Annotated in this window: 62 protein-coding genes (1 of these 62 cut by a window edge); 13 read left to right on the top strand and 49 right to left on the bottom strand. The window is 64.7% G+C overall.

Translation table 11 applies throughout. From position 1 onward, the window contains the following. Positions 1 to 324 precede the first annotated feature (324 nt). Both AC628_RS11255 and AC628_RS11260 read right to left on the bottom strand, forming a co-directional pair. A complete protein-coding gene (locus AC628_RS11255) occupies positions 325 to 672 on the bottom strand; it encodes a hypothetical protein (protein WP_074126908.1) in 348 nt (115 codons plus the stop codon). A gap of 107 nt (positions 673 to 779) precedes the next feature. Next, a complete protein-coding gene (locus AC628_RS11260; RefSeq protein WP_074126909.1) occupies positions 780 to 2,312 on the bottom strand; it encodes an acyl-CoA carboxylase subunit beta in 1,533 nt (510 codons plus the stop codon). A 159-nt stretch (positions 2,313 to 2,471) separates the two neighbouring features. Here AC628_RS11260 and AC628_RS11265 point away from each other — a divergent pair, with 159 nt between their 5' ends. After that, complete coding sequence (locus tag AC628_RS11265) at positions 2,472 to 2,873, top strand: DUF4260 domain-containing protein (protein WP_074126910.1); 402 nt, start codon at positions 2,472 to 2,474, stop codon at positions 2,871 to 2,873. On the opposite strand, the gene AC628_RS42065 is transcribed toward AC628_RS11265, so the two are convergent. After that, a complete protein-coding gene (locus tag AC628_RS42065) occupies positions 2,866 to 3,666 on the bottom strand; it encodes a PilZ domain-containing protein (protein WP_083632780.1) in 801 nt (266 codons plus the stop codon). The two genes, AC628_RS11265 and AC628_RS42065, sit on opposite strands and share 8 nt — an antisense overlap. A gap of 377 nt (positions 3,667 to 4,043) precedes the next feature. Beyond that, positions 4,044 to 4,955 carry a DMT family transporter gene (locus AC628_RS11275; RefSeq protein WP_074126911.1) on the bottom strand — a complete coding sequence of 304 codons (912 nt, stop codon included), beginning with the start codon at positions 4,953 to 4,955 and terminating at the stop codon, positions 4,044 to 4,046. 154 nt (positions 4,956 to 5,109) lie between these two features. Here AC628_RS11275 and AC628_RS11280 point away from each other — a divergent pair, with 154 nt between their 5' ends. Beyond that, positions 5,110 to 6,465 (top strand): aminotransferase-like domain-containing protein, encoded by a 1,356-nt coding sequence (locus AC628_RS11280; RefSeq protein ID WP_074126960.1) that lies wholly within the window; start codon positions 5,110 to 5,112, stop codon positions 6,463 to 6,465. A gap of 101 nt (positions 6,466 to 6,566) precedes the next feature. Then, the gene (locus tag AC628_RS11285) at positions 6,567 to 7,055 is read left to right on the top strand and encodes a hypothetical protein (RefSeq protein WP_074126912.1); all 489 of its coding nucleotides are present in this window, start codon (positions 6,567 to 6,569) and stop codon (positions 7,053 to 7,055) included. An 80-nt stretch (positions 7,056 to 7,135) separates the two neighbouring features. Here AC628_RS11285 and AC628_RS11290 read toward each other — a convergent pair whose 3' ends face one another. From AC628_RS11290 to AC628_RS11310, 5 genes are all read right to left on the bottom strand, one after another. Then, positions 7,136 to 7,792 carry a carboxymuconolactone decarboxylase family protein gene (locus tag AC628_RS11290; RefSeq protein WP_074126913.1) on the bottom strand — a complete coding sequence of 219 codons (657 nt, stop codon included), beginning with the start codon at positions 7,790 to 7,792 and terminating at the stop codon, positions 7,136 to 7,138. Positions 7,793 to 7,875: 83 nt separating this feature from the next. After that, positions 7,876 to 8,688 (bottom strand): class D beta-lactamase, encoded by an 813-nt coding sequence (blaOXA, locus tag AC628_RS11295; RefSeq protein ID WP_074126914.1) that lies wholly within the window; start codon positions 8,686 to 8,688, stop codon positions 7,876 to 7,878. A gap of 88 nt (positions 8,689 to 8,776) precedes the next feature. Beyond that, positions 8,777 to 9,040 (bottom strand): EscU/YscU/HrcU family type III secretion system export apparatus switch protein, encoded by a 264-nt coding sequence (locus AC628_RS11300; RefSeq protein WP_074126915.1) that lies wholly within the window; start codon positions 9,038 to 9,040, stop codon positions 8,777 to 8,779. After that, positions 9,037 to 10,617 (bottom strand): flagellar hook-length control protein FliK, encoded by a 1,581-nt coding sequence (gene fliK, locus AC628_RS11305; RefSeq protein WP_074126916.1) that lies wholly within the window; start codon positions 10,615 to 10,617, stop codon positions 9,037 to 9,039. Before fliK ends, AC628_RS11300 begins: the two co-directional genes overlap by 4 nt. Positions 10,618 to 10,681: 64 nt before the next feature. Then, on the bottom strand, positions 10,682 to 11,461 hold the full coding sequence (locus AC628_RS11310) for an ATP12 family chaperone protein (RefSeq protein ID WP_074126917.1): 780 nt from the start codon (positions 11,459 to 11,461) through the stop codon (positions 10,682 to 10,684). Between the two features lie 69 nt (positions 11,462 to 11,530). Between AC628_RS11310 and AC628_RS11315 the strand changes: the two genes are divergently transcribed. The 4 genes from AC628_RS11315 to AC628_RS11330 all read left to right on the top strand — a co-directional run bounded on the left by AC628_RS11315 (position 11,531) and on the right by AC628_RS11330 (position 17,558). Further along, positions 11,531 to 11,986, top strand: coding sequence for a hypothetical protein (locus AC628_RS11315; protein WP_074126918.1), 456 nt, complete (start codon positions 11,531 to 11,533; stop codon positions 11,984 to 11,986). A 413-nt stretch (positions 11,987 to 12,399) separates the two neighbouring features. Then, the gene (locus tag AC628_RS11320; protein WP_074126919.1) at positions 12,400 to 14,139 is read left to right on the top strand and encodes a multicopper oxidase family protein; all 1,740 of its coding nucleotides are present in this window, start codon (positions 12,400 to 12,402) and stop codon (positions 14,137 to 14,139) included. After that, positions 14,139 to 16,316, top strand: a complete 2,178-nt coding sequence (locus AC628_RS11325) for an alkaline phosphatase family protein (protein ID WP_074126920.1) — start codon at positions 14,139 to 14,141, stop codon at positions 16,314 to 16,316. The genes AC628_RS11320 and AC628_RS11325 overlap by 1 nt, the downstream gene beginning before the upstream one ends. Before the next feature lie 183 nt (positions 16,317 to 16,499). After that, positions 16,500 to 17,558: an MBL fold metallo-hydrolase gene (locus AC628_RS11330; RefSeq protein WP_074126921.1), complete on the top strand. Its 1,059-nt coding sequence runs from the start codon at positions 16,500 to 16,502 to the stop codon at positions 17,556 to 17,558. 21 nt (positions 17,559 to 17,579) lie between these two features. Here AC628_RS11330 and AC628_RS11335 read toward each other — a convergent pair whose 3' ends face one another. The 3 genes from AC628_RS11335 to AC628_RS11345 all read right to left on the bottom strand — a co-directional run bounded on the left by AC628_RS11335 (position 17,580) and on the right by AC628_RS11345 (position 20,601). Then, positions 17,580 to 17,903 carry a hypothetical protein gene (locus AC628_RS11335; protein ID WP_074126922.1) on the bottom strand — a complete coding sequence of 108 codons (324 nt, stop codon included), beginning with the start codon at positions 17,901 to 17,903 and terminating at the stop codon, positions 17,580 to 17,582. A 90-nt stretch (positions 17,904 to 17,993) separates the two neighbouring features. Next, positions 17,994 to 19,208, bottom strand: a complete 1,215-nt coding sequence (locus AC628_RS11340; protein WP_074126923.1) for an amidohydrolase family protein — start codon at positions 19,206 to 19,208, stop codon at positions 17,994 to 17,996. Positions 19,209 to 19,332: 124 nt separating this feature from the next. Further along, entirely contained in the window at positions 19,333 to 20,601 is a 1,269-nt protein-coding gene (locus AC628_RS11345) for an RluA family pseudouridine synthase (protein WP_074126924.1), read from the bottom strand. Positions 20,602 to 20,755: 154 nt separating this feature from the next. Between AC628_RS11345 and AC628_RS11350 the strand changes: the two genes are divergently transcribed. Next, positions 20,756 to 21,694, top strand: a complete 939-nt coding sequence (locus AC628_RS11350) for an alpha/beta hydrolase (protein ID WP_083632784.1) — start codon at positions 20,756 to 20,758, stop codon at positions 21,692 to 21,694. 274 nt (positions 21,695 to 21,968) lie between these two features. On the opposite strand, the gene AC628_RS11355 is transcribed toward AC628_RS11350, so the two are convergent. Together AC628_RS11355 and AC628_RS11360 are read right to left on the bottom strand one after the other, a co-directional pair. Next, positions 21,969 to 23,303, bottom strand: a complete 1,335-nt coding sequence (locus tag AC628_RS11355; RefSeq protein WP_074126925.1) for a replication-associated recombination protein A — start codon at positions 23,301 to 23,303, stop codon at positions 21,969 to 21,971. Further along, complete coding sequence (locus AC628_RS11360) at positions 23,300 to 24,712, bottom strand: DegQ family serine endoprotease (protein ID WP_074126926.1); 1,413 nt, start codon at positions 24,710 to 24,712, stop codon at positions 23,300 to 23,302. Before AC628_RS11360 ends, AC628_RS11355 begins: the two co-directional genes overlap by 4 nt. A gap of 289 nt (positions 24,713 to 25,001) precedes the next feature. Here AC628_RS11360 and AC628_RS11365 point away from each other — a divergent pair, with 289 nt between their 5' ends. Then, positions 25,002 to 26,615: an OprO/OprP family phosphate-selective porin gene (locus tag AC628_RS11365; RefSeq protein WP_074126927.1), complete on the top strand. Its 1,614-nt coding sequence runs from the start codon at positions 25,002 to 25,004 to the stop codon at positions 26,613 to 26,615. A 155-nt stretch (positions 26,616 to 26,770) separates the two neighbouring features. Here AC628_RS11365 and AC628_RS11370 read toward each other — a convergent pair whose 3' ends face one another. Next, positions 26,771 to 27,148, bottom strand: a complete 378-nt coding sequence (locus AC628_RS11370; RefSeq protein WP_074126928.1) for a winged helix-turn-helix transcriptional regulator — start codon at positions 27,146 to 27,148, stop codon at positions 26,771 to 26,773. A 118-nt stretch (positions 27,149 to 27,266) separates the two neighbouring features. Here AC628_RS11370 and AC628_RS11375 point away from each other — a divergent pair, with 118 nt between their 5' ends. From AC628_RS11375 to AC628_RS11385, 3 genes are all read left to right on the top strand, one after another. Continuing rightward, positions 27,267 to 28,280, top strand: coding sequence for a zinc-binding alcohol dehydrogenase family protein (locus AC628_RS11375; protein ID WP_074126929.1), 1,014 nt, complete (start codon positions 27,267 to 27,269; stop codon positions 28,278 to 28,280). A 364-nt stretch (positions 28,281 to 28,644) separates the two neighbouring features. Next, complete coding sequence (locus AC628_RS11380) at positions 28,645 to 29,724, top strand: phosphotransferase (RefSeq protein WP_074126930.1); 1,080 nt, start codon at positions 28,645 to 28,647, stop codon at positions 29,722 to 29,724. A gap of 233 nt (positions 29,725 to 29,957) precedes the next feature. Then, a complete protein-coding gene (locus AC628_RS11385; RefSeq protein WP_074126931.1) occupies positions 29,958 to 31,085 on the top strand; it encodes an Rv3169 family protein in 1,128 nt (375 codons plus the stop codon). Here AC628_RS11385 and AC628_RS11390 read toward each other — a convergent pair. From AC628_RS11390 to rpsL, 33 genes are all read right to left on the bottom strand, one after another. After that, positions 31,082 to 31,378: a DUF1330 domain-containing protein gene (locus AC628_RS11390; RefSeq protein ID WP_074126932.1), complete on the bottom strand. Its 297-nt coding sequence runs from the start codon at positions 31,376 to 31,378 to the stop codon at positions 31,082 to 31,084. The genes AC628_RS11385 and AC628_RS11390 overlap by 4 nt on opposite strands. Before the next feature lie 6 nt (positions 31,379 to 31,384). Further along, a complete protein-coding gene (locus AC628_RS11395) occupies positions 31,385 to 32,179 on the bottom strand; it encodes an SDR family NAD(P)-dependent oxidoreductase (protein ID WP_074126933.1) in 795 nt (264 codons plus the stop codon). A gap of 196 nt (positions 32,180 to 32,375) precedes the next feature. Next, the gene (gene rplQ, locus AC628_RS11400) at positions 32,376 to 32,792 is read right to left on the bottom strand and encodes a 50S ribosomal protein L17 (RefSeq protein ID WP_021081645.1); all 417 of its coding nucleotides are present in this window, start codon (positions 32,790 to 32,792) and stop codon (positions 32,376 to 32,378) included. Between the two features lie 121 nt (positions 32,793 to 32,913). Continuing rightward, complete coding sequence (locus AC628_RS11405) at positions 32,914 to 33,933, bottom strand: DNA-directed RNA polymerase subunit alpha (protein ID WP_074126934.1); 1,020 nt, start codon at positions 33,931 to 33,933, stop codon at positions 32,914 to 32,916. A 129-nt stretch (positions 33,934 to 34,062) separates the two neighbouring features. After that, the gene (rpsK, locus tag AC628_RS11410) at positions 34,063 to 34,452 is read right to left on the bottom strand and encodes a 30S ribosomal protein S11 (RefSeq protein ID WP_006021048.1); all 390 of its coding nucleotides are present in this window, start codon (positions 34,450 to 34,452) and stop codon (positions 34,063 to 34,065) included. A 114-nt stretch (positions 34,453 to 34,566) separates the two neighbouring features. Continuing rightward, entirely contained in the window at positions 34,567 to 34,935 is a 369-nt protein-coding gene (gene rpsM / locus AC628_RS11415) for a 30S ribosomal protein S13 (RefSeq protein WP_016843766.1), read from the bottom strand. Positions 34,936 to 35,125: 190 nt separating this feature from the next. Further along, positions 35,126 to 36,025, bottom strand: coding sequence for an adenylate kinase (locus tag AC628_RS11420; RefSeq protein WP_074126935.1), 900 nt, complete (start codon positions 36,023 to 36,025; stop codon positions 35,126 to 35,128). Between the two features lie 71 nt (positions 36,026 to 36,096). Next, positions 36,097 to 37,431, bottom strand: a complete 1,335-nt coding sequence (secY, locus tag AC628_RS11425; RefSeq protein ID WP_024578584.1) for a preprotein translocase subunit SecY — start codon at positions 37,429 to 37,431, stop codon at positions 36,097 to 36,099. 157 nt (positions 37,432 to 37,588) lie between these two features. Further along, entirely contained in the window at positions 37,589 to 38,074 is a 486-nt protein-coding gene (rplO, locus tag AC628_RS11430) for a 50S ribosomal protein L15 (protein ID WP_074126936.1), read from the bottom strand. Positions 38,075 to 38,095: 21 nt separating this feature from the next. Continuing rightward, entirely contained in the window at positions 38,096 to 38,287 is a 192-nt protein-coding gene (gene rpmD / locus AC628_RS11435) for a 50S ribosomal protein L30 (RefSeq protein ID WP_024578582.1), read from the bottom strand. Between the two features lie 39 nt (positions 38,288 to 38,326). Beyond that, on the bottom strand, positions 38,327 to 38,902 hold the full coding sequence (rpsE, locus tag AC628_RS11440; protein WP_074126937.1) for a 30S ribosomal protein S5: 576 nt from the start codon (positions 38,900 to 38,902) through the stop codon (positions 38,327 to 38,329). A 58-nt stretch (positions 38,903 to 38,960) separates the two neighbouring features. Next, the gene (rplR, locus tag AC628_RS11445; protein ID WP_016843760.1) at positions 38,961 to 39,320 is read right to left on the bottom strand and encodes a 50S ribosomal protein L18; all 360 of its coding nucleotides are present in this window, start codon (positions 39,318 to 39,320) and stop codon (positions 38,961 to 38,963) included. Between the two features lie 11 nt (positions 39,321 to 39,331). Next, complete coding sequence (rplF, locus tag AC628_RS11450; protein ID WP_021081650.1) at positions 39,332 to 39,865, bottom strand: 50S ribosomal protein L6; 534 nt, start codon at positions 39,863 to 39,865, stop codon at positions 39,332 to 39,334. A 14-nt stretch (positions 39,866 to 39,879) separates the two neighbouring features. Further along, entirely contained in the window at positions 39,880 to 40,278 is a 399-nt protein-coding gene (gene rpsH / locus AC628_RS11455) for a 30S ribosomal protein S8 (protein WP_021081651.1), read from the bottom strand. A 16-nt stretch (positions 40,279 to 40,294) separates the two neighbouring features. Beyond that, positions 40,295 to 40,600, bottom strand: a complete 306-nt coding sequence (gene rpsN / locus AC628_RS11460; protein WP_074126938.1) for a 30S ribosomal protein S14 — start codon at positions 40,598 to 40,600, stop codon at positions 40,295 to 40,297. A gap of 46 nt (positions 40,601 to 40,646) precedes the next feature. After that, the gene (gene rplE / locus AC628_RS11465) at positions 40,647 to 41,204 is read right to left on the bottom strand and encodes a 50S ribosomal protein L5 (protein WP_050420398.1); all 558 of its coding nucleotides are present in this window, start codon (positions 41,202 to 41,204) and stop codon (positions 40,647 to 40,649) included. Next, positions 41,197 to 41,511: a 50S ribosomal protein L24 gene (rplX, locus tag AC628_RS11470; RefSeq protein ID WP_016843755.1), complete on the bottom strand. Its 315-nt coding sequence runs from the start codon at positions 41,509 to 41,511 to the stop codon at positions 41,197 to 41,199. The genes rplE and rplX overlap by 8 nt, the downstream gene beginning before the upstream one ends. Continuing rightward, positions 41,511 to 41,879, bottom strand: a complete 369-nt coding sequence (gene rplN, locus AC628_RS11475; RefSeq protein WP_011473865.1) for a 50S ribosomal protein L14 — start codon at positions 41,877 to 41,879, stop codon at positions 41,511 to 41,513. Before rplN ends, rplX begins: the two co-directional genes overlap by 1 nt. A gap of 75 nt (positions 41,880 to 41,954) precedes the next feature. Next, complete coding sequence (rpsQ, locus tag AC628_RS11480) at positions 41,955 to 42,203, bottom strand: 30S ribosomal protein S17 (protein WP_016843754.1); 249 nt, start codon at positions 42,201 to 42,203, stop codon at positions 41,955 to 41,957. Between the two features lie 10 nt (positions 42,204 to 42,213). Continuing rightward, entirely contained in the window at positions 42,214 to 42,420 is a 207-nt protein-coding gene (gene rpmC, locus AC628_RS11485) for a 50S ribosomal protein L29 (RefSeq protein WP_021081654.1), read from the bottom strand. 5 nt (positions 42,421 to 42,425) lie between these two features. Further along, on the bottom strand, positions 42,426 to 42,839 hold the full coding sequence (gene rplP, locus AC628_RS11490) for a 50S ribosomal protein L16 (RefSeq protein WP_016843752.1): 414 nt from the start codon (positions 42,837 to 42,839) through the stop codon (positions 42,426 to 42,428). Positions 42,840 to 42,869: 30 nt separating this feature from the next. Next, positions 42,870 to 43,571: a 30S ribosomal protein S3 gene (gene rpsC, locus AC628_RS11495; protein WP_074126939.1), complete on the bottom strand. Its 702-nt coding sequence runs from the start codon at positions 43,569 to 43,571 to the stop codon at positions 42,870 to 42,872. A 20-nt stretch (positions 43,572 to 43,591) separates the two neighbouring features. Beyond that, complete coding sequence (gene rplV / locus AC628_RS11500; protein WP_016843750.1) at positions 43,592 to 43,978, bottom strand: 50S ribosomal protein L22; 387 nt, start codon at positions 43,976 to 43,978, stop codon at positions 43,592 to 43,594. Positions 43,979 to 43,988: 10 nt separating this feature from the next. Beyond that, positions 43,989 to 44,267: a 30S ribosomal protein S19 gene (gene rpsS, locus AC628_RS11505; protein ID WP_024578574.1), complete on the bottom strand. Its 279-nt coding sequence runs from the start codon at positions 44,265 to 44,267 to the stop codon at positions 43,989 to 43,991. 12 nt (positions 44,268 to 44,279) lie between these two features. Continuing rightward, positions 44,280 to 45,113, bottom strand: coding sequence for a 50S ribosomal protein L2 (rplB, locus tag AC628_RS11510; protein ID WP_021081655.1), 834 nt, complete (start codon positions 45,111 to 45,113; stop codon positions 44,280 to 44,282). Between the two features lie 12 nt (positions 45,114 to 45,125). After that, entirely contained in the window at positions 45,126 to 45,425 is a 300-nt protein-coding gene (locus tag AC628_RS11515) for a 50S ribosomal protein L23 (RefSeq protein ID WP_074126940.1), read from the bottom strand. Then, the gene (gene rplD, locus AC628_RS11520) at positions 45,422 to 46,042 is read right to left on the bottom strand and encodes a 50S ribosomal protein L4 (protein WP_074126941.1); all 621 of its coding nucleotides are present in this window, start codon (positions 46,040 to 46,042) and stop codon (positions 45,422 to 45,424) included. The genes AC628_RS11515 and rplD overlap by 4 nt, the downstream gene beginning before the upstream one ends. 1 nt (position 46,043) lies before the next feature. Next, entirely contained in the window at positions 46,044 to 46,763 is a 720-nt protein-coding gene (gene rplC / locus AC628_RS11525) for a 50S ribosomal protein L3 (protein WP_074126942.1), read from the bottom strand. Positions 46,764 to 46,817: 54 nt separating this feature from the next. After that, positions 46,818 to 47,126: a 30S ribosomal protein S10 gene (gene rpsJ / locus AC628_RS11530; RefSeq protein WP_002712302.1), complete on the bottom strand. Its 309-nt coding sequence runs from the start codon at positions 47,124 to 47,126 to the stop codon at positions 46,818 to 46,820. Positions 47,127 to 47,210: 84 nt separating this feature from the next. Continuing rightward, positions 47,211 to 48,401 (bottom strand): elongation factor Tu, encoded by a 1,191-nt coding sequence (gene tuf / locus AC628_RS11535; RefSeq protein WP_074126943.1) that lies wholly within the window; start codon positions 48,399 to 48,401, stop codon positions 47,211 to 47,213. 40 nt (positions 48,402 to 48,441) lie between these two features. Beyond that, positions 48,442 to 50,514 (bottom strand): elongation factor G, encoded by a 2,073-nt coding sequence (fusA, locus tag AC628_RS11540; protein WP_074126944.1) that lies wholly within the window; start codon positions 50,512 to 50,514, stop codon positions 48,442 to 48,444. 30 nt (positions 50,515 to 50,544) lie between these two features. Further along, positions 50,545 to 51,015 (bottom strand): 30S ribosomal protein S7, encoded by a 471-nt coding sequence (gene rpsG / locus AC628_RS11545; RefSeq protein WP_021081660.1) that lies wholly within the window; start codon positions 51,013 to 51,015, stop codon positions 50,545 to 50,547. A 15-nt stretch (positions 51,016 to 51,030) separates the two neighbouring features. Further along, positions 51,031 to 51,402 carry a 30S ribosomal protein S12 gene (gene rpsL, locus AC628_RS11550; RefSeq protein ID WP_028168167.1) on the bottom strand — a complete coding sequence of 124 codons (372 nt, stop codon included), beginning with the start codon at positions 51,400 to 51,402 and terminating at the stop codon, positions 51,031 to 51,033. Positions 51,403 to 52,099: 697 nt separating this feature from the next. On the opposite strand from rpsL, the gene AC628_RS11555 reads away from it, so the two are divergent. Continuing rightward, a complete protein-coding gene (locus AC628_RS11555) occupies positions 52,100 to 53,308 on the top strand; it encodes an FAD-dependent oxidoreductase (protein WP_074126945.1) in 1,209 nt (402 codons plus the stop codon). 33 nt (positions 53,309 to 53,341) lie between these two features. Here the strand turns inward: AC628_RS11555 and AC628_RS11560 are convergent, their stop codons facing one another. After that, positions 53,342 to 54,457: the 3' portion of an ABC transporter ATP-binding protein gene (locus AC628_RS11560; protein WP_074126946.1), read on the bottom strand. Its footprint extends 936 nt past the window's final position; only the last 1,116 of its 2,052 coding nucleotides appear in the window; the start codon falls outside the window, past its right edge — the gene reads right to left on this strand; its stop codon occupies positions 53,342 to 53,344.

Raw genomic sequence — 54,457 nt, forward strand, 5'->3', positions numbered from 1 at the left:
CAAGCCGCCAGGCCCCATCACCTTCAAAACCGGCCTCGAACACTTCCACGCCGTCGCCCAAGGATGGAGCCTCAGAGATGTGTGCATGCCCTAGTGCGAAAGCAGGGACCCATAACCACGGATGCAGCCGAGAAGCCGCGGCGTACTGGATCGCCCGGTCATCGAGCCGGGCGATGACAGCTGTAGGTGCGAATCGAGCTTCGCGTTCTCGCGACATGAATCGTCCGAGCTTTGCTCTTCGTTTCCGCCCGCTTGAAGAGAGGGCAGCAAAAGCCGGGTGCCGATTGACTTGCACGCCCCCAAATCAGCGCGCGGCTGAGCGCCTCACATCAGCTTCAGCGGCGCATCGTGGACCAGGCGCAGATCGATGTTGCCGATCAGCCGCGCGCGGCGCGCCTCGGCGGTGCTGATCGCGGCCTCGGTCTGCCGCAAGGTGCTGACGTTCGATCCGAGCGAGACGATGCCGCCAAGCACCAGCGCAATCGATCCGAGCGCGGCGGTTTCTCCTGAGCCCAACAGGCCGAGCAGCGTGACGAGCAGCAGCATGAACCCGCCGGCGATCGCCACCTTCGATCCGAGAATGATCCGCCGCGACCGTTCGGCGCTCTCGGCAAGCTCCTCGATCTGCGCCTCGATCTCGGAAATCTCGTCGGCCGGCTCGTCTTCGGTCATCGGATTCGAACCTCGAGGGCGGGTTAGGCGGAAGCCGTAACCCGCCGCGGATCGTGCGGAACGAAGATGGTGGGTTACGCTTGCGCTAAACCCACCCTACGACGCTATCACAACGGCAGATTGTCGTGCTTCTTCGCCGGGATCTCGACCTTTTTGTCCTTCAGCATCGCCAGCGCCCGCGCGATCCGCCGCCGCGTCGAATGCGGCATGATGACGTCGTCGATGTAGCCGCGCTCGGCGGCGATGAAGGGCGACAGGAAGCGGTCTTCGTATTCCTTGGTGCGCGCGGCGATCTTGTCGGGGTCGCCGATGTCGGAGCGGAAGATGATCTCCACCGCGCCCTTGGCGCCCATCACGGCGATCTGGGCCGTCGGCCAGGCGTAGTTCATGTCGGCGCCGATTTCCTTCGACGCCATGACGTCGAACGCACCGCCATAGGCCTTGCGGGTGATGATGGTGACGAGCGGCACCGTGCACTGCGAATAGGCGAACAGCAGTTTCGCGCCGTGCTTGATCAGGCCGCCATATTCTTGGCTCGTACCCGGCAGGAAGCCCGGCACGTCGACGAAGGTGACGATCGGGATGTTGAAAGCATCGCAGAAGCGGACGAAGCGCGCGGCCTTGCGTGAAGCATCGCTGTCGAGCACGCCCGCCAGCACCATCGGCTGGTTGGCGACGAAGCCGACGGTGCGGCCGGCGATGCGGCCGAAGCCGGTGACGATGTTCCTGGCGAAGGTCTCCGAGATCTCGAAGAAGTCGCCCTCGTCGACCGCCTTGAGGATCAGCTCCTTCATGTCGTAGGGCTTGTTCGGATTGTCGGGGATCAGCGTGTCGAGCGACATGTCGACCCGGCCGATGTCGTCGAAGCTCGGCCATTCCGGCACACCGTCGGAGTTGTTCGACGGCAGGAAGTCGATCAGCCGGCGCATCTGCAACAGCGCGTCGACGTCGTTCTCGAACGCGCCGTCGGCGATCGAGGAGCGTGTCGCGTGCACCGAGGCGCCGCCGAGCTCCTCCGCCGTCACCACCTCGTTGGTGACGGTCTTCACCACGTCGGGGCCGGTGACGAACATGTAGCTGGTGTTCTTCACCATGAAGATGAAGTCGGTCATCGCGGGCGAATAGACGTCGCCGCCGGCGCAGGGGCCCATGATGACGGAGATCTGCGGGATCACGCCCGAGGCCTGCACGTTGCGCCGGAACACATAGGAATAGCCCGCGAGCGCCGCGACGCCCTCCTGGATGCGCGCGCCGCCGGCGTCATAGAGGCCGATGATCGGCGCCCTCGCCTTCATCGCCATGTCCTGAAGTTTTGTGATTTTCAGCGCATGGGTTTCCGACAGCGAGCCGCCGAAAACCGTAAAGTCCTTGGCAAAGACAAACGTCTTGCGGCCGTTGACGGTGCCCCAGCCGGTGACGACGCCGTCGCCGGGGATCTTGGTCTTTTCCATGCCGAACTCGATCGAGCGGTGCTCGACGAACATGTCGAATTCCTCGAACGAGCCCTTGTCCAGCAAAAGCTCGATCCGCTCGCGGGCGGTCAGCTTGCCGCGGGCGTGCTGCGCCTCGATGCGCTTTTCGCCGCCGCCCAGCTTGGCGCCGGCGCGCCGCTCTTCGAGGGTATCGAGGATGTCTTTCATTTGTTTCCGCCCGTGTTAGCTACAGTCCGCGTCCCGGTGCGAGCCGGGTCCGCTTCGTTCGGAATGGCTTTAGCACGGCCATTTCGGAACCGGAAAGGCGCTTGTGGGCGGTATTGAGCGCCAAAACGGTAGGATTTTCCGATATCTGGGGAGACTGCAATGACCGACATGACGACTGAAGCGACTGGCGCCGCGACCGGCGGGGTGCGCACCCTGCTCCGGCTGGAGGGGCTGGTGCTGTTCGTCGGGATGACCGTGCTCTACTACAAGTGGGAGGGTTCCTGGCTGGTCTATGTCCTGCTGTTCCTGGTGCCGGACTTGAGCTTCGCCGCCTACCTGATCAGCCCGCGTGTCGGCGCCGTCGCCTACAACGCCGCGCACACTTATCTCGCGCCGGTGGCGCTGATGACGCTGGGTTTTGCCGGCGAAGGACCGCTGGTGCTCTCGATCGCGATGATCTGGCTCGCCCATATCGGGATCGACCGCGCGCTCGGCTATGGCCTGAAATATTCAACAGGGTTCGGCTACACCCATCTCGGGCGGATCGGGAAGCTCAGCTGAACGCGACCCCGATCCGGCCCTTCCTGCGCCAGACCACGCGGCAGCGCCGTTCGGTCGCTTCCATCTCCAGCACGAGACGGAAACTGTCGGGGATCTCAGCCGGATTGCTCGCCTCGACCGCAGCTCCGGTCGCGGAGAGGTTGCAGACGATGCAGGTCATGCTGCGCCGGGCAAAGCTGATCCGCGCCGCCCGCGCGACATTGCGCCGGGAGGCCCGGCGCTGGTCGCCGGTGGCAGCTTCGGTCACGACCGCCGAGAAGCCGGAACGGATCCTTCCCTGCAGCCGCACGTCCGCCTGCATGTCGAAATGCTTGACGATGCGAGGCCTGCTCGCGACCGCCGTCAATTGCAGCGATGCGAGCAGATGCTCGACCTTCGCGCCATTGCCGAACGGCAGCAGCAGCCGCTCGCAATCGACCCGCTGATCGTTGGCATCGACGGTGGAAAACACCATGTAGACCGCGCAGCCGCTCGCCGCGCAATCCTTCGCCGGCGTCAGCGTGATGCGCCGGAGCGACATCGGGACCACCTGCTCCATGGTCTTCCCGGCCCAGGCCGAATTGAACGCCTCGGCGACATTCTCGCCCTGATACATCGCGCGAAACTTGCGCAGGCGGCCCTCGCCTTCGACCGCCCATGCGACGAGTTGCCGGGGATCATGGATCGCCGGATCCGGCCTCAGCTCGGCGAAGGCGGGAAATGGCCGGCCGGCGGCCAGTTGATCCCACTGCGCCAACAGTGCACGCTGGCTTGCCGACCTGATCGCGTCAGGCGCAATGAACCTGAAGGTCATCTGCCCCTCTGATGTCGCGTCAGCGCGCAAGGTGGGCGGCTCGGCTTAAGGATCACTGAAACCCGATCCGCATCAATGCGGGGCCGCCCGGCCGGCGCCATGAATTACCACTTGGCATGGTTAGCGCGCGCTTTACACTCGGCCAGGTCACAGGGGGAAAGCTGGGATAGCGGCGAGACGCGCATATTCCCCCGTCCTGAGAGACCGTCATTCCATCCGCCCCGTCATTGCGAGCGAAGCGAAGCAATCCATCGCACGGCAAGTACAGCGATGGATTGCTTCGTCGCTTCAGCGCAAAATTGCTTTGCAATTTTGTCGCGAACTCCTCGCAATGACGAGACGGATAGATTCTCAGCCCCCGGAGGGCCGATGCCCCCTCAGGCAAATCGCCGCGCGAGCACCACGCAGACGACGACCAGCATCGTCGCCGCGATCATCGACCACGGCACGGGCTCGTGCAGCAGCAGCCCGGCCAGCGCGAGGCCGAAGAACGGCTGCAGGAGCTGCAACTGGCCGACGCTGGCGATGCCCCCGAGCGCAAGCCCGCGATACCAGAACACGAAGCCGACCAGCATGCTGAAGATCGAGACATAGGCGAGCCCGAGCCAGGCCGGCGCGCCGATGCCCTGCCAGCTCGGCGGCAGCGTCATGATGGTCATCAGCAGCATCACCGGCGCCGAGAGCACCAGCGCCCAGGAGATCACTTGCCAGCCGCCGAGCCGGCGCGACAGCGCCGCGCCTTCGGCATAGCCGAGGCCGCAGACGACGATGGCGGCGACCATCAGCAAGTCGCCGCTCAGCGAGGCCGATCCGTCATTCGACAACGCAAACCCGGCTACCGTCGCGCCACCGACACAGGAGAACAGCCAGAACTTTGGCTTCGGCCGCTCGCCGCCGCGCAGCACGCCGAACACCGCGGTCGACAGCGGCAGCAGCCCGATGAACACGATCGAATGCGCCGAAGTGATGTGCTGGAGCGCAAGCGCGGTCAGCAGCGGAAAGCCGATCACGACGCCGAGCGCGACGATGGTCAGCGACACCAGGTCGCGCCGCTCCGGCCAGGGCTGCCGCAGCACCACGAGCAGCACGGCGCCGAGCAGCGCCGCGATCGCCGCGCGCGCCGAGGTCAGGAACAGCGGCGAGAACCCGGCGACAGCGACGCGAGTCGCGGGCAGCGAGCCGCTGAAGATGATCACGCCAAGCAGGCCGCTGCCCCAGCCTTCCAGCGACGCGCCGCTGCTCGCCTCGCCCGCCCAGGACTTTCCCGACAACGTCTTCGAATCGCTCATCACGCACCTCGTCTTTCGCGGGCGAAGATAGCGGCGAGGGGCTGGCCAAGGCAGTTACGGATCAGTACAATATCGCCAAACTGTATGGGTAAAGGTAGGCATACACTTGCAGCGACCAGCCAACGTGCCAAAGGCGACCCGGACCACCGACGTGATGAACGCGATCCGCGCCAGGATCGCGAGCCGCGCGCTTGCCGCCGACGACCGCCTGCCCTCGATCCGCAGCTTTGCCGCGACCATGGGCGTCTCGCCCTCGACCGTGGTCGAGGCCTATGACCGGCTCGCCGCGGAGGGCCTGATCCGGGCGCGGCCGGGCTCCGGCTTCTATGTCTCGTCGGCTGCGCTGCCGCCGCTTTCGCTGGCCAAGGACCAGCCGCAGCACGACCGCGCCGTCGATCCGTTCTGGGTGTCGCGGCAATCGCTCGACGCCGCGAGCGGCGCGCTGAAGCCGGGCTGCGGCTGGCTGCCCGCCGACTGGATGCCGACCGAGGCGCTGCGGCGCGCGTTCCGCGGCCTGGCGCGGGCCGAGGACGCCGTGCTCGCCGATTACGGTGCGACGCGCGGCTCGCTGGCCCTGCGCCGCACGCTGATGGCGCGGTTCGCCGACGAGGGCCTCGAAGTATCGCCCGAGCAGGTGCTGCTCACGATGTCCGGCACCCAGGCGATCGACCTGATCTGCCGCTTCCTGCTGCGGCCCGGCGACACGGTGCTGGTCGACGATCCCTGCTATTTCAATTTCCGGGCGCTGCTGCGCGCCCATCAGGTCAAGCTCGTCAGCGTGCCCTACACCCCGTCGGGCCCCGATGTCGCAAGCTTCGAGGCCGTGCTGGAAGCCGAGCGGCCGCGGCTCTACATCACCGTATCCGGGCTGCACAATCCGACCGGGGCGACGATGTCACCGCAGACCGCGCACCGCGTGCTGAATGCCGCCACCGCCTGCGATCTCACCATCGTCGAGGACGACATCTTCGCCGATTTCGAGCCGGAGCCGTCGGCGCGGCTCGCGGCCCTCGACGGGCTCAACCGCGTGATCCGGATCGGCAGCTTCTCCAAGACGCTGTCGGCGTCGCTGCGCTGCGGCTTCATCGCGGCGCGCGCCGACTGGATCGAGCAGCTGGTCGATCTGCAGGTCGCCACCGGATTCGGCGGCCCCTGCGCGGTCGCGGCCGAAATCATCGCCAGCGTCCTGGCGACCGGCTTCTACCGCAAGCATGTCGAGGAGCTGCGCCGGCGGCTCGTGCGCGCCCGCCGCGACGTCGGCGAGAAGCTGCAGCGCATCGGCATCCAGCCGTGGCTGATGCCGCGCGGCGGCTTCCAGCTCTGGTGCCGCCTGCCCGACGGCTGCGATTCCGCCGACGTGGCGCGCGCCGCGCTCGCCGACAACATCGTGCTGGCGCCGGGCAACGTGTTCAGCACCACGCAATCGGCCACCGGCTTCATGCGCTTCAACGTCGCGCAGTGCAGCGACCCGAAACTGATGCCGGTGTTGCAGCGGGCGATCGGGCGCTGATCTTCGGTCGACCCGGAACCGGCCTTGCGCGCGACGGCGCGCGGTAAGAACTTTCGGAACCCTGCCGCGTTATGAGGCATCAACCGGTAGAGGAGCCCAGGATGTCTCGATCAAACATCGCGAAGACCAGCCTCGTGCTGCTGTCGCTCGGCGCGCTCGCATCGCCCTTGCAGGCCGCGCCCGCCTCGCCCCTGCTCGCCATGGCGGGTTCGTGGTCCGGCGGAGGCACGCTCACGACATCGGACGGCATGCAGGAGCAACTGCGCTGCCGCGCCAAATACGACGTCGACGGCACCGGCGCCGAACTTCGCCTGTCGCTCAAATGCGCCAGCGCGAGTTACAATTTCGACCTCACCAGTGACGTCGCATATCGCGGTGGCGCCATCTCCGGTGCATGGACCGAGGCGAGCCGCAATGCGTCCGGAACGATCTCGGGGCGCGCGAGCGGCGATCGCGTTGAAGCCGCCGCGCGCGGCGACAATTTCTCTGCCGACCTCTCGCTCACCACGCGTGGCGGCAAGCAATCCGTGTCGATCCGTCCGCAGCAGAGCAACGTGACGGCGGTTTCGCTCACGCTCGCGCGGCACTAGCGCGTGATGAGATCAGGTCGAGCGGCGCTGCGCTGCGTCGCCCCGCTCTTACGGGGCGAGGTGAAGCGAAGTCCGCGTCGCTATTTCTCGCCAATCTTGAACGGCTCTTCCTTGCCCGGCGGCACGGTCTCCTCCGCCATCGCCAGGATCATCGCCACCATCACGTAATTGCCGGCGAGCGCGGTGAGATCGACGATCTGCTGATCGTTGAAGATCGTCTTAGCCCGCGCATAGGTCGCGTCGGAAACCTTCTTGGTCGTGGTCAGCTCGGTGACGAAGTCGTACACCACAGCCTCGTCGTCGGCCATTTTCGACGGACGGTTGCCGGCCTTCAGCTCGGCGATCACGTCGGCCGACAGTCCGGCCTTGGCCGCGAGCGGCGCATGCGCGAACCATTCGACCTGCGAGCGCCACTGCCGGCCGATGATCAGGATCGCGAACTCGTTCAGCCTGATCGGCACCGAGGTCTGCCAGCGCAGATAATAGAACAGATCATAGAGCCGCTGGCCGAGCACCGGGCTCCGGATGATCGGATTGTAGGGCCCGCCGATGCCGACGCTCGACACTTTCATGATCTGCTCGCCGAGCGGCTTCTGCAGGTCGTTGAGCTGATCCATCGTGAGCTGCGGGAAGCGCGGCTCCTTGCTGGTGACGGGCGCGGAGAACATCGTGGCCGCGAGCCAGCCGCCGGCCGCGGCCAGCGTGAGCGACGAGAGCCAGACTGTTGCCGAATGCATGATTCCTCCGGTTTTGCTTTTGTCGGAGGATGCTAGTCGAGCCGCGAGGTGACGACCAGCCGCGCTGTGCGTAGATCAGCCCGTCACAGCGCGACGATATCGGTCAGGCATTGCTGCGTGACGCTCATCCGCGCGTCGATCTGCGCTTGCGTCTTGCAGTCCATGTTCATCGCGAACACGGTGATGTCGCTGCCCTTCTCGGACCAACCGACCAGCCAGCCGAGCGAGCCGTGCTCCTTGTCGGTGAGGCCGGTCTTGGCGCGGATGACGGCGTCGCCGACCTTCGTCACCGGGAGAATGTCGCGCACCAGCTGCTGGCTGCGCTTGCCGACCGGCAGCACGCCGCGGCGCAGCCGATCGAGGAAATCGATCTGCTGCACCGGATCGATCCGCAGGTTTCCCTTGACCCAGAACTGGTCGATGCCGCCGCCGATGTCGCGATTGCCGTAGTCGATCGTATCGAGATATTTCTTCATCCGCTCCTCGCCGATGCGGCGGGCGATCTCCTGGAACACCGGAAAGGCCGACACCGCGATCGCCGAGCGCAGCGTGTGATCCTTGTTCCAGGCCTCGATGCTGCGGGTGACGCCGTCCCACTTGAACACGTCCTTGTCGGGATCCTGCGCCACACCGGTGTCGAGCGCGATCAGCGCGTTCGGGATCTTGAAGGTCGAAGCCGGCAGCCTGCCTTCGCCCGAACGGACCTTGTCGCTCGCGATGATCAGATAGTCGTCGATCTTGTAGCCGACGAAGGTGCCTTCGGTGCCGAGATCGAAGAACCGCTTTTGCAGGTCCTCGCGAAACTCGCTGCGCTGGTAGGACACGTTGGCGAAGCTGCGCGACGGGAGAATCGTGGCGGCAGCAAGCAGACCGAGCGCATGGCGGCGATGGATCACGAGGAGACCTGAACTGTTTCGGGTTGACCACGATGGTGGATGCCATCGTGGTGAAAGGATGGCAACAGGCACTGTCGATTGAAAGCGCTCAGCGCGCCCGCCCCGACATCCGCAGCACGAACACCAAGACCTCGGCGACGGCCTTGTAGAGCTCGGCCGGGATCTCGTCGCCGAGCTCGACATTGGAGAGCGCGCCGGCCAAAACCTCGTTCTCTTCGATCGGGATGTCGTTGGCTTTGGCGACCTCGATGATCTTGGCGCCGATCGCGCCCTTGCCTTTTGCCACCACGCGCGGCGCGCCGGCGTGATCGTAGTGCAGCGCGACCGCGAGCTGGTTGTGCGTCTCGCTCATGATGCGCGGTCCAGGAAATGGCCGGCGCGCGGCGTCGCCGGTTGCGGCGGGCTACCGTCGCGGATCTCGATATCGCCGGGCGTAAGCTCGGCCCTGCTCAGCGCCAGGCTCAGCTCGGACGCGCCGGCGCGCAATTGCGCGGCGGTCGAGGGGCGCTCCGCCCACATCCGCACCGAGGTGCGCTCGCCGTTCAGCGAGACCAGCGCGTGCACCGGTCCGGCCGGCTCGACGTCGAGCGTGAAGCGCGCCCGCCACACCCGCTTGACGGCTTCGACCTCGTTGCCGCCGCCGTGGCGGGAAATCTCGAACTGCGCCATCGCCGTGCCCTGCTGGGTCAGGAACGGGATCTCGAAATTCCAGCGCGGCACCATCGCGTCGAGCTGCGGACGCGCAGCATCGCCGTGGCCCGGCAGCGAAGCGACCTGCAGCAGCGTCTGCCGCGCCAGCGCCGCGTCGGTGTTTTCCAGCAGGCGATGCGCGGTGGTTGCGAGCGGCGCGCCTGGCGCGATCGAGGCCTCGGCGACGGCCTGAGCCGACGGCAGCGCGCCGTGAAACGGCGGTGGAGGCATGCTGCCACGCGCGGGTACATCGCCGGGCAGCATCTCCCGCGGCACGGCGCCCTGCCGTGCCGGGTTGCCGAGCTCATGCAGCGCTTCCTGAATGAGGTTGAGCGCGCCACCCGCGGACGGCCCGGCATCGAGCGCATCTGCGAGCGCGCCGGCGAGCCCTGTGGCACCGCGGGTGAGATCCTCGGCAACCGGCACCCGCGCCTGCGGCAACAGGATTTCCTGAACCTCGAGGTCCGGTGCGCCAGATGGCACAAGGCTCGGCGACGTGCCAGCGCTGGCGAGTGCCGGTTGCTGCAGCGGCGTGGGCGCAGGTCTCGCGGCGTCACCCGCGCCGAGCGAGGTCAGCGCCTGGCGCAGCACGATCAGCGCGGCCTTCAGGTCGGGCGCACTGCCGCTCGCCGGCGCGACACCCGACGCGAGCGTCGCCTCCAACAGCAGGCCGGACTTCTGGAAGCCGGCCTTCACGGCATCTCCGCTCAAATTCTCGTCGAGACCGGTCTGCTGCGCCAGCACCTGCGCGATCGCGGCCTGCAGCTTTGGCGGCAGATTGGCTGACGCGACCGCGGTGAGATTGGCAAACAGCGGAGCCTGGCTGCCCTGCACCGCCGCCGCATGCTGGGCGGTGGCGGTGATGGTGATGCGCTCGAGCGGCGTCAGGGCAGCCTTCGGCGCCGTGGCGACGGGTTGCGGCGCGGCAGTGGCGTTGGCCGCGCCCGGCGACAGTTGCACCGCATCGCCGGTGTCCGCGCCCGATCCAACCAGTTGCAGACGGATGCCGTCATTGCTGTGCGACACCGCAAGCTGCAGGTTCTGGCCCTGCTGCAGCGGCACCTCGGTCTGCACATCGATCGACAGGCTCGCAATCGCGATCCGCACCAGATCGGCGGAGAGCACCTTCAGGACCTGCGCCTTGATGACGCTGCCCGCCTCGAGCGTGAGGTCCGGCGCAACGCTGTCCGCCTCCTTCGAGGCGAGCACCGGCAGCACGGGATTGACGGCGATAGCCATGTCGGAGATCTCGGCCAGGCACGAGGGATGTGCCGCAGGCTAGCCCGGCGCCGTAAAGGTCTCGTTAACCCGGCCTGAATTCCCTGAGGACGCCGGCGGCGGCCTTGAAATCGACCTGGCGGGCGGCGCGGCGCGCCGCGACCTCCTCGTCGACGCCCCATTTCTCGATATTCCAGTCCTCGTCGACATGGGCGGCGGCCCAGACCTGATCCTCGTCACGGACACCATGCGCCAAAGCCAGCGCCAGCAGCGCCGAACCGGTCAGCGTCGTCACCACATGGAGCGCGGCGACCGGCCAGGGATCAGTCGGGAACGCGGCGCGCGCTGCCTTGATCGCAGGCTCGGGCTGGCCGACATGCATGACCCCCTCGGCCATCACGAAATGGGCGCCGAGCGTATCAGCGGCCCAGAACAGGATCGGGTCCCAATGCTCGGCCTCGCGCGCCACCAGCGTCTCGGGATGGCCGGCGCGGTAGAACAGCAGATCGCTGCCGAGGAATTTGGCTGCGTCGTCGGCGACCTCGTCGACGCGATCGATCACCCCCTCGACCACGCTGTTGGCGAGGCGCGTCAGCGGCATGGTCACGGGATCGATGGTCTCGCCCTGCGCATTCCATTCGGCGGCAACCGCATTCGCAATGGCGCGGGTCGGCACCACGATCGGCTTGCCGGACGGCGAGCGGATCTGCTTGCCATCGAGCGTGATCGAAAATCCGCCGTCGACATCGGTGACGGCGGCGCTGGTGTAGAAGCGCTTGCGCTTGGGCATGCGGATGTGGCGCCGCACCGCCTCCTGCGGATCGAGCGGAGCTTGTTCAGGGATATCGTCGAAGAGTTCGCGCATCGCGCCAGCCGGCTTTCGTTTCCAGGGATTTCCTGCAAGATATGTCAGCGGCAGAGGCAAATAAAGCTGATGGGACGCGGCAAATTCCTCGCGGGTGTCTCGCTCGTTGCGGCGGTTTTCGGGGCTGGTCCCGCCGACGCCGGGTTCCGCACGCCGGAATCGCTGATCCGCAACGTCTACGCCTTCTATGGACAAGGCAGCCCCGCGTTTTCCAATGGCCTGCCGCGCGACGAGGAAACCGCCCGGCAATTCTTCGACCCCAGCCTGCGCGGCGCCTGGACCGCCCTGCACGATGCGCCGTACGATTTTTTGGTGCAGAGCCCGACCTGGCGGATCGGCCCGATCTCGATCGCAACGCCGCGCCGCCAGTTCGACAAGACCGATGTGACTGTGGCCTTCGACAATGAGGGCCGCGCGGTCACGCTCGACTTCATCGTCGTCAACGGACCCGACGGCTGGGTGATCGCGGATGTCGAGAGCCCGCACGATTCATTGCGGATGTTTCTGACGCAGTTCAGGCGCTAAACTCACTTGTCGGCACCACGGAAGATGACGGGATCGGCGACACCGAAAAAATATCTGACGATTGGCTGCGCGTCTTGGTATCTCCGCAATTCAGTCGGCGAATGGGTCATCCGATTGATCGCTCAGCAGGTTTGAGGATCGCGCACACCGCTGCGTCGAAGTGCCGCAAATTTCTGTCATCTGTGCGTTAAAAACCTGCCAGATTTCGGCAACAACGCGCGGCTAGCGTCCCGATACCAAACAGAAGCATTTGTCGACCGTTGCGGTCGCAAGACGTGGACTGACGTCACGCGTGGCGCCGGTCGCGCGCTTGCGCGCGCGTGGCGGCGTATAAGCGGGGCGGCGTGGCACGACGACTTTCGACCGTTTGTTGTGTCATTGCCGCGGCTTGCCTCGGGCTTGCTGCGAGCGGCATGACGACCTGGCTCGCCGCAGCAAGCGTGCAGGATGCGCCGCGAACGCAGCAGGACGTTTGTGCCCGGCCGGATCCCGGAAGTGCGATCGCCGAACCCGCTGAATTGCGCAGCCGCGACGGCGTGCTTGAAACCGACCTCACCATCCACGACGAGAAGATGCCGGATGGAACGAGCCGCTATTGCTACCTGACACCGGACGGTAAGCCGTCGCCGACCCTGCGGCTGAAGCCGGGCGATCAGCTGGTGATTCATTTCAAGAACGACCTCGTCGATCTCGATACGGCAACGCCCGCGATCGACCGTCCGCTCGCCGGCGCGCCGATCTGCACGACGCGGAAGCAAGCCGACATCTGCGAGAGCGGTGCGATGACGCCGATCTCGACCAATCTGCACTTCCACGGGCTGACCGTGCCGCCGGTCTGCCATCAGGATGATGTGCTGAAAACATCGGTCCAGCCCGACGATGCGCCGTTCGACTATCGTCTGCGCATTCCCGACGACGCGGCGCCCGGCCTCTATTGGTACCACCCGCATCTGCACGGCTTCAGCAAGACGCAGGTGCTCGGCGGCGCCTCCGGCGCCATCATCATCGAAGGCATCGAGCGCGCCGATCCACAGCTCGCCGGCCTGCCCGAGCGCGTGCTCGTGATCCGCGACCAGGATCTCGTCAATCCCGATGCACCGCCGTCGAAATTCGAGCCGGTCATGACCAAGAGCCAGCTCGACAATGACGGCGACGTCGCCAATTCCGGCACCGGCTTCGGCAAGCCGTCGAAGGACCTTTCCGTCAACTTCGTGCCGGTGCCCTATCCGAACTATCCGCCGGCAAGGCTGACGATGAAGCCGGGCGAGCGCCAGCTCTGGCGCGTGCTGAACGCATCCGCGATCACCTATCTCAACCTCGCGCTGCTGGTCGGCCGCGCGCCGCAGCAGATCGGCATCGTCGGGCTCGACGGCGTGCCATTGCAGTTTCAGAGCAGTCCGTCGCCGTCGGTGCAATGGGTCAACCATATCGGCCTGCCGCCGGGCTCGCGCGCCGAGTTCATCGTCGAAGGACCGCCCGCCGGCGCATCAGCCTTGCTGGTGACGCGCGCGGTCGACACCGGCCCTGCCGGCGAAAACGACCCCAACCGCGCGCTGCTCGCCGTCACGGCCTCGGCCAACGCCGGCGAGCCGCAGGCGGCCCTGCCCGCTCACGCCGAGCCGCTGCCGCGACCTGAGCGGCCGTGGGTCGGCAACGTCGCACCGGTGCGCGTCAGAAAACTGTTCTTCTCCGAGCAGCCGGAGAATCCGAACGATCCGAACAGCCCGACCAAGTTCTTCATGACCCTCGACGGCGAGACGCCGAAGCCGTTCGATCCGCATTCGGATGTTCCCGACATCACCGTGCGGCAGGGCGACGTCGAGGACTGGATCATCGAGAACCGCTCGATGGAGCTGCATGATTTCCACATCCATCAGCTTCACTTCCAGCTGCTCGACTGGTCCGGCATCGCGGTCAACGAGCCGTTCCTGCGCGATACCGTCAACGTGCCCTACTACAACACCCGGATGCTGAAATATCCGAGCGTGCGCCTGCGCATGGATTTCCGCGATCTCAATATCGTCGGCACCTTCGTCTACCACTGCCACGTCCTCGAGCATGAGGACGGCGGCATGATGGGGCGGATCAAGGTCGTGCCGCGAGACACTGCAAGTTCCACCAAGCCGCTCAACCAGCAAAAAGGAGAGCTTTAATGCGCGACAAGCGGAAGTCACGTTGGCTGCAGAGTTGCCGCCTCACCCTCAGCGCACTGGCGCTGGGCCAGTTCACCGCCGGCCCCGTCCTTGCGCAGGACTGGGATCACCACGGTGGACACGAGACCCGTTCGCCGATCAAGCACGTGATCGTCATCATCGGCGAGAACCGCAGCTTCGACCACGTGTTCGCGACTTACGTGCCCGAGCGACGCGGCGAGAGCGTGTTCAACCTGCTCTCGCAGGGCATCGTCAAGCTCGACGGCAACAAGAATGCGATCCCCGGGCCGAACTTCGAAAAGGCGCATCAGCACGCGGCCATGGATAACGGCCCGAACGATGCGTTCCTGCTGAGCCCGCCGAAGCAGAACTTCCCGAAGGATCAATTGCCGGCTCCGCTGGTCGGAGGTCCCAAGGTCTCCTACATCCCGAACAAGTGCGGCAGCTCGCCGATCACCACCTGCGAGGCCTCGCTGGTGCTGGCGCAGCAGTCGGAATCCGGCCTGCCGTCCGAATACTACCAGTTCCTGCTTTCCGGTGGCACCGGTCAGACCTCGCAGACCCCCGATCAGCGCATCACCAATGTCAGCGCGCTGCCGGCCGGTCCGTTCCAGCTCACCAACAGCGATGCGATGCCCTACGACTCCTATTCGGCAAGCCCGGTGCATCGCTTCTACCAAATGTGGCAGCAGCTGAACTGCAACCACTCGGCGGCCAGCCGCGACAATCCGTCGGGCTGCGGTGCCAATCTGTTCGCCTGGGTCGAAGTAACCGTCGGCGCCGGCGCCAACGGCGCGGCGCAGCCCTCGAACTTCTCCACCGACTATTCGCCGACGGCGACGACCACGGGTGAAGGCTCGACGGCGCTCGGCTTCTACAACGTGCAGAAGGGCGACGTGCCCTACTTCACCTCGCTGGCGCAGAAATATGCGATGAGCGACAACTTCCACCAGTCGGTCAACGGCGGCACCGGTGCCAACCACATCATGTTCGGCCATGCCGACATGCTCTACTTCAGCGACACCTACGGCAACGCCGCCGTCCCGCCGAACGGCACGCAGGTGTTCGGCGGCACGCCCGACGCCGGCATCGTCCATGAGATCGAGAATCCGAACCCGGCTGCTGGCACCAACAACTGGTACACCGAGGACGGCTACGGCGCCGGCGGCAATGGCGGCTTCGCGCCGCCCTTCCAGACCAGCCCGGTGTCCGGCGGCGGCTCCTACAGCGACTGCTCGGATCCGAGCCAGCCCGGCGTCAAGCCGATCCTGGACTATCTGAAGAACATCCGGATCAACGCGAATTGCGAGCCGGGCCACTATTATCTGTTGAACAACTACAACCCGGGTTACTTCGGCAACGGCAAGAACGCCTACACCGACACCAATCCGTCCAACACGCCGTTCACGATCCCGCCGTCGACCCGCAAGAGCATCGGCGACAGCCTGAACGAGCGGAACATCTCCTGGAAGTATTACGGCGACCAGTGGAACAACTACGTCAACGATCCCTATCAGCTCAACTGGGGCGTAGCCGGTCCGACCGCCGACGAGTACTGCAACATCTGCAATCCGTTCCAGTACGACACCTCGATCATGTCGCACCCGGAGCAGGTCGCAGCCCATATCAAGGACTCGGTTGATCTGTACTCCGACCTCTCCAAGCACTCGCTGCCGGCGGTCTCCATCGTCAAGCCGAGCGGCTTCACCGACGGTCACCCGTCGTCGTCCAAGCTCAATCTGTTCGAAGGCTTCGCGAAGAAGGTCGTCGACCAGGTCCAGGCCTCGGACTACGCCAAGGATACCGCGATCTTCATCACGTTCGACGAAGGTGGCGGCTACTTCGACTCCGGCTACGTGCAGCCGCTCGACTATTTCGGCGACGGCACGCGTATTCCGATGATCGTGGTGTCGCCGTACGCGCGGCAAGGCCACATCTCGCATGAATATGCCGATCACGTCTCGATCATCAAATTCATCGAGCGGAACTGGCGCCTGGAGCCGATCACCCATCGCAGCCGCGACAACTTCCCGAACCCGGTTGCGGCGCCCGGCAATCCCTATGTTCCGGTCAACAGCCCGGCGCTCAGCGACATGTTCGACTTCTTCGACTTCGACGGCGGCGGCCATCACCACCATGGTGACGGCGACGACCAGGGTGGCAACTGGAATAACTGACCACCGCTTTTGACGACACACAATCCGCCGGCCCGAAAGGCCGGCGGATTTCGTTTGTGCGAGCGTCAGAACGGCGCGGATCGCATGATCACAAGGTCTCGATGCGGTGTGGCCGAGCGCTTGTGATACGGCGCGAACTTCGGCAGTCTCTTCGATCATCGGAACGACACCGGAGCCGATAGCATGCGGCGCTTCTTGCTTCCGACGGCCTTGCTGATCGCCATCTGGCAGCTGCTGCCGCTTCCCGTCCAAGCCGCGCCTTGCATGCTCGTTACCTTGACCGGCACGATGAGCGGGCCGGCCCTCATCAATGGCGTCGCCGGCGCCGGCACCCTTGTGCGCTTTGGCGACGACAGCGCCGGCTGCGGCACGACGAAGCTGCAGTTCGACGCCGGCCGCGGCACCGTGTTGCGGCTGTCGCAGCTGAACGTCGATCCCGGTCAGCTCGATGCCGTGTTCTTCACCCATATGCATTCGGACCACACCGAGGGCTTCGTCGACCTCCTGCTCGCGCGCTGGAACTGGAGCTCCAGCGGGGCCAAGGTCGATGTCGTGTGCAGCAGCGATGTGTCTTCGCCCCTCGGCTTCACCATGAGCTGCGGCAAGTTCGTGACGCATATCGGTGACGCCTTCGTTCAATCCGGCGAGGTCGCGCAACGGGTTTCGGAGGACAAGAGACGATTGGCGGGCGGACCTGCCGAGCTCGCGCACCTCATCACGTTCGAGCCGGGCGACGAGCCGCAGGTGGTTTGGACGAAGGGCGACGTCAAGGTGAGCGCGATCCGCTCCACCCACGTCGCCGGTCACGCCTCGTTTCGCGTCGACACGCCGGCCGGCAGCGTCGTGATCGGCGGCGACGCCAGCAACGACAGCCCCGCGCCACCGCGCCCGACCTCGACATCAGCGCAAGTCGAAAGGCTGGCGCAAGGCGCCGAGGTGATCGTGCACTCGACCATACATCCGATCATGGGTCCGGACCGCGACAGCGGCATGCCGCCTCCAGTTTACTATCGCCAGAGCCTGACATCAGACCTTGGCGCCATGGCGAAACGCACCGGCGCCAAATACCTGATGCTGACCCATCTGGCGCCGCAGGTCGGGGCGACGCATCACGGACCCTACAAGGTGCCCGGTGGTGCGCTGACCGAAGCGGACTACCGCGCCGCGGCCGAGGCAGGCGGCTTCACGGGGACGACGATCGTCGGCTCCGACCTCACGACGTTGCGCCTTCCCGCCCAATAGCGCGGCCGGGATCTTGACGCGTCAGTCACGCGTATTGGCGCAGGATCGCGAATAGGCGGCGCGATCACTCTGGTTCAGGCCGCTGGCTGCGCCCTCGTCCAGGCACCGGCTGACACGGTCGCCGAACGAGCTGCGCGCAGGAGCACGCAGGTTCGGCTGCGTGATCGCGTCCATCTTGGGGATCGGCGGCACCTCGATTTTGGGCGGCGGAGGTGGCGGTGGCGGCGGCGGCAGAGTTGGATTGTAGATCGAACCACCGGGCCCGAGGATTTGCCTTTGCGCAAAGGCGCTCGGCGCGCCGATGACCCAAAGCAAGGTGCAGGCAACAATCAAGGCTCGTTTCATGGCCTATATCTCGTGACGGCGCGGCACTGGTTCAAGTGATTGCCAGATGCGTCAACGCCGCCCTTGATATGCGTGTTCCCCGGCCAGCGTTCACGGCTTCTGATAGATCACGTGACCTGCGCGGATGGTGGTGCTCACTTTCGCGAGATTGGCGACATCGCTGAGCGGATCGCCGTCGAGCACCACGAGATCGGCGTCGAAGCCCTGCTCGACCTTGCCTTTCTTCGCGGCCTTGAAGTACCGCGCCGGATTGGTCGTCAGCGAAGCCAGCACCTGGCGCTCCGACAATGCGCGGTGCATCAGCTGATATTCCTGCGTGGTGTCGTACAGCTTGGTGAAGCCGACATCGGTGCCGAACAGCACCGGCCCGCCATTCTCCGAAAACTGCTTGAGCTGGTTGACGGTCGCGGCCAGCAGTCGGTTTGTCACGGCCGGATCCAGGACAACGGTCGTGAACAGCGACAGCGTCGGGATCAGTGCAATGCCCTGCGCCTTGAACCGCGCCAGCTGCTCCGGCGCATAGCCGCCTTCGCTCGGATCGGTGTGCGCCATGATATCGACGCCGGCCGTGATCACCGTCTCGACGCCGGTCTTGTTCTGCGGATGGGCAAACACCGGCTTTCCCTGCGCATGCGCCACGTCGACCGCGGCCCTGGCGATCGCCGGGTCCATGTTCACGACCGGCTTGTTGCCCTTGAAGACACCGGTGAACAACTTCACGCCATCGAGATTGAGGTCCATGTAGCTGCGCGCCAGTTGCGTCGCCTCGTCCGGCGTGGACGCCTCGGGCAGCTGCATGTCAGCGGGCAGATAGGCCGGATGGCCGTCCTTCGGAAAGACGCTGCCGGCGAGGAAGATGTTGGGGCCGGCGACCTCGCCCGCGGCAATGCGCTTGCGCAGCGGCAAGATGTTCCGCGGATCGGAGCCGAGGTCCCACACCGTCGTGAAGCCCCACCGCGTCAGCATCTCCTGCATATGTTGCGTCAGCGGCGCGGCCGGCGTCTCGCCGGCGTTGTGCCAGACACGCTCCGTGAAATGCACATGGCTGTTCCAGAACCCGGCAACCACGGTCTTGCCGCTGCAATCGATGACGCGCGCCTCCGCGGGCACCTTGACGTCGCCGGACTTGCCGACCGCGCTGATGACGCCGTCTGAGATCACGATCGCCGCATCCGGCAGCGCAACTGCATCGGCCGATGCGTAGAGCGTGCCGCCGCGGAGCACCATGGTCTCGGCATGCGCCGCCACCGAGGCAACCGCTGAGCCGATGAGAAAGAGCGCGACGCGTAGCCAGGTCCCGGTCATGGACAGCCTCTTTGATGATGGCATGCCGGCAATCGCCGGCGCGCGGCAACATAGAGGCTGTGCGCGGCGCGGTTTGATCGTTCTTGCTGTCCGCGACGGATATTGCAGGGCGGCGCCCGGCCCGTCACTCCTCGGGAGCGTTCTCGATCGGGTCGAAGCGGTCGGCCTCGAGCCCCAGCAGATTCCAGGATTGCAGCATGTGCGGCGGCAGCGGCGCGCTGACATCGATCACGCCGCCGCGCGGGTGCGGAATCACGATGCGGCGGGCCAGCAGATGCAGCCGGTTTTGCAGGCCGCCTGGCAGCTGCCAGTTCTCCTTGTTGAAATATTTGGGATCGCCGACGATCGCGTGATCGATATGCGCCATGTGGGCCCGCAATTGATGGGTGCGGCCGGTCACCGGCTTGAGCGAGACCCAGGCGAGCTTGGTCGCCGAGGCCTCGACCACGGCGTAATAGGTCACCGCGTGGCTTGCGCCCTCGTCACCATGCTCGGCGATCCGCATGATGCTGTCCTCCTCGCTTTCCTCCTTGGCGAGGTAGGTCGAGATCCGGCCCTGCTTCGGCTTCGGCACGCCGGCGACCAGCGCCCAATAGATCTTGCGCGCAGAGCGATGGCGGAACGCACCGGTGAGGAACGATGCAGCGAAGCGCGTCTTGGCGATCAGCAGGCAACCGGAGGTCTCCCGGTCGATACGATGCACCAGCCGCGGCTTCTGCCCTTTGGCGTCGCGCATCACCTCCAGCATCTGGTCGACATGGCGCGTCATGCCGGAGCCACCCTGCACGGCGAGGCCGGCGGGCTTGTTCAGCACCAGCACGTCGTCGTCCTCGTACAAGGTCATGTCCTTCAGCGCCTGCAGCGTCTTCGCCTCGGCCTCCGAGAGCGTGCCTGAAGTCTTCGGCGTGTCGAGCCGCAGCGGCGGAATCCGCACGCTCTGGCCCTCCTCCAGCCGGTCCTTGGAATCGGCGCGCTTGCCGTTGACCCTGAGCTCGCCCTTCCGGACGATGCGCTGGATATGGGAGAACGACAGGCCGGGAAACCGCGCCTCGAGGAAGCGGTCGACACGCATGCCGTTCTCGTCTGCCGTGACGACCACGGTCTGCACCTTGGTCGGCAATGGCTGCTCGGCCGCCTGCTTCCCAGCGGCGGGCTCTACCCGCTCCTGGCGGTCGCGGCGCGGCTCGGCAAAGCGCGGCGGCTTTCCGGGCGCGCGCTGCGCGAACGGCCGGTCACTCGTCTTGCGCTCACCGAATTTACGATCATCCGGCTTGCGGCTGCGTTGCGCCGATCCGCCCTTGCCACGTTCATTGGCGCGGTCCTTGTCGCGTCCCTTTTCATGCCCCTTGGCACGGTCGCCCGGCGATGTGGTTCTCTTGATACGGCGGCTCATGGTGGTTTTTCGGCTCCAGACCTGCATTGTGCCTAGCGCAAATGCCGCGAATCGTCACGGCGAAATCGGTGTGAATCCGGCGCGACTCGGCCATGTTCGGCCGCTTGCGGCAATCGAGCAGCGCCTCGGAATGAGCCTTGGAATGAGCCTTGGAATGAGATCGACGATATCGGCTTTGGCGGCGGCCCTGATGCTCACGGGCCCGGCGCTGGCCCAGCAAAGCCCGATGCCGGAAGATTTGGCCTGGAAGCTCCTGGAACTCGGCCGCGTCGTCGACCCGCCCAAGACCGCCGCACTCTACGCGCCGCTGCAGCAGAAGGAGCCTTATCAGGGCGTCAAGGTCGAGCGCGACGTCAAGTATGGCCCCGCCGACCGCCACCTGCTCGACGTCTTCGCGCCGGACACCGCAGCGCCGCCGCGGCCGGTGCTGATCTACATCCATGGCGGCGGCTTCATTGCCGGCAACAAGCGCAACCCCGGCAGCCCGTTCTACGACAACGTCATGCTGTGGGCCGCGAAGAGCGGCTTCGTCGGCGTCAATGCCACCTATCGCCTGGCGCCGGCCTTCCCGTGGCCGGCAGGCGCGGAAGACGTCGGCGCAATCGTGCAGTGGGTCTCGGAGAACATCGCCAGCCGCGGCGGCGAGCCCAGACGCATCTTCCTGATGGGCCAGTCGGCCGGTGCGGTCCATGTCGCAAGCTATCTCTCGCACGGCGAATTCCACAAGGTGAAGGGCGGCGGCCTGGCCGGCGCGATCATGGTGTCGGGCATCTACGATCTGACGGCCTCGCCGGCCGGCGACGCCGAGCTCGCCTATTACGGCTCGGACCCGTCGCGCTACGCCGAGCGCTCCTCGCTGCAGGGCCTGGTGGCAAGCCCGATCCCGTTCCTGATCACGGCCGCCGAGCTCGATCCGCCGCGCTTCGTCGAGCAGTTCGAGCTGTTGAAGCAGGCCAGCTGCAAGCGGCCGAGCGGTTGCGCGAGCAGCTTCATGCTGCCGCAGCACAGCCACATGTCGGAGGTCTATGCGATCAACACCCCGGACACGCGGTTGACCGACGAGATTTTGGAGTTCGTGAAGAGCGTGAAGTAAGCGCCACGGCGATATGCAGTTATGAGCCGTCGCAGCGGGCGTGGCAAAATATCGAAAACAACCCCATGCAAAGTAGTCGACGGCCGGCGTTCGACAAGCCAACTTGACACGTCGGGCAACTCAGAGATACATTTCTAATATTCAGAAGTCACACAAATGCTCCTCGACCCAAGGCTGTTGCATATGGCATTTGCGGGCTCCTGCAACTGAGGCTTCCACGTCGCAGTCAGAACCGCGCGCTATTCGCGGCCGCAGCCTAATCTCATCTAGCTAGCTAGCTCCCGCCCCGCTCCTTGCGGAGCCGCGCCCAGTAATCCAGCCGCTTGCGGATCTCGCGCTCGAAGCCGCGGTCGGGTGGATCGTAGAAGGTCTGGCGGCCCAGCGCCTCCGGGAAATAGTCCTGGCCGGAGAACGCGTCGGGCTGATCGTGATCGTACTGATAGCCGGAGCCATAGCCCTCCGACTTCATCAGCTTGGTCGGCGAATTCAGGATGTGCTTCGGCGGCAGCAGCGAGCCGCCCTGTTTTGCGGTCTGCATCGCAGCGCCAAACGCGGTGTACACAGCGTTCGATTTCGGCGCGGTGGCGAGATAGACCACGGCCTGCGCGATCGCGAGCTCACCCTCCGGCGAGCCCAGGAAATCATAGGCATCCTTGGCGGCGTTGCAGACCGCCAGCGCCTGCGGATCGGCCAGGCCGATGTCCTCGACCGCCATCCGCACCACGCGCCGCGCCAGGAACAGCGGGTCCTCGCCGGCATCGAACATCCGCGCGAGGTAATACAGCGCCGCATCCGGATCGGAGCCGCGCACCGACTTGTGCAGCGCCGAGATCAGATTGTAGTGGCCGTCGGCCGACTTGTCGTAGATCGGCGCACGGCGTTGCAGGATGGCCTGCAACTGCTCGGCGTTGAACACCTCGCCCTTGCGCGCGGCGCGCCAGACCTCCTCGGCCAATGTCAGCGAGGCGCGGCCATCGCCGTCGGCCATCCGCACCAGCACGGCGCGCGCTCCGGCATCGAGCGGCAGGGCCTTGCCCTCGATCTTCTCGGCATTGGCAAACAGCCGTTCGATCGCAGCCGTATCGAGCGAGTGAAACACCAGCACGCGGGCGCGCGACAGAAGCGCCGCGTTGAGCTCGAACGACGGGTTCTCGGTGGTGGCGCCGACCAGCACCACCGTGCCGTCCTCCATCACGGGCAGGAAGGAATCCTGCTGCGCTCGGTTGAATCTGTGCACCTCGTCGACGAACAGCAGCGTGCCCTTGCCGGTCTCGCGGCGGGCGCGCGCGGCATCGAATGCCTTCTTCAGGTCGGCGACGCCGGAGAACACCGCGGAGATCTGCTCGAAATGCAGCTCGGTCGCATCGGCCAGCAGCCGCGCGACGGTGGTCTTGCCGGTGCCGGGCGGGCCCCAGAACACCAGCGAGCCCAGCGTGCGCGTCTCCAGCATACGGGTCAGCGCGCCGTCGGGGCCGAGGATGTGATCCTGGCCGACGACGTCGGCCAGCGTGCGCGGGCGCAGCCGGTCCGGCAGCGGGTGTGGCGCGTCCTGCTCCATCCCCGCCGCGGCGAACAGGTTGCTGGCCTCGCGCGGTTGTTTCGGGCTCATCCGCCGAGCGTCACGTTGATCTGCTGGCCGCCGCGCACCAGCGTGATGCGCCAGATCCGCGAGCCCGCCTTCGATACCTTGTCGAGGTCACTGGTTCGCACGATCTTCTCGTTGTTGACCGCCAGGATGATGTCGCCCTTCTGGAAGCCGACATTGGCGGCGGTGCCGTCATCGGCGAGTTCGGTCACCACCACGCCCTCCGCGCCGGCGTCGAGATGCAGCTCATCGGCCAGCGCCGGCGAGATGTTGGCGACCCTCGCGCCCTGGAACGGCGAGCGCGCGGTCAGCACGATCTCGTCGCGGTTGGTGTCCGGCGCGGTCTCCAGCGGCACGGTCAGCTTCACCGGCTTGCCGGCGCGCTGCACCTCGATCTCCGCGTTGCCGCCGAGCGGACGGGTCGCGAAGCGGTAGTCGAACGCGTTGGGATCGTCGATCGACGTGCCGTCGATGCCGACGATCAGGTCGGACAGCTTCAGCCCGGCCTTCGCCGCGGGGCTGTTCGGTGCGACGTTGGCGACCAGCGCGCCGGTCGGCAGCTTCAGTCCCAGCGTCTCCGCGATCTCGGGCGTCACCGCCTGCAGCCGCGCGCCGAGCCATGGCCGCTTCACGGCCTTGCCGCCGCTCTTGGCGGAGGCCACCACCACCCGTACCATGTTGGCGGGGATCGCAAAGCCGATGCCCTGCGAGCCGCCGGAGCGCGAGAAGATCGCGGTGTTGATGCCGGCGAGCCGTCCGGTCATGTCGACCAGCGCGCCGCCCGAATTGCCGGGATTGATCGCGGCGTCGGTCTGAATGAAGAATTGATAATCCGTGATCCCGACTTGAGTCCGCGCCAGGGCCGAGATGATGCCATGCGTCACGGTCTGGCCGACGCCGAACGGGTTGCCGATCGCGAGCACCACGTCACCGACCTGCAGCTGATCGGAATTGGCGAAGTCGAGCGTCGCGAACTTCTCCTTGTTGGTGCCCTTCAGCCGCAGCACCGCAAGATCGGTGCGGCTGTCCTTCAGCACGATCTCCGCCTCGTATTCGCGCTTGTCCGCGAGCGAGACCTTCACCTGGTCGGCGCCCTCGATCACGTGATTGTTGGTCACCACGAGGCCGGAGCCGTCGACCATCACGCCGGAGCCGAGCGAGCGCTGCATCTGCTCGGGCTGCTGCCCCGGCACGCCGAAGAAGCGGCGGAAGATCGGATCGTCCAGGAACGGATTGCGGTTCTGTACCGTCTTGGCGGCATAGACATTGACCACCGCCGGCTGCACCCGCTGCACGATCGGCGCATAGGACAGCTGGAGCTCGGCCTGCGACGACGGCACGCGACGATCCTGGGCCGCAGCCGGGGACAGATTCCCTATGAAAGCCAAGGTGCACAGAGCGGATATGGCAGCGAAGCGGATGGGTTGGAGCATTCTCACCTCTCGTGGAAACGCCGGAATATAGGCGTGTTCGCACGGCAATTGAAGGGCGCCCGGCCGGATAACTGCCCCCCGCCGGACCGGTGCAAAACCCCTGGCCGTCGCGTTGAAGCGCGCCGCCATGCATCTATGATGATTGTCATCTCACTGCGCCGCTCCGCTTGTTGCCTGCGGACAACAAGCGGAACTGCGAGGCCTGGAAGCACTGTCGTGCGTCAGTCACGTTCGACTCCTAGGACGTCTCAGTGAGTGAGTGGGGACTTCAAACACGAAGGGGTGCACAATGGGTGCGACAAAAGTTGGTGCAATCGCCATCGGGCTTGCAGGGGCGCTCGCCGCCTCGCCGGCCTATTCGCAATCGGCCGGAGGCGGCAGCGACGCGGAGATCGCGCTGCTGAAGCAGCAGCTGAAGATGCTCGAACAGAAGCTCGACAAGCTGCAGAAGCAGACCAACGCCAATACCGCGACCGCGGCCAGTGCAAACGCCAATGCCAAGGCGGCGGATGCCAAGGCAACTGATGCGAAGGCCGCGCGCGTCGCGAGCGCCAATGCCGCGATCCCGGTGAAGGGCCCGGTCGCGCCATCGGGCGTCGTGGTGACGATGCCGAACAACCGGCCGACGATCTGCACCGCCGACGAACAGAACTGCGTCGCGATCACGAGCCGCGTGCACTGGGATGTCGGCGGCTACGACTATCGTCCGAACACCGCGAACACTTCGCCGCAGAAGCTCGACAGCGGCGAGAACCTGCGCCGCGCCCGCATCGGCATCGTTGGCAAGTTCTTCGGCGACTGGAACTACGCGCTGATCTACGACTTCGGCGGCTCGGCCGACGGCTTCGGCGGCGCGGCCGCGGGATCGCTGCCCGGCGGCGGCACCTCCGGCGTCGAGAATGCCTATCTGAGCTACACCGGCTTCAAGCCGTTCGGCGGCAAGATGGCGATCGAAGGCGGCATCATGGACATCCCGTGGACGCTGGACGAATCGACCAGCTCCAACGACATCCTGTTCATGGAGCGCGCCTCGGTCGGCATCATCGCGCAGAACATCGCGGCCGGTGATTTCCGCTCGGGCGCCGGCACCCGCTGGTGGAACGACCAGCTCTGGATCGGCGGCTATGTCACCGGGCCGACGACAGGCGCAATCCACTCCGCGTCCTCGGTCACGCCGGCCGGAACGTCCGAGCAGTATGGCGGCGTGGTCCGCGTCGCCGGCAATCCGATCAGCGGCAAGAACTACTCGGTGCATATCGGCGCCGACGCGGAATGGCTGGTGCAGCCGCCGCGCAATCAGCTGACGCAGGCGCAGACGCTCACGCTGAACGACCGGCCCGAGCTGCGCATCGATCCGACGACGCTGATCTCGACCGGTGCGATCGCCAACGTCTCCGGCGCGCAGGTCTACGGCGTCGAGGCGGCCGCGACCTACGGCCCGTTCATCGCACAGGGCGAGTATTACTGGTTCAATGTCGACCGCTCCGCGAATACCGGGCTGCCGCCGTTCGGCGCGCCGAGCCTGAAATTCGACGGCGGCTACGCGCAGGTCGGTTACGTGCTGACCGGCGAGAACCACGCCTACAATCCGGCCACGGCCTCCTATGGCGGCATCAAGCCGCACGATCCGTTCTCGCTCGCCGGCGGCGGCATTGGCGCGTGGGAAATCGCCGGCCGCGTCAGCACGATGAACCTCAACGACCAGGTCGGCCAGGCGGTCGGCGTCGCGGGTGGACGGCAGACCGTCTACACCGCCGCGCTGAACTGGTACGTCAACAACAACGTCCGCTTCATGCTGAATTATTTGCACGGCGACGTCGCCAAGCAGGCCTCGGCGACCTCGAGCGCCGATGCAGGCTCGAAGTTCGACGCGGTCGCGCTGCGCACGCAGGTTGCGTTCTGAGGTAACTTACCTCTCCCCAATGGGGTGAGGTCGAATTGCGAAGCAATTCGGGTGAGGGGTGCCGCTTGCTCGGTGGAGCGTAATCCCTCACCCGGATCGCATCTTGCGATGCGATCCGACCTCTCCCTCCGGGAGAGGTGAAGCGCGAACGCTCATTAGGCAGCGCGCTTCTTCTTCACAACGATTTCCGGTGCCGGCGCACAGGACAGCCGCTCCTGATGGCCCTCGCCCCAGGCTTTCAGAATATCGATCACCGGACGCAGGCTCTCGCCGAGTTCGGACAGCGTGTATTCGACCCGCGGCGGCACTTCGGCATAGACCTTGCGGATCACGAGACCGTCGTCCTCGAGCGCGCGCAGCTGCTTGGTCAGCATGCGCTGGGTGATGCCGGGCATCCGCCGCCGCAGTTCGCCGAACCGCTGGGTGCCGGCCTGCAAATGATACAGGATCACGCCCTTCCATTTGCCGTCGATCAGGTCGAGCGCGGCCTCGACCGCGCAGCCCGGCCGGCGCGCAAAATTCTTCCGTTTCATCTGATATTTCCCAATAGTATCCAAACGGGGACTAGTTCCCTGAATTTACAGTACTTGCCAAATTGACGCCAGCGCGACAGGTAAGACGGCAGGCAATCGCCCACCAGGGAGACCAGGCATGAAGGCCATCGGATACCAAAAGTCGCTGCCGATCGAGGCGGCGGATTCGCTCGTCGATTTCGAAATCGCCAAGCCCGAACCGAAGGGGCGCGACATCCGTGTCGCGGTGAAGGCCATCTCGGCCAATCCGGTCGACTACAAGGTGCGCAAGCGCGCGGCGCCGACCGATGGCGGCTACAAGATCCTCGGCTTCGATGCGGCCGGCGTGATCGACGCGGTCGGCCCCGACGTCTCGCTGTTCAAGCCCGGCGACGAGGTGTTCTACGCGGGCTCGATCCTGCGCCAGGGCACCAATTCGGAATTTCATCTGGTCGACGAGCGCATCGTCGGCAACAAGCCGGCGTCGCTGTCGTTCGCGCAGGCCGCCGCCCTGCCCCTGACCTCGATCACCGCATGGGAGCTGCTGTTCGACCGGCTCGGTGCGGTGCCGGGCAAGAGCCTCGATCCGCGCACGCTGCTGATCACCGGCGGCGCCGGCGGCGTCGGCTCGATCCTGATCCAGCTGGCGCGCCGCCTCACCGGGCTGACGGTGGTTGCAACCGCGACGCGGCCGGAGTCGCAGAAGTGGTGCCTCGATCTCGGCGCGCATGCGGTGATCGATCACTCGCAGCCGATGAAGGAGCAGATCGAGAAGTTGAAGCTGCCGCCGGTCGGCCTCGTCGCGAGCCTCACCTTCACCGACCAGCACTACAAGTCGATCGCCGACTTCATCGCACCTCAAGGCAAGTTCGGCCTGATCGACGATCCGCCGGAGTTCAACGTTGCCGCGTTCAAGGGCAAGGCGGTGTCGATCCACTGGGAGTCGATGTTCACCCGCTCGTCGTTCCAGACATTTGACATGATCGCGCAGCATCATCTGCTCAACGATGTCGCCGACCTGATCGACAAGGGCGTGCTGCGCACCACGCTCGACCAGACCTTCGGCACCATCAACGCCGCCAACCTCAAGCGCGCGCACGCGCTGCTCGAAAGCGGCAAGTCGCGCGGCAAGATCGTGCTGGAAGGGTGGTAGGCCCGCTGCCTAGGTCAGTTAGGCCCATTGCATTGCGGCTCTGCCTCCGTCGTCATTGCGAGGAGCGATAGCGACGAAGCAATCCATCCAACCGCGCTTGCGGGAAGATGGATTGCTTCGCTTCGCTCGCAATGACGGCTGGGCCAAAGGATCCGTGGAGAGGGGCTGCAACGCAATAAGAACAGCTACCCCACCTTACGCACCTCCCGAGATATCCCCACAGGCCGGCACGGCGCTTTTGCCAAAGCCGCCATCGCCTGTATGATCCGCGGCAACGATCACCCCGTCCTCAATCGGGCCGCGCATGACGCGGCCGGAACGGTGGTGACGCCCCAAGGGGATACAAGGGGATGGGAGGAAACCGATGAGTTTGCTCACGGCCGATCCGTTGCGGATCGATCCGGAGTGGATGACGCGGGCACTGCGCGAAGCCGGTGTGATCGATCAGGTCAGGGTCATCGATCTCGTCCGCAAGCCCGTCGGCAATGGCCTCGTCGGCGACAGCTACCGATTTCGTCTGACCTATGACGGCGATGAGCCGAACGCTCCCGCCAGCGTCGTCGGCAAATTCCCGGCTGCGGATCCCGACAGCCGCCGTTCCGGCTCCGCGCACACGCTTTATGTCCGCGAGGTCGCGTTCTATCGCGAGCTGGCGACGACCGTCGCCATTCACACCCCGCGGCCGATCCTCGCCGAGATCGATCCGGCCACCGACGACTTCACGCTGATCCTGGAAGATCTGGCGCCCGCGCGACCGGGCGACCAGCTCGCCGGATGCGCGATCACGGACTGCCTGACAGCCATGACCGAGGCCGCCGCGCTGCATGCGCCGCGATGGAACGACCCGACGCTCGACACGGTGCATTGCTTCACAGTTGCCGCCAGCCGGCGCAGGGACCTTCGTGCGGTGCTGCCCGGCATTATCGGTCACTACAAGGAGCGCTATCGCGGCGTGATCGAGCCGGAATTCTTGACGCTGATCGACATGCTTCCGGATGCGATACCGCGCTACCAGTCCGACCGATCGACGCCCCGAACGTTGCAACATGCGGACTTCCGGCTCGACAACATGCTGTTCGAGGTCCGCGGCAACACTCGTCCGATGGCGACGCTGGACTGGCAGACGCTGACGGTGGGGCCAGGGATCGTCGACGTCGCCTATTTCCTGTCGGCCGGCATCGACCCGTCCGAGCGGCGATTACACGAAATTGATCTGGTGCGATCATATCATTCCGAGCTGATCCGGCGCGGCGTGCGCGACTATGGCTGGGATCAGTGCTGGCGGGATTACCGGCGCTACACGCTGCATGGAATCATGATGGGCGTCGTCTCCGCGCTCAGCGTGCAGCGCTCAGAACGCGGCGATGCGCTGTTCCTGAAAATGACTCGCGGCGCCTGCGCGCAAGCCCTGGATCACGACAGTTTCTCATACTGGCAGGACTGAGACGTGATGAGATTAGGTTGAGCTGGATCGGTGACGGAGGTTCACCTCTCCCTTGGGAGAGGTCGGCGCGTAGCGCCGGGTGAGGGGTTCCGGTCCCTCGCTAGAGCTGCAGCCCCTCACCCGATTTGCTTCGCAAATCGACCTCTCCCCATCGGGGAGAGGTTGAGTGAGTGCGTAGTCGAACCGATTCAATTCAAACTCATCTTGCTCTAAAAACATCGAAAGGGATCGGCGTGCTCAACAAACTTGACGATTTCCCCATCCATCAGACGCCGGAGCCGATCGCGGTTCCCTCAACCAGCGACCGCAATGTCTATGACCGCACCTGGTTCAACGGCTATACCGCCGACGGCGCGTATTATTTCGGCATCGGGATTGCGATCTACCCGCATCGCAAGATCCTCGATTGCGCTTTCAGCGTGGTGGAGCGCGGCGGACGGCAGCACTGCTTCTACGGGTCGCGGCGGGCGCCGATCGAGCGCACCGAGATGCAGGTCGGCCCGTTCAGGCTCGAGGTGATCGAACCGATGCTGCGGACCCGGGTCGTGCTCGACGACAATGTGACCGGCCTTGCCTGCGACCTGACCTTCTCCGCGCGCACGGCGGCGATCCAGGAAGCGCGGCAGACGCTGTGGTCGGGCGGCCGCCGCGCGATGGATGCCACCCGGTTCGACCAGTTCGGCCGCTGGAGCGGCGTCATCCGTCACCCCGATGGCGGGATCAAGGTCGACGATCGCACCTGCTACGGCACCAAGGATCGCTCCTGGGGCGTGCGCAACGTCGGCGAACGCGATGTCGGCGGCGCGCCGATGCCGCCGCCGAGCGTGTTCTTTCTGTGGGCGCCGCTGGTCTGGGACGACCACATCTCGCACGCCATCTTCTTCGACGGGACGCAGGGCGAGGCGCTGGTCCGCGAGGGCATCACTGCGCCGCTCTACCGCTGCGAGGCCGAGATCCCCGGCGTCGTCGACGGGCTCGACCGCCGCGTGGCGACTGCGCGGCATCGCGTCAAATACGTGCCGAACACGCGGCTGGCGCAGTCGGCGGAAATCGATCTCGTCGACATCGACGGCCACACCACGACCATCGCGCTCGATCCGATCCTCAAATTCCAGATGAAGGGCCTCGGCTACGGTCATCCGCAATGGGGCCAGGGCATGTGGAAGGGCGAGCTCGAAATCGGCGGCGAGTCGTTCGATCCTGCGACGCTCGATCCGCTGGCCCGCGAGAACGTGCACGTACAGCAGGTGGTGCGCGCTCGCCAGGGCGACCGGACCGGAATTGGCGTGCTGGAGCAGATATGCTTCGGCCCCTACCGTCCGGCCGGCTTCAGCGAGTTTCTCGACGGCGCCAAGGGTTAGCTTGGCGGTCCCCCCTCAACGAACAACAGCCGCCGCTCCAGCGCGGTTGCGCGAAGCTTCAGCGCCTCGGCGTATTCCGGTGACCCGTACCATTCGCGCAGGCGTGCCATGGTCGGAAATTCGACGATGACGATCGCGTTCGGCGCCGGACCGCCCTCCACCACTTCAGCCGCGCCTCCGCGCACGATGTAGCGGCCGCCATACTGCTCGATGGTTTTCGCCGCCAGCGTTCGATAGGCCTCGAATGCCGCAGCGTCCCGCATCTCGACCTCTGAAATCACATAGGCCGCCATGCACCCTCACGCGATGGTATTGACGATGCCGCCCTCGGCCCGCAGCGCGGCGCCGTTGGTCGCGGAAGCCTGCTTCGAGCAGGCATAGACCACGAGGTTGGCGATCTCCTCGGTGCTGGCGAAGCGCTGCAGCAGCGAGGTCGGCCGGTGCTGCTTGACGAAGTTGGCGGCCGCCTCCTCGACCGACTGGCCGTTCTGCTTGGCGAGATCCTTGACGAAGGTCTCGACGCCCTCGGACATCGTCGGTCCGGGCAGCACGGAGTTGACGGTCACGGCGGTGCCGCGGGTCAGCTCCGCGAGCCCGCGCGCGATCGCAAGCTGTGCGGTCTTGGTCATGCCGTAGTGGATCATCTCGGTCGGAATGTTGAGGCCGGACTCCGAGGAGATGAAGACGATGCGGCCCCAGTTGCGCTTCAGCATGCCCTGCATGTAGCCGCGCGACAACCGCACGCCCGACATCACGTTGACCTCGTAGAAGCGGCTCCAGTCCTCATCGGGAATATCGAAGAAGCCCTTCGGCTCGAAAATCCCGGCATTGTTGACGAGGATGTCGACCTCCGGCAGCGCGGCAAGCAGCGCCTTGCAGCCGGCTGCGGTCGAGACGTCGGCGGCTATGCCACGCACCTTCGCACCCGGTACCGCCTGCGCGATCGCGGCGACCGCTGCATCGACCTTGGCCTGACCGCGGCCATTGACCACGACCTCGGCGCCGGTTGCTGCCAGCCCCTTGGCGATGGCGTTGCCGATGCCCGCGGTCGAGCCGGTCACCAGCGCAGCCTTTCCGGAAAGGTCGATTTTCATTTGTCATCTCCGTTGATGTGGATGGAGATATCGGGCGCGGCATGAAGCGCCGCAATTGCATCTCACTGATGCGTGAGGAGGATAATGACGATGTCGTCCTGGCGAAAGCCAGAACGACGACGGGGATCAAGCGGCATGGCGCAAACAAAAACGGCGCCCGAAGGCGCCGCTTTCGAAACCCTGGCTCGAAGCCGGCTTACGCCGCCTCGGCTTCCTTGTCCTGGGCGGGACCGGAGTCCTGGCCCTTGGCGTCGACGTCGCGGTCGACGAACTCGATCACGGCCATCGCCGCGTTGTCGCCGTAGCGGAAGCCGGCCTTGATGATGCGGGTGTAGCCGCCCTGGCGGTCCTTGTAGCGGGTCGCCAGCGTGTCGAACAGCTTCTTGACCTGATCCTGGTCGCGCAGCTCGGAGATCGCCTGGCGGCGCAGGGCGAGACCGCCCTTCTTGCCGAGGGTGACGAGCTTCTCGACGATCGGCCGCAGCTCCTTGGCCTTCGGCAGCGTGGTGACGATCTGCTCGTGCTTGATCAGCGCGGCCGCCATGTTGGCGAACATCGCACGCCGGTGCTCGGCGGTGCGGTTGAGCTTCCGATGAACCTTGCCGTGACGCATAGTCTATTCCTTACTTTATATCTGCCGCGACGGTTCGTCGGACATGTTGCTCAGGTGGGCTACCTGCGTTCGCCCGGTAGAATCATGGCCGGGACAGCCCGGCCATGATGATAGAATCGGATCAGTAGTGATCCTCGAAGCGCTTGGCGAGCTCGTCGATGTTCTCCGGCGGCCAGCCCGGCACTTCCATGCCGAGATGCAGACCCATCTGGGCCAGCACTTCCTTGATCTCGTTCAGCGACTTGCGGCCGAAGTTCGGGGTGCGGAGCATTTCCGCTTCCGACTTCTGCACGAGGTCGCCGATGTAGACGATGTTGTCGTTCTTCAGGCAGTTTGCCGAACGCACCGACAGCTCGAGCTCGTCGACCTTCTTGAGGAACGCCGGGTTGAACGCGAGATCGGGGATGATCTCCTGCGTGACTTCCTTGCGCGGCTCTTCGAAGTTGACGAACACGTTGAGCTGATCCTGCAGGATGCGCGCGGCGTAGGCCACCGCGTCCTCCGGCGTGATCGCGCCGTTGGTCTCGATCGTCATGGTCAGCTTGTCGTAGTCGAGGATCTGGCCCTCACGGGTGTTCTCGACCTTGTAGGAGACCTTGCGGACCGGCGAGAACAGGCTGTCGACCGGGATCAGGCCGATCGGGGCGTCCTCGGGACGGTTGCGCTCGGCGGCGACGTAGCCCTTGCCGGTCGCGACCGTGAACTCCATGCGGATCTCGGCGCCGTCGTCCAGCGTGCAGAGCTGCAAATCGGGGTTGAGCACGGTGACGTCGCCGACGGTCTGGATGTCGCCGGCGGTGACGGCGCCCGGGCCCTGCTTCTTCACGACCATGCGCTTCGGGCCTTCGCCCTGCATCTTGATCGAGATGTCCTTGATGTTGAGGACCATGTCGGTGACGTCTTCACGGACACCAGCGATCGAGGAGAACTCGTGCAGCACGCCGTCGATGTGCACCGACTGCACCGCCGCGCCCTGCAGCGAGGACAGCAGGATGCGGCGCAGCGCGTTGCCGAGCGTCTGGCCGAAGCCGCGCTCGAGCGGCTCGGCGACCACGGTGGCGAACCGGCTCGCGTCCGAGCCCGGCGTCACCTGCAGCTTGTTCGGTCGAATGAGTTCTTGCCAATTTTTCTGGATCGTCACTGTTTCACCCTTTGCCGGTCATCGGGCCAATCGAATGGCCAAACCTGGCGTTGGAGATCGCGGATCAGTCCGCGCGGTCAATTCCAAAAACCATCGCAGGGCGGCTAGAAGCCGCCCGCGACTTACAGATCAAACGCGCCGACGCTTGCGCGGACGGCAGCCATTGTGCGGGATCGTGGTCACGTCGCGGATCGAGGTGACGGTGAAGCCCGCAGCCTGCAGCGCGCGCAGCGCCGACTCACGGCCCGAACCCGGGCCGGCCACTTCAACCTCCAGCGTGCGCATGCCGTGTTCCTGCGCCTTCTTGGAGACGTCTTCGGCCGCAACCTGCGCGGCATAGGGGGTCGACTTGCGCGAGCCCTTGAAGCCCATCGTGCCGGCCGACGACCAGGCGATGGTGTTGCCCTGCGCGTCGGTGATGGTGATGGTCGTGTTGTTGAACGACGAATTCACGTGCGCGATGCCGGAGGCGATGTTCTTGCGTTCGCGGCGGCGTACGCGGGTGGCTTCCTTGCCCATTTCAAACCTTTCCTGTGATCTCAACGCCGCCGTAGTGCCAGCGGCTACACCTCAAAACGCAAATGGCGAGTAGCGAATTTCGATTCGCTACTCCCCACCTGCAATTCGCAAAACTTACTTCTTCTTGCCGGCGATCGCCTTGGCCGGCCCCTTGCGCGTGCGCGCATTGGTGTGGGTGCGCTGGCCGCGCACCGGCAGGCCGCGGCGATGACGCAGGCCGCGATAGCAGCCGAGGTCCATCAACCGCTTGATGTTGATGCCGACCTCGCGACGGAGGTCGCCCTCGACCAGATAGTCGCGGTCGATGACTTCGCGGATCTGGAGGACCTCCTGGTCGGTCAGCTGGTTGACGCGACGATCCACCGGGATCTTCACCTTCTCCATGATGTCGGCAGCGTTCTTCTGGCCGATGCCATGGATGTACTGAAGCGCGATCAGGACGCGCTTGTTGGTCGGAATGTTGACGCCGGCAATACGGGCCACGGACTTCTCTCCTGTCGCCGCTCCATCACGGATACGGGCTTCTCAAGTTCTTGCTACTTGCGGGCTTGTGTCCACAAACGCGAACACGACGCCCACCCCTCGTGTCCTTTGGGGCCCGGCATCGTCATAAAACTATCCAACTTGGATGCGGGGCTTATTAAAGGATTCATGTCGGTTTCGTCAACCGCTCCTAGCGTTTAGCTCGCTTTTTCGTGAGCTTTTTTGCCGCCTTTTTGGCGGCTTTTGCCCCCTGGCGGGCATTCGCAGCGCCAATGGCCCTCCTTGCAGACTTCTTTGCGGCCTTTTTGGCCGGCTTCTTCGCGGCCTTCTTGGCGCCTTTGGCCTTGGAGGCGGCCTTGGTGGCCTTCCCGGCCGTTTTGGCGGCCTTCTTCGCAGATTCGGCAGCCTTCTTGGCCGGTTTCTTGGCGGTCTTCTTGGCCGTCCTGGCCTTTTTAGCCGCCCTGGAAGCGCTCTTGGGCTCCTCGTGCTCCTTCGGTTCCAGCGCGCCGAGCGCGGTCAGGATCCGGTTGATCTCGCGGGTGACGTGCTCGATGGTCATCATGCCATCGACGGTCAGCAGCTTCCGCCGCTCCGAATAATAGTGAATCAGCGGTTCCGTCATCGAACGGTACTGCGCCAGGCGCTTGGTCAGCACCTCCGGCGTGTCATCGAGGCGGACTTCCTCGCCGCGCGCACGGGTTTCCTCGGCACGCTTCTCGACTCGGGCGAGCAGCGCGCTCTCGTTGACGCGCAGTTCGACGACGGCGTCGAGCTTGAGGTGCTTCTTCCGGAGCAGTTCGTCCAACGCTTCCGCCTGCGGCACGGTGCGCGGGAAGCCGTCGAGAATGAAGCCCTTCTTGGCATCGGGCTCCTCGATTCGGTCGGCGATGATTCCCACCACGACCTCGTCGGGAACCAGGCCGCCATTGGCCATGATCTCCTTGGCCTGCAAGCCGACCGGGGTGCCCGCGGCAACCGCGGCACGCAGCATCTCGCCGGTCGAGAGCTGAACGATGCCATGCCGGTGCACCAGCCGCTGCGCCTGGGTTCCCTTGCCCGAGCCCGGCGGCCCCAAAAGGATCAATCTCATATCTGTTTCGCCCCCCGGCTAGGTGGGCGACGTCCGCACACCTGTGTTTTGAGTTTGAAGCCGCGCCGCAATCAGCGGCGGCGGCCTCCCCTGAGCTTCGACTTCCTGATCAGCCCTTCATACTGATGCGCGAGCAGATAGCCCTGCACCTGCGACACCGTATCCATCGTGACGCTGACGACGATCAGAAGCGAGGTGCCACCAAAGTAGAACGGGACCGAGGCATAGGAAATCAGAATTTCCGGAATCAGGCAGACGATTGCGAGATAGATCGCACCGAGCACCGTGATGCGCGACAGCACGTAGTCGATATATTCCGCCGTGCGCTCACCGGGCCGGATACCCGGAATGAAGCCGCCATGCTTCTTCAGATTGTCCGCGGTCTCGGTCGGGTTGAACACGATCGCGGTGTAGAAGAAGGCGAAGAACACGATCAACGCCAGATAGAGCAGCAGGAACAGCGGACGGCCGTGGCTGAGCTGGGTGGTGAGCCACTGGAACCACTCCGGTCCCTTGCCGGCGTTGAAATTCGCAACCGTGGTCGGCAGCAGCAGCAGCGACGAGGCGAAGATCGGCGGAATCACGCCCGAGGTGTTGAGCTTGAGCGGCAGATGCGAGGACTGGCCCTCGAACATCTTGTTGCCGACCTGGCGCTTCGGATACTGGATCAGGAGCCGGCGCTGGGCGCGTTCCATGAACACGATGAAGGCGATCACGGCGACCGCCATCACGATGACGATCAGGATCAGGCCGGTCGACATCGCGCCCTGGCGGCCGAGTTCCAGCATGTTGGCGAGCGCCGACGGCAGCTCGGCGACGATGCCGGACAGGATGATCAGCGAAATACCGTTGCCGATGCCGCGCGAGGTGATCTGCTCACCGAGCCACATCAGGAACATGGTGCCGCCGGTCAGCGTGATCGCGGTCGAGATCCGGAAGAACATGCCGGGGTCGCTGACGACATTGCCGGCGCCTTCGAGGCCGATCGCGATGCCGTAGGACTGGAACAGCGCCAGGATCACCGTCAGATAGCGGGTGTACTGGTTCAGCGTCTTGCGGCCCGCCTCGCCTTCCTTCTTCAGCGCCTCGAGCTGCGGCGACACGGTGGTCAGCAGCTGCACGATGATCGATGCCGAGATGTACGGCATGATGTTCAGCGCGAAGATCGCCATGCGGTGGATACCGCCGCCGGCGAACATGTTGAACATGCCGAGGATGCCGCCGGACTGGCTGCGGAACACCTGCTCCCAGATGTTGGGATCGATGCCGGGCAGCGGGATATAGGTGCCCAGCCGATAAACAAGCAGCGCACCCAGGGTGAACCAGATGCGCTTCTTCAGCTCGTCGGCTTTCGCCAGCTGTCCGAAATTGAGGTTGGCGGCAAGTTGTTCGGCTGCTGAGACCATGGTCGGCTTTCTCCCGGAGCCCGCTTCGCCGACGCCCCAAGAACTCGTTCTATCGGGGCAATCGGCAGACACCGGACATTATCTGGTGCTCGGCCTCGATAAGTCCATCATTCGATCCGCGGATTGCCCGCGCCGCGCGCGGGCAATGACGCAGATGTTACGCCGCCTCGCCTTCTTCCTTGGCGGGGGCCAGGATCTTGACCGAGCCGCCGGCCTTTTCGACCGCGGCAATGGCCGACTTGGAAGCGCCGTGCACTTCGATGGTCAGCTTGGTCTTGATCTCGCCGCGGCCGAGCAGCCGCAGGCCGTCCTTGGCGCGGCGCAGCACGCCGGCCTTGACCAGCGATTCGGCGGTCACGGTCTCGCTGGCGTCGACCAGCTTGTTGTCGATCGCTTCCTGCAGACGGTCGAGATTGATCTCGGCGAAGTCGAGCCGGAAGATGTTGTTGAAGCCGCGCTTCGGCAGACGGCGATGCATCGGCATCTGGCCGCCTTCGAAACCCTTGATGCGGACGCCCGAACGCGCGGTCTGGCCCTTGCCGCCGCGGCCCGAGGTCTTGCCCTTGCCGGAACCGATGCCACGGCCGACACGCATGCGCTTCTTGCGCGAGCCGGCGTTGTCGGCGATATCGCTGAGCTTCATCGCCCTTCTCCTTATCTCTGCTTACTCGCCGACGACGCGGACGAGATGCTGAACCTTGCTGATCATGCCGCGAACTTCAGGAGTGTCCTGCAGCTCGGCAACCCGGCCGATCTTGTTGAGCTTGAGGCCGATCAGCGTCGAACGCTGCGAGTGATGGCGGCGGATTGCGCTGCCGGTCTGCTCGACCTTGATCGTCTTGCTGGCCTTGGCCATGACAGTAACTCCGAATAGCGCTTCGAGAAGCGCGCGTTGTTATTCCGCCACCGCTTCGGCGTCGCCGCCGACGCGGCGCGACTGCAGGGTGGAGACCTTGATGTTGCGGCGCGCAGCAACCGAGCGCGGCGAATCCTGATGCTTCAGCGCGTCGAAAGTCGCGCGAACCATGTTGTAGGGATTCGACGAGCCGATCGACTTCGCCACCACGTCCTGGATGCCGAGCGTCTCGAACACCGCACGCATCGGGCCGCCGGCGATGATGCCGGTACCCGCCGGAGCGGTACGCAGATAGACGCGGCCGGCGCCGTGACGGCCGGCGACGTCGTGATGCAACGTGCGGCCTTCGCGCAGCGCGACGCGCGTCAGGTTGCGCTTCGCCGATTCGGTCGCCTTGCGGATCGCTTCCGGAACTTCGCGTGCCTTGCCGTGGCCGAAACCGACCCGGCCCTTCTGGTCGCCGATCACGACCAGCGCCGCAAAGCCGAAGCGCTTGCCGCCCTTGACGACCTTCGCCACGCGATTGATGTGGACGAGCTTGTCGACGAACTCGCTGTCGCGCTCCTCGCGCTCCCTGCTCCGTTCGCGGCCGCCGCGTTCGCGTTCACCTGCCATGGTGTTTTCCAATCTCTAGGAGGCTTGCGCCTCTTTCCTCGTAATCGTTCAAATTCGGTTAGAAGCTGAGCCCGCCTTCGCGCGCCGCATCCGCGAGCGCCTTGACGCGCCCGTGATAGATGTAGGCGCCGCGATCGAACACGACTTCCTTGACACCCTTCTGCGCCGCGCGTTCCGCCAGCAGCTTGCCGACGGCCTTCGCAGCATCGATGTCGGCGCCGGTCTTGCCGGCGTCGCGCATGGTCTTCTCCAGCGACGAGGCGGAGGCGAGCGTCTCGCCCTTCTGGTCGTCGATGACCTGGGCGTAGATGTGCTTGGACGAGCGGAACACCGACAGCCGCGGACGGCCGCCTGCCGAGCGGCGAAGCGCAAGGCGCACGCGCTGCTTGCGCCGGGCATTCGTAACCTTGAGTGACATGACCGGCTCCGTTACTTCTTCTTGCCTTCCTTGCGGAAGATGAATTCGTTGGCGTACTTCACGCCCTTGCCCTTGTAGGGCTCCGGCGGACGGTAGGCGCGGATCTCCGCGGCGACCTGGCCGACGCGCTGCGGATCGTTGCCGGTGATCGTGATCTCGGTCGGCTTCGGCACCGCGATGGTGATGCCTTCCGGGATCGCGTAGACCACGTCGTGGCTGTAGCCGAGCGCGAGCTGCAGGTTCTTGCCCTGCATCGCGGCGCGGTAGCCGACGCCGGTGATCTCGAGCTTCTTCTCGAAGCCCTTGGTGACGCCCTCGACGAGGTTGGCGACCTGCGCGCGCGCGGTGCCGTACATCGCCTGCGCCCGGTTGGTCTTGACGCGCGGAGCGACCTTGACCTGGCCGTTCTCGAACTTCACCTCGACGTCGTCATGCACGACGAACTGAAGCGCGCCCTTCGGCCCCTTCACCTTCACCGTCTGGCCCTCGACAGTCGCCGTCACACCCGACGGGATCGTCACCGGCCGCTTGCCGATACGTGACATCGTAAAATCCTTCCTCAGAACACCGTGAAGAGAACTTCGCCGCCCACGTTGGCGTCGCGCGCCTCGTGGTCAGCCATGATTCCCTTCGGCGTCGACAACACCGAAATGCCGAGACCGTTGTTCACGCGCGGCAGGTTCTTCACCGAGGCGTAAACGCGGCGGCCCGGCTTCGACACCCGCTCGATCTCGCGGATGACGGGCTCGCCGTCGAAATACTTCAGCTCGATCTCGAGCTCGCTGCGGCCCGAGGCATGCTCGACGCTGGCGTAGCCGCGGATGTAACCCTCGGACTTCAGCACTTCGAGCACGTTGGCGCGCATCTTCGAGCCGGGGCTCGAGACCTTGGACTTCGAACGCATCTGCGCGTTGCGGATGCGGGTGATGAGATCGCTGATCGGATCGTGCGTAGACATTGTTCCGACCCTCCCCTTACCAGCTCGACTTCACGAGGCCGGGAACCAGGCCCTTGGAGCCGAGTTCACGCAGCGCGATGCGCGAAAGCTTGTTCTTGCGATAGTTCGAGCGCGGACGCCCGGTCAGCTCGCAACGGTTGCGGATGCGCGTCGGCGAAGAGTTGCGCGGCATCTCGGCGAGCTTCAGCGTCGCCGCGAAGCGCTCTTCCATCGGCTTGGTCTTGTCGGCGATGATCGCCTTCAGCTTCTCGCGGCGCGGGCCGGCGTTCTTCGCCATCCGCTTGCGCCGGTTGTTCTTTTCGATCGAACTCTTCTTTGCCATGCTTGGCTCCTGGGTATCCGCGTTTGAGTGGCTTTGGCTCAGCTACTCACTGCCGGAACGGGAAATTGAAAGCGGTCAACAAGGCACGCGCCTCGTCGTCGGTCTTGGCGGTGGTGCAGACCGTGATGTCCATGCCACGCGCTTCCGAGACCTTGTCGAAGTCGATCTCGGGGAAAATGATGTGCTCCTTGATGCCGAGCGAATAGTTGCCGCGGCCGTCGAAGCTCTTCGGGTTCAGGCCGCGGAAGTCGCGGACGCGGGGCAGCGCCACGTTCACCAGGCGGTCGATGAACTCGTACATATGGGCCTTGCGCAGCGTGACCTTGCAGCCGATCGGCTGGTTCTCACGCAGCTTGAAGGTCGCGATCGCGATCCGCGAATAGGTCACGATCGCCTTCTGGCCGGCGATCTGGGTCAGCTCGGCAGCGGCGGTCTCGGCCTTCTTGCGGTCGTTGACGGAGTCGCCCACGCCCATGTTGAGCACGACCTTGTCGAGGCGCGGCACCTGCATCACGTTGGCATAACCGAACTTCTCGGTCATCATGCCGCGGATCTTCTTGTCGTACTCCGCGCGCAGACGCGGCGTGTAAGCTGTATCAGCCATCGATCTCTGCTCCCGAGCTCTTGGCAACACGAACCTTCTTGCCATCGGCCTGAATCTTGAACCCGATGCGGGTCGGCTTTCCGTCCTTGCCGACATACGCAATGTTGGAAAGGTCGATCGGCATCTCCTTGGAGATGATGCCGCCTTCCTGGGTCTGGGTCTGCTTCTGGTGACGCTTCACCATGTTGATGCCGCGGACGAGAGCCTTGTTCTCGTCCGGACGCACCTCGAACACCTCGCCGGTGCGACCCTTGTCGCGGCCGGTGAGCACCATCACCTTGTCGCCCTTGCGGATCTTGGCAGCCATCACAGCACCTCCGGCGCGAGCGAAATGATCTTCATGTGGTTCTTGGCGCGCAGCTCGCGCGGCACCGGCCCGAAGATACGGGTGCCGACCGGCTCGGACTGATTGTTGATCAGCACGGCGGCGTTGCGGTCGAAACGGATGACCGAACCGTCGGCGCGGCGGATGTCCTTGCGGACCCGGACCACGACGGCCTTCATCACGTCACCCTTCTTCACCTTGCCACGCGGAATGGCTTCCTTGATCGACACAACGATAACGTCGCCCACGGTGGCATAGCGGCGCTTGGAACCTCCAAGAACCTTGATGCACATGACACGGCGTGCGCCTGAATTATCGGCCACGTCGAGGTTGGTCTGCATCTGAATCATTGATGCACCTCGTCCTCTTTCTGCGCTTTAGCGCGCTCAAAATTTCCCTGAATGACTTCGGCCAGGCCGAAGGTATCAGGCCGTTTTCTTGTGTTCGCCCCGGACCACGGTCCAGCGCTTCAGCTTCGAGATCGGCTTCGATTCCTCGATCCAGACCATGTCGCCCGGCTTGAACTGGTTGTTCTCGTCGTGCGCGTGGTAGTTCTTGGAACGGCGGATCGTCTTCTTGTAGATCGGGTGGGTGAAGCGGCGATCGACGCGCACCACGATGGTCTTGGCTTGCTTGTCGCTGACGACCACGCCCTGCAGAGTACGTTTCGGCATAGCAGGCCCCTTACTTCTTCTTCGCGCGCAGCTGCGCGGCGATGGTCTTGATACGAGCGATGTCGCGGCGGGCTTCCCGCATCCGCGACGTGTTCTCCAGCTGCCCGGTGGCGCGCTGGAAACGCAGGTTGAAGCGTTCCTTCTTCAGGTTCAGGACCGCATCTTCCCGCTGGTCGTCGCTCATCGCGCGAATGTCTTCAACTTTCATCTCGGCCATGGCGATTACTCCGCAATGCGCGCAACGAAGCGCGTCTTGATCGGCAGCTTGGCGGCGGCGAGCGACAGCGCTTCCTTCGCGGTCTGCACCGGCACGCCGTCGATCTCGAACATCACGCGGCCCGGCTTGATCCGGACCACCCACAATTCCGGGGCACCCTTGCCGGAGCCCATGCGGACTTCGGCGGGCTTCTTCGACACCGGCACGTCCGGAAACACGCGGATCCAGACGCGGCCGGCGCGCTTCATGTGACGGGTCAGCGCGCGGCGGGCGGCTTCGATCTGACGGGCGGTGACGCGCTCAGGCTCCATCGCCTTCAGGCCGAACTGGCCGAACGCCAACGTCGCGCCAGAGGTCGCAACGCCGTGGATACGGCCCTTATGCGCCTTCCGGAACTTCGTTTTCTTAGGTTGCATCATGGCTTTGAGCCCTCAAATTCCTGCTTTGCCTCAAGCGGCGTCGCGGCGCGAACGCGGCGCGTTGTCGCCCTCGGCCATCTTCTTGTCCTGGGCCATCGGATCGTGCTCGAGGATCTCGCCCTTGAAGATCCAGACCTTGACGCCGCAGGTGCCGAAGGTCGTGAACGCGGTGGCAACGCCGTAGTCGACGTCGGCGCGCAGCGTGTGCAGCGGCACGCGGCCCTCGCGGTACCACTCCATGCGCGCGATTTCGGCGCCGCCGAGACGGCCCGAGCAGTTGATGCGGATGCCCTCGGCGCCGAGACGCATCGCCGACTGCACGGCGCGCTTCATGGCGCGGCGGAACGCAACGCGGCGCTCGAGCTGCTGGGCGATCGATTCAGCGACCAGGGTCGCGTCGAGCTCCGGCTTGCGGATTTCGACGATGTTGATCACGACGTCCGACGAGGTGATGTCGGCAACCTTCTTGCGCAGCTTGTCGATGTCGGCGCCCTTCTTGCCGATCACGACGCCCGGACGGGCCGAGTGGATCGTCACACGGCACTTCTTGTGCGGACGCTCGATCACGATGCGGGCGACAGCCGCCTGCTTGAGCTCCTTGTGCAGGATCTCGCGGATCTTGACGTCTTCGTGCAGGAGCTTGCCGTATTCCTGCTTGCCGGCGAACCAACGGGAGTCCCAGGTCCGGTTGATGCCGAGACGCAGCCCGATTGGATTGATCTTTTGACCCATCGTCTTCTCCTGCGCCCTTCTTAAGCGCTTGCCTCGGCCTCGACCTGACGAACCACGATGGTCAGGTGCGAGAACGGTTTGAACACACGGCCCGAACGGCCACGGCCGCGCGGAGCAAAACGCTTCATCACGATGCCATTGCCGACATGCGCCTCGGCGACGACGAGATCGTCGACTTCGAGGTCATGGTTGTTCTCGGCGTTCGCGATCGCCGATTCCAGGCACTTCTTGACGTCGACCGCGATCCGCTTGCGCGAGAACTGCAGGTCGGCGAGCGCAGCAGACGCCTTGCGGCCGCGGATCAGCTGCGCCACCAGGTTGAGCTTCTGCGGGCTGACGCGCAGCATGCGGGCGACGGCCTTGGCCTCATTGTCCGCGAGGCTACGTTCGCGCTTTGGTTTGCTCATCGGTTAATCCTCAAGCCTTCTTGGCTTTCTTGTCGCCCGAATGGCCGTGGAAGGTCCGGGTCGGCGAGAACTCGCCGAACTTGTGACCCACCATTTCCTCATTGATAGCCACCGGCACATGCTTGTGGCCGTTATAGACGCCGAACGTCAGGCCGACGAACTGCGGCAGGATGGTCGAGCGGCGGCTCCAGATCTTGATGACGTCGTGACGGCCGGACGCACGCGCGGCATCTGCTTTCTTGAGCAGAGAACCCTCGACGAACGGGCCTTTCCAGACTGAACGAACCATGTCCGGCGTTCCTTACTTCTTCCGCTTGTGGCGGCTGAGGAGAATGAATTTGTTGGTCGACTTGTTGGTGCGGGTCTTCTTGCCCTTGGTCGGCTTGCCCCACGGAGTAACCGGGTGGCGACCGCCCGAGGTACGACCTTCACCACCGCCGTGCGGGTGATCGATCGGGTTCATGACGACGCCGCGGTTGTGCGGACGCCAGCCGAGCCAGCGGGTACGACCGGCCTTGCCGATCGAGATGTTCATGTGATCCGGGTTCGAGACTGCGCCGATCGTGCCGCGGCAACGACCGTGCACAAGACGCTGCTCGCCCGAGTTCAGGCGGACGATCACGTAGTCCTGGTCGCGGCCGACGATCTGGGCATAGGTGCCGGCGGAGCGCGCCAGCTGGCCGCCCTTGCCGATCTTCAGCTCGATGTTGTGCACGATCGTGCCGACCGGCATGTTGCCGAGCGGCATGACGTTGCCCGGCTTCACATCGACATAGTTGCCGGCGACGACGGTGTCGCCCGCGGCCAGACGCTGCGGTGCCAGGATGTAGGCGAGCTCGCCGTCCTGATACTTGATCAGCGCGATGAACGCGGTGCGGTTCGGATCGTACTCCAAGCGCTCCACGACCGCCGGCATGTCCACCTTGTCGCGGCGGAAGTCGACGGTGCGGTAGGCCTTCTTGTGGCCGCCGCCGCGGAAACGCACGGTGATGCGGCCGGTGTTGTTGCGACCGCCATTGCCGAGCTTGCCCTCGGTCAGGGTCTTCACCGGCTTGCCCTTGTAGAGCGCCGAACGATCGACCATGACCAGCTGGCGCTGGCCCGGCGTCGTGGGATTGTAGGTTTTCAATGCCATCGTCGTTGCGCCTTATAGTCCGGTAGTCACGTCGATGCGGTGGCCCTCTTCAAGGGTCACGATCGCGCGCTTGGTGTCCGACTGCGAGCCGAGATTGCCGCGGAACACCTTGGTCTTGCCCTTGCGAACGAGCGTGTTGACGCTCTTCACCTTGACGTCGAACAGCTTCTCGACCGCTTCCTTGATCTGCGGCTTGGTGGCCTTGCCGGCGACCTTGAACAGCACCTTGTTGTGCTCGGAGGCGAGCGTCGCCTTTTCCGTCACGACCGGCGAGATGATGACGTCGTAGTAGCGCGGATCGATGTTCTTCATTTGAAGCGCGCCTCCAGCGCATCAACCGCAGCCTTGGTCAGAACCAGCTTGTGGCGGCGGAGAATGTCGTAGACGTTGATGCCCTGGATCGGCAGCACGTCGATGTTCGGGATGTTGCGGGCCGCGGTCGCGAAACCGTTGTTCAGCTCGGCGCCGTCGATGATCAGCGCATTGGTCAGGCCGAGGCCGGAGAAGTGACCGAGCAGCGCCTTGGTCTTGGCGGCCTCGAGCTGCGCATTGTCGATCACGATCAGCCCGCCGTCCTTGGCCTTGGCCGACAGCGCATGCTTCAGCGCGAGCGCACGCACCTTCTTCGGCAGGTCGGTCGCGTGGGAGCGAACCACCGGACCGAACGCACGGCCACCGCCGCGGAACTGCGGCACGCGGGCCGAGCCGTGACGGGCGCCGCCGGTGCCCTTCTGCTTGTACATCTTCTTGCCGGTGCGCCAGACGTCGGCGCGGCCCTGGGCCTTGTGGGTACCGGCCTGACGCTTGTTCAGCTGCCACTGCACGCAGCGCTGAATGATGTCGGCGCGGGGCTCGAGACCGAAGATCGCGTCCGAGAGCTGGACCGAACCGGCGTCCTTGCCTTCAAGGGTCGTGACTTTCAGTTCCATCTCACACGCCCTCCTTCTCGGCCGCAGCCTCGGCAGCTTCGCCGCCGGCAACCTTGAACTTGCCGGGCTTCGGGGCTTCCTTCGGCAGCGGCTTCTTGACCGCGTCGCGCACCGAGATCCAGCCGCCCTTGGAGCCGGGAACGGCGCCTTCGACGAGGATCAGGCCGCGTTCGACGTCGGTCTGCACCACGCGCAGATTGAGCGTGGTGATGCGGTCGACGCCCATGTGACCGGGCATCTTCTTGTTCTTGAAGGTCTTGCCGGGGTCCTGACGGCCGCCGGTCGAACCGATCGAGCGATGCGAAACCGACACACCGTGGGTGGCGCGCAAACCGCCGAAATTCCAGCGCTTCATGCCGCCGGCGAAGCCCTTACCGATCGAGGTGCCGGTCACGTCGACGAACTGGCCGACCACGAAATGGTCCGCCTGGATTTCCGCGCCGACCGGGATCAGCGCGTCCTCGGACACGCGGAACTCGGCGACCTTGCGCTTCGGCTCGACCTTGGCGACTGCGAACTGGCCGCGTTCGGCCTTCGGCATGTACACGGTCTTGCGGGCGCCCGAGCCGAGCTGAAGCGCGACATAGCCGTTCTTCTCGGTCGTGCGGTGGCCCAGCACCTGGCAGTTGCCCAACTTCAGCACGGTCACAGGGATATGCTCGCCGGTCTCCGTAAAGACCCGCGTCATCCCGACCTTTTGTGCGATCACTCCGGAGCGCATCGGCGTGCTTCCTGTCTTTCTGTCCGCAAGCGGCGGACGTAAAAATCCAAAACCTTAGAGCTTGATCTCGACGTCGACACCGGCGGCCAGGTCGAGCTTCATCAGCGCATCGACGGTCTGCGGGGTCGGGTCGACAATGTCGAGGAGGCGCTTGTGAGTGCGCATCTCGAATTGCTCGCGGCTCTTCTTGTCAACGTGCGGCGAACGGTTGACGGTGAACTTCTCGATGCGGGTCGGCAGCGGAATCGGTCCGCGAACCTGCGCACCGGTGCGCTTCGCCGTGTTCACGATCTCGCGGGTCGACGTATCGAGGATCCGATGGTCGAACGCCTTGAGACGGATGCGAATGTTTTGGCCGTTCATTGCCGTATTCTTTCTTTAGTGAGTGGCGAGTAGCGAATAGCGAATGGTGACCCACCCGCTACTCGCCATTCCCTATTCGCGTACTTACTCGATGATGGCGGCGACGACGCCGGCGCCGACGGTGCGGCCACCTTCGCGGATCGCGAAGCGCAGCTTCTCTTCCATCGCGATCGGCACGATCAGGTGCACTTCCATCGCGATGTTGTCGCCCGGCATCACCATCTCGGTGCCTTCCGGCAGATGCACGACACCGGTCACGTCGGTGGTGCGGAAGTAGAACTGCGGACGGTAGTTGGTGAAGAACGGGGTGTGACGACCGCCCTCTTCCTTGGTGAGGATGTAAGCCTCAGCCTTGAACTTGGTGTGCGGCTTGACCGAACCGGGCTTGCACAGCACCTGGCCACGCTCGACTTCCTCGCGCTTGGTGCCGCGGAGCAGCGCACCGATGTTGTCGCCGGCCTGGCCCTGATCGAGCAGCTTGCGGAACATTTCGACGCCGGTGACGATGGTCTTCTGGGTGTCGCGGATACCGACGATTTCGATTTCCTCGCCGACCTTGATCACGCCGCGCTCGACACGGCCGGTGACGACGGTGCCGCGGCCCGAGATCGAGAACACGTCTTCAACCGGCATCAGGAACGGCTGGTCGATCGGACGCTCCGGCTGCGGGATGTACTCGTCGACGTTGCGCATCAACTCGAGGATGGCGTCGTGGCCGAGCTTCTTGTCCTTGTCTTCGAGGGCGGCGAGCGCCGAGCCCTTGATGATCGGAATGTCATCGCCGGGGAATTCGTACTTCGAGAGCAGTTCGCGAACTTCCATCTCGACGAGCTCGAGCAGCTCCGGATCGTCGACCATGTCGCACTTGTTAAGGAACACGACGAGCGCGGGCACGCCGACCTGGCGGGCGAGCAGGATGTGCTCGCGGGTCTGCGGCATCGGGCCGTCAGCAGCCGACACCACCAGGATCGCGCCGTCCATCTGCGCGGCGCCGGTGATCATGTTCTTGACGTAGTCGGCGTGGCCGGGGCAGTCGACGTGAGCATAGTGGCGGTTCTTCGTCTCGTACTCGACGTGAGCGGTCGAGATCGTGATGCCGCGCGCCTTCTCTTCCGGCGCCTTGTCGATCTGGTCGTAGGCGGTGAACGTCGCGCCGCCGGTCTCTGCAAGCACCTTGGTGATCGCTGCGGTCAGCGAGGTCTTGCCATGGTCGACGTGACCGATGGTTCCGATGTTGCAGTGGGGCTTGTTACGCTCGAATTTTGCTTTGGCCATTTGACTCTCCGTTCAGTCGTTAGTTGCTAACCAACGACAATCAAGCAAACTTTTTCTGGACTTCAGCCGACACGTTCGCCGGAGCTTCGGCGTAGTGATCGAACTGCATCGTGAAGGTTGCGCGACCCTGGCTCATCGAGCGCAGGTTATTCACGTAACCGAACATGTTCATGAGCGGCACCATCGCGTTGATGACGTTGGCATTGCCGCGCATGTCTTGGCCCTGGATCTGGCCGCGCCGGGAATTCAGGTCGCCGATGACCGAACCGGTGTAGTCTTCCGGGGTCACCACCTCGACCTTCATGATCGGCTCGAGCAGAACGGACTTGCCCTTCGTCAGCGCCTCACGGAACGCAGCCCGCGACGCGATTTCGAACGCCAGCGCCGAGGAGTCGACGTCGTGGTACTTGCCGTCGACCAGCTGCACCTTGACGTCCACCACCGGGAAGCCCGCGACGACGCCGGAGCCCATCACGCTGTTGAGGCCCTTTTCGACGCCGGGGATGTATTCCTTCGGCACCGCACCGCCGACGATCTTCGATTCGAACTCATAGCCCTTGCCGGGCTCGTTCGGCTCGACGACGATCGACACTTCGGCGAACTGACCGGTACCGCCGGTCTGCTTCTTGTGCGTGTACTTGACTTCGGCCTTCTTGGTCACGCGCTCACGGAACGCCACCTGCGGCGCGCCGATGTTGGCATCGACCTTGTAGGTGCGCTTGAGAATGTCGACCTTGATGTCGAGATGCAGTTCGCCCATGCCCTTGAGAATGGTCTGGCCGGACTCCTGATCGGTCGACACGCGGAACGACGGATCTTCCGCGGCGAGCTTCGCCAGTGCGACGCCGAGCTTTTCCTGGTCGGCCTTCGACTTCGGCTCGATCGCGATTTCGATCACCGGCTCCGGGAATTCCATCTTCTCGAGGATCACCGGCTTGTCGGGATCGCACAGCGTGTCACCGGTGCGCGCTTCCTTCAGGCCCGCCAGCGCGACGATGTCGCCGGCATAGGCTTCCTTGATGTCTTCGCGGTTGTTGGCGTGCATCAGCAGCATGCGGCCGATACGTTCCTTCTTCTCGCGGGTCGAGTTCACCACGCCGGTGCCCGACTGGAGCACGCCGGAATAGATGCGGCAGAAGGTGATGGTGCCGACGAACGGGTCGTCCATGATCTTGAACGCGAGCAGCGCCAGCGGCTCCTTGTCGTCCGCCTTGCGCACGACCTCGTTGCCGTCCTCGTCGGTGCCCTTGATCGCGGGCACGTCGATCGGCGACGGCAGGTAGTCGACGACGGCGTCGAGCAGCGGCTGCACACCCTTGTTCTTGAACGCCGAGCCGCACAGCACCGGATAGAACGCGCCGGTGAGCACGGCCTTGCGGATCAGGCGCTTCAGGGTCGCCTCGTCCGGCTCCTTGCCGTCGAGGAACGCAGCGAGAGCGTCGTCGTCGAGCTCGACGGCGGCTTCCACCATCTTCTCGCGATATTCCTTGGCCTGCTCGACCAGATCTTCCGGGATGTCGACATAGTCGAACTTGGCGCCGAGCGATTCATCGTTCCAGATGACGCCCTTCATCTTCACGAGGTCGACGAGACCCTTGAAGTTGTTCTCGGCACCGATCGGAAGCTGGATCGCGATCGGCTTGGCGCCGAGGCGGTCGACGATGTCGGACAGGCACTTGAAGAAGTCGGCGCCGGTCTTGTCCATCTTGTTGGCGAAGACGATGCGCGGAACCTTGTACTTGTCGCCCTGGCGCCAGACGGTCTCGGTCTGCGGCTCGACGCCCTGGTTGGAGTCGAGAACGCAAACGGCGCCGTCGAGCACGCGCAGCGAACGCTCCACTTCAATGGTGAAGTCGACGTGGCCGGGGGTGTCGATGATGTTCAGGCGCTTGCCGTTCCAGAACGCGGTGGTCGCAGCCGAGGTGATCGTGATGCCACGCTCCTGCTCCTGCTCCATCCAGTCCATCGTCGCGGCACCTTCGTGCACTTCGCCGATCTTGTGGCTCTTGCCGGTGTAATACAGGATGCGCTCGGTGGTCGTGGTCTTGCCGGCGTCGATATGCGCCATGATACCGAAGTTGCGGTAGTCCTCGATGGCATGTTGGCGGGGCATGAGACTGTTCCTTAAATTCCGTTGATCGCCTTACCAGCGATAGTGCGAGAAGGCGCGGTTGGCTTCCGCCATCCGATGCACGTCTTCACGCTTCTTGACGGCGTTGCCGCGATTGTTCGAGGCGTCGAGCAGCTCAGCCGAGAGACGCTCCGTCATGGTCTTCTCGTTGCGCTCACGGGCGGCCGAGATCAGCCAGCGGATGCCGAGCGCCTGACGGCGCACCGAACGGACTTCCACCGGCACCTGGTAGGTCGCGCCGCCGACGCGGCGGGAACGGACCTCGATGGTCGGCATCACGTTCTCGAGCGCCTGCTCGAACACGCCGAGCGGAGGCTGCTTGGTCTTGGCCTCGATCATGCCGAGCGCACCGTAGACGATGTTTTCGGCGACCGACTTCTTCCCGGCGTACATCACCGAGTTCATGAACTTCGTAATGATGATGTTCCCGAACTTCGGATCCGGAAGAACTTCACGCTTCTCGGCAGAATGGCGACGCGACATCTGATCGTTTCCCGCTTACTTCGGACGCTTCGCGCCGTACTTCGAACGACGCTGCTTACGGTTCTTGACGCCCTGGGTATCCAGCACGCCGCGGAGGATGTGGTAACGCACGCCGGGCAAGTCCTTGACGCGGCCGCCGCGGATCATGACCACCGAGTGCTCCTGAAGGTTATGGCCTTCACCCGGAATGTAGCCGATCACCTCGAAACCGTTGGTCAGGCGCACCTTGGCGACCTTACGAAGCGCCGAGTTCGGCTTCTTCGGGGTCGTGGTGTAGACGCGCGTGCACACGCCGCGCTTCTGCGGCGACTGCTGCAGCGCCGGCACCTTCTTACGCGACTTCTGCACTTCTCGCGGTTTTGCGATCAGCTGGTTGATCGTCGGCATGCAGCCTTCACCCTTTAGTTCGCGCGAGAACCTTGAATGGCTCCGCAAATTTCTTCTCGGGACTAGCCGCCCCGCACGGCCCGCTCGACGCGGAACAAACAACCGCGCAAAGCGAAATCGCGCCAACCACTCATCGCTGAGCGGAAAGCGCATCGACGCCACAGAGGACCGCGATCCCGAACCGTTCAGCGTTCGCTGTTCGGTCCGCCACCGAGGTCATGCATCCGAATTCACTCTCAAGAGGACGTGCTCAAGAGAACTAAAATCGTCCTGGCATTGCCTAGCTATCATCGACAGCGTCTGAGCGGCATTCGTCGAGGTTGGTGCCCGTCCGGCGCCTGAAAAAAGGGCCTTCGGGTGTTCCGTTCCGACGCTGGCGTAGCTCACCGCCTGTCGTTAAGTGAGCGCCTTGTATAAGCGAGAGATAGTGAAGTCAAGCAAAACGACAAGCAAAGAAATGCCTCTGCCGCTTGCGGATTTCGCATTTCGCCGGCACCCGCCGGGCGACGAAATATGACCGCGCCCACGCCTCGCCCCAATCCGAATCTCCAGCACGGCAGCGGACTCATATTTCACCCGGATAAAATAAGAATAGAAACAATTCTCCCCAGCTTAGACCTGAAGGCGAATTTCGAAACTAAGCCTTTATTTGCCATTCGCAGCGCAAAAATCGCGATCGACGGCCACGGAATCTCTCATGCGGTACACCGACATCGCGATCATCGGCGGAGGTCTTGCGGGCTCGATCGCCGCCGCCATGCTCGGCCGTGCCGGAATACCGACCGTGCTGATCGACCCGCACCGGGTCTATCCCTTCGATTTCCGCGTCGAAAAGATCGGCGGCGACCTCCAGCTCGAGCGATTCGCCCGGACCGGCCTTGCCGAATCCGTGCTCCGCTCGGCGACGCTGGACGGCGAGAACTGGATCGCGCGATTCGGCCATCTGCTCGACCGGCAGCCGAGCCGGCAGTACGGCATCATGTACGACGCGCTGATCACCGCGATTCGGGACGAAATCTCGAGGCCCGCGGAACTCATCTGCGACAAGGTCGTCAACGTCGCGACCAGCTCCGAACGGCAGAAGGTCGTGCTTTCCAATGGCGAGGAGATCTCGGCACGTCTCGTGGTGCTCGCCAACGGCCTGAATGTCGGGCTGCGCCGGATGCTCGGCATCGAGCGGCTGGTCACCAGCCACTGCCACTCGATCTCGCTCGGCTTCGATTTCGTCCCCGTCGGCCGCCCCGCCTTCCCGTTCGCGGCCATGACCTATTTCTCGGAGCGGCCGAGCGACCTCATCCCCTACATCACGCTGTTTCCGATCGGAAACAGGATGCGCGCCAACCTCTTCACCTACCGCCAGGCCGACGATCCCTGGCTGCGGACGATGCGGCGCAATCCGGTCGAGACGCTGAACGCCGCGCTGCCGCGGCTGCGCCGGCTCACCGGCGAATTCGGCGTCGCCGGCGACATCAAAATCCGGCCCGCCGACGTCTATGTCAGCACCGGCTATCGGCAGGCCGGCGTCGTCCTGGTCGGCGACGCCTTCGCCAGCACCTGCCCGGTCACCGGCACCGGGACCGACAAGGTGTTCACCGACGTGTCCCAGCTCTGCAACGTCCACATCCCGGCCTGGCTTGCGACCGACGGCATGAGCGAGGAGAAGATCACCGCCTTCTACGACGATCCGGTCAAGACCGAATGCGATGCCTGGTCGAACGCCAAGGCCTTCAGCTTCCGTGAGGTGTCGATCGGCAGCGGACCCTACTGGCAGGCCCAGCGCTGGGCGCGCTTCCTCGGCTATCTCGGCCGCGGCTCGCTGCGCCGGCTGCACCGCCCGCAGGCAGCCTCGGCAACACGGACGGCCAATCAGTTCCGGCAACGTCCGCAGGCGGCCGACAGGGTGTAGCGGCCGGACGTCGCCAGCCGCAAGGCGCGGGCGTCACGCCTCCTCGTCTTCGTCCTCATCCTCGTCGTCTTCATCCTCGTCGTCGTCTTCGTCGTCCGCATCGTGATGCACGTGTCCCTGGTCGTCCCACAGCTTGCGGTAGACGCCATTCCGGGCCAGCAGTTCCTCGTGCGAGCCACGTTCGATCGCCCTGCCGCCCGAGATCACGATGATCTCGTCCATCTCGACCACCGAGGTCAGGCGGTGCGTCGACCAGATCATGGTGCGGCCCTCCGCGACCTTGAGCAGCGTCCGGTTGATCGCGGCCTCCGTGGTTTGATCCAGCGCCGAGGTCGCCTCGTCGAGCAGCAGCACCGATGGATTGCGGATGAGCGCGCGCGCGATCGCGATACGCTGACGCTGGCCGCCGGACAAGGTATCGCCGCGCTCGCCGACAGACGTGTCGTAGCGCTGCGGCAGACTCATGATGTAGCGATGGATCTCGGCCTTCTTCGCGGCATCCTCGACCTCCGCGTCGGTGGCCCCTTCCTTGCCGAGCCGGATGTTCTCGCGGATCGACATGTTGAACAGCATGTTCTCCTGGAACACGACCGCCATGTTCGCCCGCAGCGACTCGCGCGTCACCCGGCGGATATCGACGCCGTCGATGGCGACACGGCCCTCGTCCGGCACGTAGAGCCGCAGGATCAGGTTGATCAGCGTGCTCTTGCCGGAGCCGCTCGGGCCCACGATCGCGATGCTCTTGCCGGCATTGAGCTTGAGGCTGAGATTGTCGAGCACCGGCGTCTGCGCCCCCTCATACCGGAAGGTGACGCGCTCGAACGAGATGTCGTTGGTGATGCGCGGCAGATCCGGCGCACCGGGACGGTCGGCGCCGCGGGTCGGTTCGTCCAGTAGTTCCTGGATGTGCCGCACCGCCGCCGCCGACGAGATCGACACCGGGATGAAATGCATGAGATGGGCGATGTTGTACGACACCTCCCAGAACGCGCTCTCGAAGGTCACGAAGGTGCCGACCGTGATCTGCCCTTTGGTGGCGAGATAGGCGCCGATCGCCAGCACCACGAGGTGGAGCAGCAGCACCGCGATGGTGACGGTGCGCTCGACCATGGTCGACAGGAACATGGCTGAGGCGGCCTTGGCCCGGAC

Origin of the sequence: Bradyrhizobium sp. NAS96.2, from assembly GCF_001908235.1 — a bacterium.
In the GTDB taxonomy this organism is placed as follows: Bacteria; Pseudomonadota; Alphaproteobacteria; order Rhizobiales; family Xanthobacteraceae; genus Bradyrhizobium.

Excerpts from the sequence above, each read along its gene's own strand:
- AC628_RS11255 (WP_074126908.1), bottom strand. The coding sequence starts at position 672 with ATGACCGAAGACGAGCCGGCCGACGAGATTTCCGAGATCGAGGCGCAG.
- AC628_RS11260 (WP_074126909.1), bottom strand. The coding sequence starts at position 2,312 with ATGAAAGACATCCTCGATACCCTCGAAGAGCGGCGCGCCGGCGCCAAG.
- AC628_RS11265 (WP_074126910.1), top strand. The coding sequence starts at position 2,472 with ATGACCGACATGACGACTGAAGCGACTGGCGCCGCGACCGGCGGGGTG.
- AC628_RS42065 (WP_083632780.1), bottom strand. The coding sequence starts at position 3,666 with ATGACCTTCAGGTTCATTGCGCCTGACGCGATCAGGTCGGCAAGCCAG.
- AC628_RS11275 (WP_074126911.1), bottom strand. The coding sequence starts at position 4,955 with ATGAGCGATTCGAAGACGTTGTCGGGAAAGTCCTGGGCGGGCGAGGCG.
- AC628_RS11280 (WP_074126960.1), top strand. The coding sequence starts at position 5,110 with ATGAACGCGATCCGCGCCAGGATCGCGAGCCGCGCGCTTGCCGCCGAC.
- AC628_RS11285 (WP_074126912.1), top strand. The coding sequence starts at position 6,567 with ATGTCTCGATCAAACATCGCGAAGACCAGCCTCGTGCTGCTGTCGCTC.
- AC628_RS11290 (WP_074126913.1), bottom strand. The coding sequence starts at position 7,792 with ATGCATTCGGCAACAGTCTGGCTCTCGTCGCTCACGCTGGCCGCGGCC.
- AC628_RS11300 (WP_074126915.1), bottom strand. The coding sequence starts at position 9,040 with ATGAGCGAGACGCACAACCAGCTCGCGGTCGCGCTGCACTACGATCAC.
- fliK (WP_074126916.1), bottom strand. The coding sequence starts at position 10,617 with ATGGCTATCGCCGTCAATCCCGTGCTGCCGGTGCTCGCCTCGAAGGAG.
- AC628_RS11310 (WP_074126917.1), bottom strand. The coding sequence starts at position 11,461 with ATGCGCGAACTCTTCGACGATATCCCTGAACAAGCTCCGCTCGATCCG.
- AC628_RS11315 (WP_074126918.1), top strand. The coding sequence starts at position 11,531 with ATGGGACGCGGCAAATTCCTCGCGGGTGTCTCGCTCGTTGCGGCGGTT.
- AC628_RS11320 (WP_074126919.1), top strand. The coding sequence starts at position 12,400 with ATGACGACCTGGCTCGCCGCAGCAAGCGTGCAGGATGCGCCGCGAACG.
- AC628_RS11325 (WP_074126920.1), top strand. The coding sequence starts at position 14,139 with ATGCGCGACAAGCGGAAGTCACGTTGGCTGCAGAGTTGCCGCCTCACC.
- AC628_RS11330 (WP_074126921.1), top strand. The coding sequence starts at position 16,500 with ATGCGGCGCTTCTTGCTTCCGACGGCCTTGCTGATCGCCATCTGGCAG.
- AC628_RS11335 (WP_074126922.1), bottom strand. The coding sequence starts at position 17,903 with ATGAAACGAGCCTTGATTGTTGCCTGCACCTTGCTTTGGGTCATCGGC.
- AC628_RS11340 (WP_074126923.1), bottom strand. The coding sequence starts at position 19,208 with ATGACCGGGACCTGGCTACGCGTCGCGCTCTTTCTCATCGGCTCAGCG.
- AC628_RS11345 (WP_074126924.1), bottom strand. The coding sequence starts at position 20,601 with ATGAGCCGCCGTATCAAGAGAACCACATCGCCGGGCGACCGTGCCAAG.
- AC628_RS11350 (WP_083632784.1), top strand. The coding sequence starts at position 20,756 with ATGAGATCGACGATATCGGCTTTGGCGGCGGCCCTGATGCTCACGGGC.
- AC628_RS11355 (WP_074126925.1), bottom strand. The coding sequence starts at position 23,303 with ATGAGCCCGAAACAACCGCGCGAGGCCAGCAACCTGTTCGCCGCGGCG.
- AC628_RS11360 (WP_074126926.1), bottom strand. The coding sequence starts at position 24,712 with ATGCTCCAACCCATCCGCTTCGCTGCCATATCCGCTCTGTGCACCTTG.
- AC628_RS11365 (WP_074126927.1), top strand. The coding sequence starts at position 25,002 with ATGGGTGCGACAAAAGTTGGTGCAATCGCCATCGGGCTTGCAGGGGCG.
- AC628_RS11370 (WP_074126928.1), bottom strand. The coding sequence starts at position 27,148 with ATGAAACGGAAGAATTTTGCGCGCCGGCCGGGCTGCGCGGTCGAGGCC.
- AC628_RS11375 (WP_074126929.1), top strand. The coding sequence starts at position 27,267 with ATGAAGGCCATCGGATACCAAAAGTCGCTGCCGATCGAGGCGGCGGAT.
- AC628_RS11380 (WP_074126930.1), top strand. The coding sequence starts at position 28,645 with ATGAGTTTGCTCACGGCCGATCCGTTGCGGATCGATCCGGAGTGGATG.
- AC628_RS11390 (WP_074126932.1), bottom strand. The coding sequence starts at position 31,378 with ATGGCGGCCTATGTGATTTCAGAGGTCGAGATGCGGGACGCTGCGGCA.
- AC628_RS11395 (WP_074126933.1), bottom strand. The coding sequence starts at position 32,179 with ATGAAAATCGACCTTTCCGGAAAGGCTGCGCTGGTGACCGGCTCGACC.
- rplQ (WP_021081645.1), bottom strand. The coding sequence starts at position 32,792 with ATGCGTCACGGCAAGGTTCATCGGAAGCTCAACCGCACCGCCGAGCAC.
- rpsK (WP_006021048.1), bottom strand. The coding sequence starts at position 34,452 with ATGGGCAAGGAAGCCACCCGCGTACGCCGCCGCGAACGCAAGAACATC.
- AC628_RS11420 (WP_074126935.1), bottom strand. The coding sequence starts at position 36,025 with ATGAGATTGATCCTTTTGGGGCCGCCGGGCTCGGGCAAGGGAACCCAG.
- secY (WP_024578584.1), bottom strand. The coding sequence starts at position 37,431 with ATGGTCTCAGCAGCCGAACAACTTGCCGCCAACCTCAATTTCGGACAG.
- rplO (WP_074126936.1), bottom strand. The coding sequence starts at position 38,074 with ATGAAGCTCAGCGATATCGCCGACAACGCCGGCTCGCGCAAGAAGCGC.
- rpmD (WP_024578582.1), bottom strand. The coding sequence starts at position 38,287 with ATGGCCAAGGCCAGCAAGACGATCAAGGTCGAGCAGACCGGCAGCGCA.
- rpsE (WP_074126937.1), bottom strand. The coding sequence starts at position 38,902 with ATGGCAGGTGAACGCGAACGCGGCGGCCGCGAACGGAGCAGGGAGCGC.
- rplR (WP_016843760.1), bottom strand. The coding sequence starts at position 39,320 with ATGTCACTCAAGGTTACGAATGCCCGGCGCAAGCAGCGCGTGCGCCTT.
- rplF (WP_021081650.1), bottom strand. The coding sequence starts at position 39,865 with ATGTCACGTATCGGCAAGCGGCCGGTGACGATCCCGTCGGGTGTGACG.
- rpsH (WP_021081651.1), bottom strand. The coding sequence starts at position 40,278 with ATGTCTACGCACGATCCGATCAGCGATCTCATCACCCGCATCCGCAAC.
- rpsN (WP_074126938.1), bottom strand. The coding sequence starts at position 40,600 with ATGGCAAAGAAGAGTTCGATCGAAAAGAACAACCGGCGCAAGCGGATG.
- rplE (WP_050420398.1), bottom strand. The coding sequence starts at position 41,204 with ATGGCTGATACAGCTTACACGCCGCGTCTGCGCGCGGAGTACGACAAG.
- rplX (WP_016843755.1), bottom strand. The coding sequence starts at position 41,511 with ATGGCTGCCAAGATCCGCAAGGGCGACAAGGTGATGGTGCTCACCGGC.
- rplN (WP_011473865.1), bottom strand. The coding sequence starts at position 41,879 with ATGATTCAGATGCAGACCAACCTCGACGTGGCCGATAATTCAGGCGCA.
- rpsQ (WP_016843754.1), bottom strand. The coding sequence starts at position 42,203 with ATGCCGAAACGTACTCTGCAGGGCGTGGTCGTCAGCGACAAGCAAGCC.
- rpmC (WP_021081654.1), bottom strand. The coding sequence starts at position 42,420 with ATGGCCGAGATGAAAGTTGAAGACATTCGCGCGATGAGCGACGACCAG.
- rplP (WP_016843752.1), bottom strand. The coding sequence starts at position 42,839 with ATGATGCAACCTAAGAAAACGAAGTTCCGGAAGGCGCATAAGGGCCGT.
- rpsC (WP_074126939.1), bottom strand. The coding sequence starts at position 43,571 with ATGGGTCAAAAGATCAATCCAATCGGGCTGCGTCTCGGCATCAACCGG.
- rplV (WP_016843750.1), bottom strand. The coding sequence starts at position 43,978 with ATGAGCAAACCAAAGCGCGAACGTAGCCTCGCGGACAATGAGGCCAAG.
- rpsS (WP_024578574.1), bottom strand. The coding sequence starts at position 44,267 with ATGGTTCGTTCAGTCTGGAAAGGCCCGTTCGTCGAGGGTTCTCTGCTC.
- rplB (WP_021081655.1), bottom strand. The coding sequence starts at position 45,113 with ATGGCATTGAAAACCTACAATCCCACGACGCCGGGCCAGCGCCAGCTG.
- AC628_RS11515 (WP_074126940.1), bottom strand. The coding sequence starts at position 45,425 with ATGAAGAACATCGATCCGCGCTACTACGACGTCATCATCTCGCCGGTC.
- rplD (WP_074126941.1), bottom strand. The coding sequence starts at position 46,042 with ATGGAACTGAAAGTCACGACCCTTGAAGGCAAGGACGCCGGTTCGGTC.
- rplC (WP_074126942.1), bottom strand. The coding sequence starts at position 46,763 with ATGCGCTCCGGAGTGATCGCACAAAAGGTCGGGATGACGCGGGTCTTT.
- rpsJ (WP_002712302.1), bottom strand. The coding sequence starts at position 47,126 with ATGAACGGCCAAAACATTCGCATCCGTCTCAAGGCGTTCGACCATCGG.
- tuf (WP_074126943.1), bottom strand. The coding sequence starts at position 48,401 with ATGGCCAAAGCAAAATTCGAGCGTAACAAGCCCCACTGCAACATCGGA.
- fusA (WP_074126944.1), bottom strand. The coding sequence starts at position 50,514 with ATGCCCCGCCAACATGCCATCGAGGACTACCGCAACTTCGGTATCATG.
- rpsG (WP_021081660.1), bottom strand. The coding sequence starts at position 51,015 with ATGTCGCGTCGCCATTCTGCCGAGAAGCGTGAAGTTCTTCCGGATCCG.
- rpsL (WP_028168167.1), bottom strand. The coding sequence starts at position 51,402 with ATGCCGACGATCAACCAGCTGATCGCAAAACCGCGAGAAGTGCAGAAG.
- AC628_RS11555 (WP_074126945.1), top strand. The coding sequence starts at position 52,100 with ATGCGGTACACCGACATCGCGATCATCGGCGGAGGTCTTGCGGGCTCG.